Here is a 56,306-nt window from a genome sequence, read left to right on the forward strand (position 1 = left end):
GAAGAGGGATTTGGTGATCAGATCACCGTCTCAACCATAAGTTCAATTCAGGTCACTCTGATTTGGGAAACAACGCCGGTGGAAATCCCTCGGCAGCCGGCTCTGCATCAAGCGGATCGAGGTGTACGGCAATTCGGAAGGGAGCAAGGCCGGGGTCAAGGTATACGGCCGCAAATAAGCAAAGGGCGGGGCAAATCCCCGCCCAGCTTTTATTTCTTCGGACGAAACGGCTTGATGACGGTCTCGTCGCACTCGAGATAGGGGCCTTCCATCAAATCGATGCAGTAGGGGATGGCGGGGAAGACCGCATCCAGGCACTCGCGGATCGACTTGGGCTTGCCCGGCAGGTTGACGATGAGCGAGCTGCCGCGCAAGCCGGCAGTCTGGCGCGACAGGATGGCGGTCGGCACAAACTTGAGGGATTCGGCCCGCATCAGCTCGCCAAAGCCCGGCATCATCCGATCGCACACCGCCTCGGTGGCCTCCGGGGTGACGTCCCGCTTGGCCGGCCCGGTGCCGCCGGTGGTGACGATGAGGCTGCACTGCTCCTGGTCCGCCAGCCGGATCAGGGTCGCTTCGATCAGCTCCTGTTCATCTGGGATCACCTGATAGACGGGCTCCCACGCCGAGGTCAAATATGCGTTCAGCGTGTCGATGATGGCCTTGCCGGACAGGTCTTCATAGATGCCTGCACTGGCGCGATCGCTGACGGTGACGATACCGATTCTTGCCTTGCTCATGGTCTGCTCTTGGTTGCCGCTATAAGTGGCAAATAAAATAACATAATCAGCAAGATATGTTAAACCAGCCGGATGGTGGCGCGAAGGCGAGCGTCAAATGGCAAACCATATTGGCAGCCTCCTTTCAATAAGACATAACATCGGCATATTGCCGTGCCAAAAATGTATAAACGAACCCACCATTGATATTCAGGAATAATCGGTTGATCCATAACGAATAACCCGCCAGAGGTCCCGCCGTGCCGTCATCTTTTGGCGCAAGAGGAGGGGAAAGCGGGCTGGGCAGATTGAACCGCGGCGGGGTTCGGCTTATATAACTCCATATGCGATTGGTGAAAATATGAACCGATTGTTGTTGTTTGAGTATCACCATGCAGCGGCTGGCCGCGGGAGGGCATATGGAGTTGCCTGATTTTGATACCTTGAAACGGTTGGCGGTGGCGGAGCCCGAGCGGCTCGACGAGTTGCTGCAGCAGCAGATTGAGGGGCTGATCGACCGGGTCAGCCCGCAGCAGCAAATGCGTCTGCGCGGTCTGCAATTTCGCATCGACTGTCAGCGTCAGCTGGCCAAAAACAACCTGGACAGCTGCATCCGGATTGCCGCCATGATGCACGACTCCTTTTATTCCATGCGTTGTGAAATGGTTCATCTCAATAGTCCTGATTACGCTGAACCACTGCCGGAATATAAGGAGGACAATGTCCTCTATTTCAGCGATTATTACCGCAAGAAAAAATAATATTATTCCAGAGTGATTATTGAAATATATTCCCGTTATTCTGCGCAGTTGCCGGGTGAGGCCGGCTGACGAACGTTGAACAGTTTGGCGTGATTTGTAATCCATTTGATGTATTTTTGTGTCGCCTTTTATTTTATTTGAGTTTGGTTATTGGCGTGATATGTGTAGATGTATGGCGCCGATTGTTAGGCTAATATGGCGAGACTTTTTTAATTTGCTACGACTCGAAGGGATTATGAGAAGTATCACACCAAGACGGGTGCTGTCGCGGGAGCAGCAGACGGAAATCACCCGCATTATCGTCAAGGTGGGCCAGATGCTGGCCCAGTTCGGCGCCGAGAGTCGCATAATCGAGCAGACCACGGTCCGGCTCGGCATGGCGCTCGGGCTGGAGAGCGTCGAGATGGCCATCTCCTCCAGCGCCATCGTGCTCACCAGCCTCTATCAGGGCAGTTGTGTCACCACCACCCGGCGGGTGCGCGAGCATGGCATCAACATGCAGGTGGTGTGCGAGATCCAGCGCATCTGCATCATGGCGGAGAAGGAGCTGATCGGGGCGCGGGAAGTGCGTCAGCGGCTCGATGCCATAGTGCCGTTTCACTATCATCCCTGGCTGGTGGTGCCCATGGTGGGACTCTCCTGCGGCGCCTTCAGCCTGCTGTTTGGCGGTGACTGGCCCATCTTCCTGGTAACCTGCTTCTCGGCCTCGGTCGCCATGCGGGTGCGTCAGCTGATCGCCCGCCATCACCACAGCCCCCTCATCAACTTTGCCGCCACCGGTTTCATTGCCACCCTGCTCGCCTCCAGCGCCACCTTCTTCAACTGGGGGGCGCAGCCCTATCTCGCCATGGCGGCCAGTGTACTGCTGCTGGTGCCGGGCTTTCCGCTCATCAACGCGGTCTCCGACATGGTGAAGGGTTACTTCAACATGGGGCTGGCCCGCTGGGGCACGGCGACCCTGCTGACCATCAGCGCGGCGATAGGAATTATTCTCGCCATGTCGGTGACCGGCATCTGGGGGTGGAAGGTATGATGGATTTCATCTGGCTGCTGGCCAAGGATGCCTTCTGGTCGGCCATTCCGGCGGTGGGGTTTGCCATGCTGTTCAACGTGCCGCCACGGATGTTGAAGTACTGCGCCATGGGCGGCGCGCTGGCTCACAGCCTGCGCACCCTGCTGATCCATCAGGGCATGCCCATCGAGTGGGCCACCCTGGCGGCGGCGACCACGGTCGGCTTTGTCTGCGTCTACTGGTCGCGCCGGCTGCTGGCACCGCGCCCGGTGTTCAGCGTTGCCTCCATCATCCCCATGATCCCGGGCAGCTATGCGTTCAAGGCGATGATCGCGGTGGTAGAGCTCAATATCTCCGGGGTGACCATGGAGCTTATCCAGAGCGCGGTGGAAAACGGCCTCAAGGCGCTGTTTATCGTGGGGGCCCTGAGTTTCGGTTTGGCGATCCCCTCTCTGGTCGTGTACCGTAACCGCCCCATTATCTGACCGACGGTTCGAGAGGTTGACCCCATGATGATTTCCATGATTGCCGCCATGGCCCACGATCGGGTGATAGGGCTGGACAACCAGATGCCCTGGCACTTGCCGGCGGATCTGGCCCACTTCAAGCGGGTGACCCTGGGCAAGCCGGTGCTGATGGGGCGCAAGACCTTTGAATCCATCGGACGGCCGCTGCCTGGCCGCCGCAATCTGGTGATCAGCCGCAACCCCGACTACCGGGCCGACGGCGTGGAGGTCATCGATTCGGTGGAGGCGGCGCTGGCGTTGCTGGCCGGCAGCGACGTGGCCGAGCTGATGGTGATCGGGGGCGGTCATCTCTACGGTCAGCTGCTGCCACGGGCCGACAGACTCTATCTGACCCGCATCGATCTGGCGGTGGAGGGGGATACCCGTTTCCCGGCCTTCGACGAGGGCGACTGGTCCTGCATCGAGCGTGAGTCACATCAGCCCGACGAGAAGAACCCCCACTCCTACTGTTTCGAGACCTGGCAGCGGCGCTGACGGGCGACGTTACCGCTCTGGCAGATAAAAGGCCCCTTGTGTTGCACAAGGGGCCTTTTTGTTGCCCTTAGCTGCCGCGCGAGGGATGAATGGAGCCGTTGGTCAGGGTATCGATTGACCTGCGCCCTGTCTGTTTTTCTCCCTAAAGTGGACCTAAAAAATCATTAGCCATCTAATTATTTTTTGCCATTGTCAGATGCGCGAGGTGCCTTCCTTGTTTGGCGCATATTCTTGGCCTTTTCCCGGCTTTATTTCTCAATCGTTCAGGTGTTTAGATTGAATTCATTTGCATTTCATGGCTTGATACAGGGTCTTTTACCATCTTTTGATGAATTTTTATGGTGTTAAATAACCCTTAAAAATCAATGAATTATGATTTTATCTTTTTGTTTGGACTCTTTTGGTTCTTTTGTTTTGGCTGAAAATTACTTAGTGTTAAAAGTAATTGGCTCACGTTCGACGGTTTGCCAGGCAAGTCGTCGGCCAAGAAAAAAGGACAATATGACAGTCAAACTCGAGGTTAAATCACTCTACAAAATCTTCGGCGATCAGCCGGAAAAAGCGTTCAAATTGCTGGCGAAAGGGCATGACCGCGCCAGTATCCTGCAAAAAACCGGGCAGACTCTGGGGGTCCAGGATGTCAATCTGGCCATCGACGAAGGGGAGATCTTCGTGGTGATGGGCCTCTCCGGCTCGGGCAAATCTACCCTAGTGCGTCTCTTCAACCGGCTGATCGAGCCGACCCGCGGCCAGGTGCTGATCGATGGCGAGGACATCGCCGCCATTTCCGACAGCGAGCTGCGTCAGGTACGGCGCAAGAAGATCAGCATGGTATTCCAGTCCTTCGCCCTGATGCCGCACCTGAGCGTGCTGGAAAACACCGCCTTCGGGCTGGAGCTGGCCGGTGTGCCGCTGGCGGAGCGCCAGCAGAACGCCCGTCAGGCGCTCCATCAGGTGGGTTTGGGTCAGTGGACTGATGCCTTCCCCGATGCCCTCTCCGGCGGTATGAAGCAGCGGGTCGGCCTGGCCCGGGCACTGGCCAACGACCCCGACATCCTGCTGATGGACGAGGCTTTCTCCGCGCTGGATCCGCTGATCCGCACCGAGATGCAGGACGAGCTGCTCAAGCTGCAGGCCAGCCAGCAGCGCACCATCGTCTTTATCTCCCACGATCTGGACGAGGCGATGCGCATCGGCGATCGCATCGCCATCATGCAGGACGGCCAGCTGGTGCAGGTTGGTACCCCGGACGAGATCCTCAACCAGCCCGCCAACGACTATGTGCGCGCCTTCTTTCGCGGGGTGGATCTGGCCAACGTGTTCAGCGCGCGCGATGTGGCCAGCCGCAAGCAGATGCCGCTCATCAAGAAGCACACCACCGACGGGCCGGGTAACGCCCTGCGCCAGCTCAAGGAGCAGGAGCGGGAGTTCGGTTACGTGGTGGATCGCCGGCGTCGCTTCATCGGGGTCGTCTCGGTGGAGTCGCTCGGTCAGGCGGTCAGGGCCAAAGGCAGCCTGGAGCAGGCGCTGCTGGCAGACATCCAGCCCATTCTGGCGGACACCGCCCTCAACGAACTGATCAGCCAGGTGGCGGCCGCCCCCTGTCAGGTGCCCGTGGTCGAGGAGGATGGCACTTACCTGGGCCTCATCTCCAAGGCCAACCTGCTGAACACCCTGGACAGGAGTACCCCGGCATGAAGCGGATGAATCCCCATTTTTTACTGAGCGGGCTGCTGGCCCTGGTGCTGCTGGCGAGCCCCTCCCTGCGTGCGGACGAGGCTGCAGCCGACCCCTGGGGGGCCAGTGCGGCCGCCACCGAGGTTGCCGATCCCTGGGGTAGTACCGACACTGAGGCGACCGACTGGCAGAACCAGATCGAGGCGGTCGACACCACTGCCGCCGTCGACTGGCTGGACCCCTTCCAGCAGGCGCTGGTGCCGCTGGATAGCTGGGTCGAGGGCGGTATCGGCTGGCTGGTGGACAACCTGCGTCCCGTGTTTCAGCTGATCCGTGCGCCGGTGGAGCTGGCGCTGGGCGGCATGACCCATCTGCTGCAGACGGTGCCCTCCACCCTGATGATCGGCCTGCTGACCCTGATCGCCTGGCAACTGGTGAACGGTCGCATGGCGCTGGGAACCCTGTTCTCGCTAGTGGTGGTGGGGCTGATCGGCGCCTGGTCCGATGCCATGGTGACCCTGTCGCTGGTGCTGACCTCGCTGTTCTTCTGCGTGCTGATCGGGCTGCCGGTCGGCATCCTGCTGGCGAGGAGCGAGCGACTGTCGCGCTGGACCCGGCCGCTGCTGGATGCGATGCAGACCACGCCGGCCTTCGTCTACCTCATCCCCATCGTCATGCTGTTTGGCATCGGCAACGTGCCCGGGGTGGTGGTGACCGTCATCTTCGCGTTGCCGCCGATGATCCGACTGACCATGCTGGGCATTCGCCAGGTGCCCGCCGATCTGGTGGAGGCGGCCCACTCGTTCGGCGCCAGCCCCTCCCAGCTGCTGTTCAAGGTACAGCTGCCGCTCGCCATGCCCACCATCATGGCCGGGGTCAACCAGACCCTGATGCTGGCGCTCTCCATGGTGGTGATCGCCTCCATGATCGCGGTGGGGGGCCTCGGCCAGATGGTGCTGCGCGGCATTGGCCGGCTCGACATGGGGCTCGCCTCCATCGGCGGCCTCGGCATCGTGCTGCTGGCCATCGTGCTCGACCGCCTGACCCAGGCCATGGGACAGCCGGATCGCAGCCGTACCGGCCGCTGGTATCAACGCGGCCCCGCCGCCCTGCTGCTGCGCCTGCTCGGCCGCGACAAGTCTATCGATTACAAAGGAGTAAATGCATGAGACTCATCACCAAGACGCTGACCCTGGGGTCCCTGCTGTTGAGCTCCCAACTGCTCGGCCCGCTCGCCATGGCCAGCACCGAGCTGCCGGGGGAGGGCGTGCGTGTCCAGCCCCTGCAGAGCTCGTTGCCGGAGGAGAGCTTTCAGACCCTGCTGGTCAGCAAGCTGATGGCGCGCCTCGGCTATGACGTCCAGCCGGCCCAGGAGGTGGATTACAACGTGGCCTACGCCTCGGTGGCGCAGGGGGATGGCACCTTCCTCGCTTTCAACTGGATCCCGCTGCAGAACAACAAATATGAGCAGGCGGGGGGCGACAAGGTGTTCTTCCGTGAGGGCACCTATGTGGCCGGGGCCGCCCAGGGCTATCTCATCGACAAGCAGACTGCGACCCGCTACGGCATCACCAACCTGGGTCAGCTCAAGGATCCCAAGCTGGCGGCGCTGTTTGACGGCGATGGCGACGGCAAGGCCGATCTGGTGGGCTGCAACCCGGGCTGGGGCTGCGAAGAGGCGATCAACCGTCATCTGGCCGGCTTTGGCCTGACCCCGACAGTCACCCACAAGCAGGGCAACTACGCGGCGCTGATCGCGGACACCCGTGCCCGTTACCAGGCCGGCAAGCCGGTGCTCTACTACACCTGGACCCCCTACTGGCTCAGCAGCGAGCTGGTGCCGGGCAAGGACGTGGTGTGGCTGGAGGTGCCCGCCGACGGCCCTGATGCGGCCAAGACCCGGCTGCCGAACGGCAAGAACTACGGCTTCCCGGTCAACACCATGCACATCGTCGCCAACAAGCAGTTCGCCGAGGCCAACCCGGCAGCCGCCAGGCTGTTCTCCATCGTCAAGCTGCCGCTCAATGACATCAACGTCCAGAACGGCCTGATGAACAAGGGGCAGAACAAGCCGGCGGACGTGGAGCGTCACGCCGACGCCTGGCTCAAGGGCCACGAGGCGCTGGTGAACGACTGGCTGACCCAGGCGCGCGCCGCCGCCAAGTAATGAGGGGTGGAATGCCACCCTTTTGCGAAAATTAAAACGCCCGGCAGTTGCCGGGCGTTTTTTATGGAGGCCGTGCGGGTGGACCCTCTGGCTCAGATGCCGGAGCCGTCGTTCTCGCCGTTCTCCTCGTGCAGGCCGCATTCGCGCTTGAGGCCGAAGAAGCGGGTCTGCTCCTCGCTCATGCCGGGCTCCCACTTGGTGGTGGTGTGCACGTCGCCCACCGACAGGTAGCCCTGCTCCCACAGCGGGTGGTAGGGCAGGTCGAACTCCTTGAAGTAGTAGAAGACGTCCTTGTTGCTCCAGTCGATCACCGGCAGGAACTTGAAGCGGCCGCGCTGGATGGCCAGCACCGGCAGCTTGCCCCGGCTGCCGGATTGCTCCCGGCGCAGGCCCGAGAACCAGGTGCGGGCACCCAGCTCGTTCAGGGCGCGGTCCATCGGCTCTACCTTGTTGAGCTGGTTGTAGCGGGTGATCCCCTCTACCCCCTGCTCCCACAGGAGGCCGAAGCGGGCCTCCTGCCAGGCCGGACTGAGCTCGGCCCGGTAGATTTTGAGGTTGAGGGCGAGCCGCTCGGTCAGCTCGTCGATGAAGCGGTAGGTCTCGGGGAACAGATAACCGGTATCGGTCAGCACTACCGGCACGTCGGCCCGCTCGCGGCTCATCAGGTGCAGCATCAGCGCCGCCTGGATGCCGAAGCTCGATGACAGCACGTGCTCCCCCGGCAGGTTGGCCAGCGCCCAGCGCACCCGCTCGGGGGCGCCCATGGCATCCAGCTGCCGGTTGAGGGGGGCCAGCGCCTCGACCTGCTCCTCGCGACTCAAGGCCAGCAGGGCGTCGAGGTCGAGCCGGCCGTCGGCGGTGCGCGCCAGCCGCTCTGTATCGGTCTGATCAGGCTGCATAGAAGTCCTTCGCGGAGTCGATGACCGGGGCTATGATGCCGGCGCGGATGACGAAGTCGCCGAAGCACTCGCCCGCGGTGCGATCCTTGGCCCAGCGGCCGATCAGGGCATCTAGCTCGGCCAGGATCTGCGGCTCGGTGATGTTCTCCAGGTGCAGGCGCGGGATGCGGGTTCCCTCGAGGTTGCCACCCAGGTGCAGGTTGTAGCGTCCCGGCGCCTTGCCCACCAGACCCACCTCCGCCAGCATGGCGCGGCCGCAGCCGTTGGGGCAGCCGGTGACCCGGAAGATGATGGCGTCATCGGCCAGGCCGTGCTTGGCCAGCAGCCCCTCGATGTCGGTGACGAAAGCGGGCAGCATGCGCTCGGCCTCGGCCATCGCTAGCGGGCAGGTGGGCAGGGCCACGCAGGCCATGGACTGCTTGCGCTGTTCGCTCACGCCGTCATCCAGCAGGCCGTACTGGCGTGCCAGCGCTTCGATGCGGGCCTTCTCGCCGGCAGGTACGCCTGCGATGATCAGGTTCTGGTTGGCGGTGAGACGGAAATCCCCCTGGTGCACCTTGGCAATTTCCAGCATGCCGGTCTTGAGGGGCTTGCCTGGGAAGTCCAGCAGACGGCCGCTCTCGATAAACAGGGTGAGGTGGTGTTTGCCGTCGATCCCCTCAACCCAACCGAAGCGATCGCCACGGCTGGTGAACTCATAGGGGCGTACCGGCCCGAATGGGATGCCGGCGCGGCTCTCCACCTCGGCCTTGAAGGCCTCGACGCCGACGCGCTCGAGGGTGTACTTGGTCTTGGCGTTCTTGCGGTTGACCCGGTTGCCCCAGTCACGCTGGGTGCTGACCACGGCGGCCGCCACTTCCAGCACGTGGGAGAGCGGCACGAAGCCGAAATCGCTCGCCTTGCGCGGGTAAGTGCTGGTGTCGCCGTGGGTCATGGCCAGACCCCCGCCCACCAGCACGTTGAAGCCCACCAGCTTGCCGTGATCACTGATGGCCACGAAGTTGAGATCGTTGGCGTGGATGTCCACGTCGTTGTGGGGCGGGATCACCACAGTGGTCTTGAACTTGCGCGGCAGGTAGTTGGAACCCAGGATCGGCTCTTCGTCACCCCCCAGCTTCTCGCCGTCCAGCCAGATCTCCACGTAGGCGCGGGTCTTGGGCAGCAGGTGCTCGGAGATCTTCTTGGCCCACTCGTAGGCCTCCTGATGCAGCTCGGACTCCACCGGGTTGCTGGTGCAGAGCACGTTGCGGTTCACGTCGCCAGCGGTGGCTATGCTGTCGATGCCGGTGCTGTTGAGGGTCTGGTGCATCATCTTGATGTCGCGCTTGAGCACCCCGTGGAACTGGAAGGTCTGGCGGGTAGTCAGGCGGATGCTGCCGTACAGGCTGTGATCCTCGGCGAACTTGTCGATCACCTGCCACTGGGCCGGGGTGATGATGCCGCCGGGCAGGCGGGCGCGCAGCATGACGTTGTGCAGCGGCTCCAGCTTCTGGGCGGTGCGCTCCGGACGGATGTCGCGGTCATCCTGCTGGTACATGCCGTGAAAGCGGATCAGCTGGAAGTTGTCGCCGTTGAAGCCGCCGGTGAGCGGATCTGTGAGATCCTGCGCTATGGTGCCGCGCAGGTGATCGCTCTCGCGTTTCAGACGTTCGTTGTCGGCCAGCGGTCCTTCCACCGGTCCCGGAATCACTTGTTTGCTCATCAATAGACATCCCTTTGATAACGTTTGGCACGACGCAATTCGCTCAAATACTCTTCTGCTTCCTCACGGCTCTTGTGGCCATGTTCCGCAATCACATCCAGCAGGGCTTCCTGCACATCTTTCGCCATCTGGTTGGCATCGCCGCACACATAGAAGTGAGCGCCTGCTTCCAGCCACTGGTAGAGCTCCTGGCCCGCTTCCCGCAGGCGGTGCTGTACGTAGACCTTCTCGGCCTGATCCCGGCTGAAGGCCAGCGAGATCTTGCTGAGCAGCCCGCTCTTTACATAACGCTGCCACTCCACCTGATAGAGGAAATCCTGGGTGAAGTGCGGGTTGCCGAAGAACAGCCAGTTGTTGCCTTCGGCCCCCTGGGCCTCGCGCTCCTGCAGGAAGGCGCGAAACGGGGCTATGCCGGTACCCGGGCCCACCATGATGACGGGGGTGTCGGGGTTTGACGGCAGGCGGAAGTTGTCGTTGTGCTCGACGAATACCCGTACCTCGGCATCTTCGGCCAGCCTGTCCGCCAGGTAGGAGGAGGCGGCGCCGCTGCGCACCGTGCCATCTTCCTGCGGGTAGCGCACCACGCCGACGGTCAGGTGCACCTCCTCTTCCACCTCGCTCTGGCTGGAGGCGATGGAGTAGAGGCGCGGGGTGAGCGGGCGCAGCAGGCCCAGCAGCTGTTCGGCAGTGAGCGCGGTCGGGAAGCGTTTCAGTACATCCACCACCTGGGCAGAGGCCACCAGCGCGTTGACCTGGGCCTTGTCGCCAGCCAGATCTTTGAGCGCCGCGTTGCCCGAGATCTCGGCAAGACCGGTGATGAAGCCGCCGTGCAAGCGGGTCAGCTCCAGCTCGCGGCTGAGCACTTCACGCAGGCTGCCGCGGGCGGTGGCCTCGTCGCCGGAGAGACCGGCCAGCGCCAGTATCTCGTTCACCAGTGCGGGGTCGTTGTCAAACCAGATGCCGAGGGCATCGCCCGGCTGGTAGCGGAGGCCGGACTCTTCAAGGCTGATCTCGATGTGGCGGATATCCTTGGTCGAGTCGCGGCCGGTGATCTTCTGATTGACCGAGAGTCTGGCCGGGAAGGGGTTCTCCTTGCTGTACTGGCTGTGGCCGACCGCCTGCTGTACCGCACTGGCCACGCTGCTGCCGGCGGGACCGGCGGAGAGGGTGGCGGCGATGGCATTGAGCGCCTGTTCACCCCACGCCTTGGCGGCATCCTGATAATCCACGTCCAGGCTGGCGAGTTCATGCACCCGATCGGCGCCGGCCTTGGTCAGCAGGCTGTCAAAGTCCTTGCCGGTCTGGCAGAAGAATTCATAGGAGCTGTCACCCAGCCCCAGCACGGCGAACTTGAGCCCTTCCAGCTTGCCGACCTTGCCCTTCTTGAGCTGCTCGAACAGATCGACTGCGCTCTCCGGCGGTTCACCCTCCCCGTAAGTGCTCACTACCACCAGCAGATGGGTCTCTTTCTTGAGCTGCTTGGGTTTGTAGTCCGCCATGGAGGTGAGGGTCACCGGCAGGCCACGGGCCTCGGCCTGCGCCTTGATGGCGCTGGCCACGCCCTTGGCGTTGCCGGTCTGGGAGCCGTAGAGAATGGTCAGATTGCCGCTGGGGGCAGTAGCGGCTGCGCCGGTCACGGCAGGCTGGCTGCCTGCCTGGGAGAGACCGTAGAGATAACCGCTGACCCAGGCCAGTTGCTGGGTGTTGAGGGTCGATAGCGCCTGACTCAGCTGTCGCTGCTGCTCGTCGGAGAGGGGAGTCAGGTTGGTCAGGGAGTCCTTCAATTGCATCACACACGTCTTCCATGGTCTGATTTTTGGTCAGGTTAAGGGGTGTGATGGATAACAACAAAGAATAAAAATGTCTTTTTTATTCTATTACTGCATTAAAACGGTGATGGAGAGGGGCGCAAAGCGACTCAGGTCGACAGGACTCTCATGGTATAAAGGGCGATGAATGAACCCGTATTACCCACACAGGAAGCGTGAATGTCGACCATCAGCTTGTTTCATGTCAATGCCTTCAGCCGGCAGCCCTTTGGCGGCAACCCGGCGGTAGTGGCGCTGGGGCCGAGCCAGCCGGATGTCACCCTGCTGGCCATGGCGGCCGAGTTCAACCTGTCGGAGACTGCCTTTCTGGTGCCCCTTGGCCATGCCCGCTACCAGTTGCGCTGGTTCACTCCCGAGCTGGAAGTGGATCTCTGTGGTCACGGCACCCTAGCGGCGGCACACGTACTGTGGCAGACGGGGGCGGTGGCAGAGGATGAGGTTATCCACTTCGAGACCCGCAGCGGCGAGCTGCTGGCCCGGCGCGAAGGGGAGTGGATCTGGCTTGATTTCCCGCGCATTGCCCCGGCGCCGCTCGAGCTGGATCCGGCCTATGCGGCGGCGGTTGGTTGCCAGCCGCTGCAAATCCTGGCGGCCGGCGCCAAGTTCTTGCTGGCGCTGGCCAGCGAGGAGGAGGTTCGTGCGCTCACCCCAGATTTTCACGCTCTGCGTGCGCTGCCCGGTCGCGGCCTGATGGTGACGGCGCCCTCGAGCGACCCGGACCATGACTTCGTCTCCCGCTACTTCGCCCCCTGGGTCGGGGTGGAAGAGGATCCGGTGACCGGCTCCAACCACTGCGCCCTGGTGCCCTTCTGGGCCGAGCGGCTCGGCAAACGGCAACTGCGGGCCCGTCAGATCTCGGCCCGCGGTGGCGAGCTGCGACTAGCACTGCAGGAGAATCAGGTGCTGATGGCGGGTCAGGCCGTCACCTTGTGGCAGGGGGAGTGGCTGCTGTCAGTGGCCTCATAAGCGGCAAGCTGGCGGCGTCTTGAAGGTTCGTCACCGGCTTGTGCCCACCATAAAAAACGCCCCGCGGTTGCAGGGCGTTTTGATTGTCATGGACGGCAGCTGTGCAGCTGCGGCCCTGTTTCTTCGGCTCTTACTTTTGTGGACGCAAGGCCGGGAACAGGATGACGTCGCGGATGGTGTGGCTGTTGGTGAACAGCATCACCAGACGGTCGATACCGATACCCTGACCGGCAGTCGGCGGCAGACCGTGTTCCAGCGCGGTCACGAAGTCGGCGTCGTAGAACATGGCTTCGTCATCGCCTGCGGCTTTCTGGTCAACCTGAGCCTGGAAGCGTTCGGCCTGATCTTCCGCATCGTTCAGCTCGGAGAAGCCGTTGGCCAGCTCGCGGCCGCCGATGAAGAATTCGAAGCGGTCGGTGACGTCCGGGTTCTGGTCGTTGCGACGGGCCAGCGGGGAAACGGCGGCCGGGTACTCGGTGATGAAGGTCGGTTGCAGCAGCATGTGTTCCACGGTCTCTTCGAAGATCGCGGTGATCACGTGGCCCAGTTCCCAGCTCTTCATCAGCTCGATGTGCAGGCGTTTGGCGACGGCGGTGGCCTTCTCCAGGGTCGCCAGATCGTCACGGGTCACATCCGGGTTGTACTTCAGGATGGAGTCAACCATGGAGAGACGCTGGAACGGCTGACCGAAATCGATGGTCAGGCCCTCTTCGCCCTCTTTGGCGTAACGGATCTTGGTGTCGCCCAGGATGTCTTGCGCCAGGGTGCGCAGCATCTCTTCGGTGAGATCCATCAGATCGATGTAGTCGGCGTAGGCCATATAGAACTCGAGCATGGTGAACTCGGGGTTATGGCGAACAGAGATACCTTCGTTACGGAAGTTGCGGTTGATCTCGTACACACGCTCGAAACCACCGACCACCAGACGCTTCAGATAGAGTTCCGGAGCAATACGCAGGTACATGTCGATGTCCAGCGCATTGTGGTGGGTGATGAACGGACGGGCAGAGGCGCCACCCGGGATGACCTGCATCATGGGGGTTTCCACTTCCATGAAGCGCTTGTCGTTCAGGAACTTGCGGATACCGGCCACGACCTTGGTACGGGTCACGAAGGTCTTGCGGGACTCTTCGTTGGCGATCAGATCCAGGTAACGCTGACGGCAGCGGGCTTCCTGGTCGGTCAGACCTTTGTGCTTCTCGGGCAGCGGGCGCAGGGCCTTGGTCAGCAGGCGAATGTCGGAGACATGAACGGAGAGTTCGCCTGTGTTGGTGCGGAACAGGGTACCTTCGACACCCACGATGTCGCCCAGATCCCACTTCTTGAACTGCTCGTTGTAGAAGCCTTCCGGCAGGTCGTCACGGGTGACGTAGACCTGGATCTTGCCAGCCATGTCCTGCAGGGTGGCGAAAGATGCCTTGCCCATGATCCGGCGGGTCATGATGCGACCGGCAATCTTCACCCGTTTACCCAGTGCGGCCAGTTCGTCGGCGCTCTTGTCACCAAACTCGGCGTGCAGATCGCCGGAGAGGCTGTCACGACGGAAGTCGTTGGGGAAGGGGTTGCCCTGGGCGCGCAAGGCGGCCAGCTTGGAACGACGCTCCTGCATCTCGTTGTTCAGATCGAGAGTTTGGTCGACTTCCGGAGTAGTGGTTTGTTCAGACATGGTGATTCCTGCTGTTCTGTTTTTTTACAGGCCTGATTTCAGGCTAGCTTCGATAAACTTGTCCAAGTCGCCGTCGAGTACCGCCTGGGTGTTGCGGGTTTCGACGCCGGTACGTAGATCCTTGATGCGCGCATCATCCAGCACATAGGAACGGATCTGGCTGCCCCAGCCGATATCGGACTTGGTCTCTTCGAGGGCTTGCTTCTCGGCATTCTGCTTCTGAATCTCCAGCTCGTAGAGCTTGGCTTTCAGCTGCTTCATACACTGATCTTTGTTTTTGTGCTGGGAACGATCGTTCTGGCACTGTACCACGACCCCAGTAGGAATGTGGGTAATACGTACCGCGGATTCGGTCCGGTTGACGTGCTGACCACCGGCGCCGGAGGCACGGTAGACGTCGATACGCAGGTCGGCCGGGTTGATCTCGATGTCGATGTCATCGTCGATCTCGGGGTAGACGAACACCGAGCAGAACGAGGTGTGGCGACGGCCACCGGAATCGAACGGGGATTTGCGCACCAGGCGGTGGACGCCGGTCTCGGTACGCAGCCAGCCGAAGGCATACTCACCGGTGAACTTGATGGTGGCGGACTTGATGCCGGCCACGTCGCCTTCGGAGCATTCGATGAGCTCGGGCTTGTAGCCGTGGGCATCGCCCCAGCGCAGGTACATGCGCAGGACCATGTTGGCCCAATCCTGCGCTTCGGTACCACCGGAGCCGGACTGGATGTCGATGTAGCAGTCGGAGGGGTCGTGCTGACCGGAGAACATGCGGCGGAACTCGAGATCCACCAGCTTGGTTTCCAGCACGTCGGCTTCGGCCACGGCTTCGTTGAAGGTGTCTTCGTCTTCACCTTCCACGGCCAGCTCGACCAGCATGGCCACGTCGTCGGCGCCCTGGGTCAGGGTGTCGATGGTGCCGACCACGTTTTCCAGCGCCACGCGCTCCTTGCCCAGCGCCTGTGCGCGCTCGGGTTCATTCCAGACGTCCGGCTGTTCCAGCTCGGCGTTGACCTCTTCTAGACGCTCTTTCTTGGCGTCATAGTCAAAGGTACCCCCTAAGCAGCTCGGTCCTCTCAGACAGCTCCTTAAGCTTGTTTAATACAGGATTGACTTCAAACATCGTGAAAACTCTCGGGGTCGATGTGATTTAAAAACGGGATATTCTAGCCAATTGTGGAAGGAATAAACAGGGTCGGCTGTCCTTGTGCGTGCCTCGTAGTCAATTTCTGGTGCAGTTTTCCCCAACTCGGTGGAAAATATCGCCCGCCGGCCCATTTTCCGGTTTAGTTTTGCGCCGACGGGTCGTTAATAACTACGCAGTGCTGTGCACTTTTTGGGAAATCCTGTTCCTGACCTCATAAGAAGAACGCATGATGAAAAACCTATCACTCAAGCAGAAGATACTGTTGTCGGTGGTGATCGCCCTGTCGCTGGTGATCCTGCTGCTCTCCTGGCAGAGCTATACCAGCCAGAAGTCCCTGTTGCTGCAAGGCAGTCAGGAACAGGTACAACGCCTCGGCAGCCAGCAGGCCGCCAGTGTCAGTGACTGGCTCGCGGCCCGTCGCGACGTGATTCAGGCGCTCGGCAACAAGGCCGGTGCCGAACCCCTCAACGCCCTGCAACAGGCGCAAGTCTCCGGTCGCTTCCAGCTCACCTATTTTGGCGAGAGCGGCGGCAAGATGAATGACTCCGATCCTTCCATCAACCGTGACGGTTACGATCCCCGCTCCCGTGGCTGGTATCAGGAAGCCATGAGCAAGGGCGGCCTGATCGTGACCAAACCCTATCTGGATGTGGCCTACAACATCATGGTGGTGACCCTGGCCCAGCCGGCTCAGGGCGGCGTGGTCGGCGGCGACCTCTCCATCGCCTCGCTGGTGGAAGACGTCACCAAGATGAAGCTGCCGGCCGACGGTTTCGCCATCATGATGCACAAGGATGGCACCGTCATAGCCTACAAGGACGCCGCCAAGGCGATGAAACCAGCCACCGAGATCGACAACGATCTGACCAATGCCCTGATCGAGCAGAGCAAGACCAGCAACAGTCTGGTGCCGGCCTACTTCGACAACGAAGGGCGCGACAAGCTGCTGTGGGCGGTGGACATCCCCGATACCGACTGGGAGCTGGTGCTGGTGCTGGACAAGGAGACCCTGGAGGCGCCGCTCTCTTCCCTGCTGATGACCCAGCTCGGCCTGGCCCTGCTGGTGCTGGTGGGCAGCATCCTCGCCATCTCCTGGCTGGTCAGCATGCTGCTCGGCCCGCTCAGCAAGGTCTCCCAGGCCTTGGCGCGCATCGCCGACGGTAACGGCGATCTGACCCAGCGCATCAAGATCGACACCAACGACGAAGTGGGTCAGCTGGCCAACAGCTTCAACCGCTTCGTCGGCAGCCAGCATCAGCTGATCGGCAATATCCGCAAGCTGGCCAACGAGCTGAACGCCGATGCCGAGCGCAGTCTGGTGACCAACCAGGCCGCCGTGGACGAGCTGCAGCGCCAGCAGCAGGAAGTGACCATGGTCGCCACCGCCGTCACCGAGATGGCGAGCGCCACCATGGAGATCGCCGGCAACGCCGAGAACACCGCCGCAGCGGCCCAGCAATCCGCCCAGAGCAGTGAGCAGGGCAAGATGCTGGTGAACCAGACCCGTCAATCCATCAACGGTCTGGCCGAGGAAGTGGGGCAGGCGACCGAGGTGATCGGCGAGCTGAGCCGCCACGCCCAGGCCATCTCCGGCATCCTCTCCACCATTCAGGGTATCGCCGAGCAGACCAACCTGCTGGCGCTGAACGCGGCCATCGAAGCGGCCCGCGCCGGTGAACAGGGTCGCGGTTTCGCGGTGGTGGCGGACGAGGTGCGGGTGCTGTCGCGCCGTACCCAGGACTCCACCCAGGAGATCCAGTCCACCATCGAGACCCTGCAGCAGACCACGGCCCGTGCGGTGAGCCTGATGCAGACCAGCCAGGGGCTGGCGGACAACAGCGTGAAAGACGCCGATGCCGCTGCCGCCGCGCTCGAAGAGATCACCCAGGCGGTGTCGCTCATCTCCGACATGGCAGGTCAGATCGCCACCGCCGCCGAGGAGCAGACCCAGGTGACCGGCGAGATCACCCAGAACACCACCGCTATCAAGGATGTGAGTGACGAGATCACCGCCGCCGCCATGCGCGATCTGGATCAGGCCGAGAGCCTCAAGGGCCGGGCCACCGACCTGAACCAGCAGGTCTCGACCTTTATCCTGTAGGTGTTTGAACGCGGCGAGCACGGCCGCCATGACAAAGCCCCGTACTCTGCCGAGTGCGGGGCTTTTTGTTTATGCGTCTCGCAGCGGGCAGCCATGAAGGGTGGGGTGTAGTGCCGCTGGCGAGCAGCAATGGCAGAGCCCACCAAGGGGTGGGCTCTGTTCATAGACGTCTGACGGGAAAGGAATTACAGGAAGGGCAGTGCCAGGAACAGCTTGATCACCATGGCGTTGATGATGTCGATGAAGAAGGCGCCCACCATGGGCACCACCAGAAACGCCAGGTGGGAGGGGCCGAAGCGCTGGGTGATGGCCTGCATGTTGGCAATGGCGGTGGGGGTGGCCCCCAGACCAAAACCACAGTGGCCTGCCGCCAGCACGGCCGCATCGTAGTTGCTGCCCATCACCCGGAAGGTGACGAAGATGGCGTAGAGTGCCATGGCCACGGTCTGGGCCGCCAGCAGGACGAAGATGGGCAGCGCCAGGTTGGCCAGATCCCACAGTCGCAGGCTCATCAGCGCCATCGCCAGGAACAGCGACAGGCTGACGTTGCCGAGCAGGGAGACTTCGCGGTCGCTCACTTCATGCCAGTTCAGCAGGGTCAGCACGTTGCGCAGCAGCACGCCGACGAACAGCACGCAGACGAACACCGGTAGCTCGAAGGCGCCGCCCTTGAGGTAGGCGGAGAGCATCTCTCCCCCCTTCAGGCTGATGGCGATCAGCGCCAGGGTCTCGATCAGGCTGAAGGTGGTGAGCGGGCGCTCCATGTCCGGCATCTCGAAGCCTTGCGGCGCGTCATCCCGGTTGTGCTCCTCGCCGGGTACTTTCACCTTTTTCACCAGATAGCGGGCGACCGGACCGCCGATGAGGCCGCCCAGCACCAGGCCGAAGGTGGCACAGGCGATGGCCAGTTCGGCGGCGGATTGCACCCCGTACTTCTCGGTAAAGGTGGCGCCCCAGGCTGCCCCGGTGCCGTGGCCGCCGGAGAGGGTGATGGAGCCAGCCAGCAGCCCCATGTGGGGATCCAGACCGAGCAGGGTCGCCAGACCCACGCCCAGGCTGTTCTGCACCAGCAGCAGACCGGTGACCACCAGCAGGAAGGTGAGCACCGCCTTGCCGCCGCGCTTGAGGCTGGCAAGATCGGCGGAGAGACCGATGGAGGCGAAGAACGCCAGCATCAGCGGGGTTTGCAGGCTGGTGTCGAACTGCAGCTCCATCTGCAGGGTGGAGCGCAGCAGCAGCAGCACCAGGGCGACCACCAGGCCGCCGGCAACCGGCTTGGGGATGTTGAAGGTTCGCAGCAGCCCGACTCGGGTCACCAGCAAACGACCGAGCAGCAACACCAGGGTGGCTGCGACCAGGGTGGCGTAGGAATCAAGTTGTAGCATTCAGTACTCCCATGTTGATTGGCTGTGTCTTTCGTTGATGCAGACTCACAGATTCAGCCGGGATAAAAACAGTGTGGCTCAGGTGCCAACAAAGAAGGGGCGACATGCCCCCGCCCCACGTAAAAATGGGACCAGTGCGGGCCTGAACGGATCAGGCTTCCAGATGAGATTTATGAAAAATCGAGCGGATAGTAGCAAAAAGCACCACTTATATCCACATTTGTCAGATAAATGGTCACTCTTGGTGTATCTTGTGACATTTAACACTATTGGGTTAGTCGCCGTTTAATACCGGCCGCAGGCCATTGTTTGGCTGTTATTTGGGGAGCCAGTCCCTATAATTCGGCGGTTTTAGGCCCGCCGGACGGCACTGGTGGGATGTGAGCCGGCGGCCCGGCGCGCTATCATGAGCGGGCTTTTGGCCCATGGCGAACGCGGCGGGCAGTCGATGCCGCCGTTTCGCCCCGGCTTAGCCACGATTCGCGGGTGTTGTGCCCATCAAAGAGGAGAGGGTGTGAAGAAGTCCATCTACATCGCCTACACAGGCGGCACCATAGGGATGCAGCGTTCCGACCACGGTTATGTGCCGATGGCGGGCTTCATGGAAGACTGTCTGGCGCGGATGCCCGAGTTCCATCGTCCCGAGATGCCGGATTACCATATTCACGAATATGCGCCCCTCATCGACTCTTCCGACATGACGCCGGCGGACTGGCAGCGCATCGCCGAGGATATTAAAGGCAACTACGACAAGTACGACGGTTTCGTCATTCTGCACGGCACCGACACCATGTCGTTCACCGCCTCGGCGCTCTCCTTCATGCTCGAAGATCTGCACAAGCCGGTGATCATCACCGGCTCCCAGATCCCGCTCGCCGAGCTGCGCTCCGACGGGCAGCAGAACCTGCTCAACGCCCTCTACATCGCGGCCAACTACCCGATCCACGAGGTGACGCTGTTCTTCAACAACCAGCTCTATCGCGGCAACCGCAGCAAGAAGGTGCACGCCGATGGCTTCCACGCTTTCGATTCCCCCAACTACCCGCCGCTGCTCAACGCCGGCATCGCCATCTCGCTGGAAGCGGGCGAGCTGGGCGTGCCGTCCGAGCGGCCGCTGGTGCTGCACGACATCACCCCCCAGCCCATCGGCGTGGTGACCCTCTACCCCGGCATCTCGGCCGAGGTGATCGCCAACATCCTGCAGCAGCCAGTGCGGGCGCTGATCCTGCTCTCGTTCGGGGTGGGCAATGCGCCGCAGAATCCGGCCATGCTGGCGCTGCTCTCCGAGGCGTCGGCCCGCGGCGTCATCATCGTCAACCTGAGCCAATGCCTGCACGGCAAGGTCAACATGGGGGGCTATGCCACCGGTAATGCCCTGTCCCGGGCCGGGGTCATCTCGGGCTTCGACATGACCGCCGAGGCGGCGCTCACCAAGCTGCACTTCCTGCTGAGCCAGGATCTGCCGGCGCCGCGCATCCGCGAGCTGATGCAGCTGTCGCTGCGTGGTGAGCTGACCCCCTGACTGGTTTCCCCCTCACCCTAACCCTCTCCCAGCGGGAGAGGGGATAGATCGAGGTGGCGAGGTTTGCCATGAAGATCGCCGGCAGGTGGCCCGCTTACTATTCACAGGTGCGAGCCTGCTCCCTTCTCCCCTGGCGGGAGAAGGGCCGGGGATGAGGGGGATATGTCAGGAAAAAGAGAAGGGAGCCATATTGGCTCCCCTCTCTGCTGTGGCCGCCGCGGGCGGCCTGGCGGGTCAGACTCAGTGGTTGAGGTCGACCCGCACTATCTCTTCCTCATCGCGATACTGACGCTTGAGCTCGCTCTTGCTCTTCATCACGATCTCGCCGTCACGACCGATGTTCATGTGCTCGGGGTTGTCGAGGTGCATCGCCTGCCAGGCCATCACCGCCTGCAGGGAAGTGGCCTTCTGCTCGTCGGTGAGCGGCTTGCCGTCCGGCCACTTGCCGAGCTCGACCGCCGTCTTGAGGCGCTCGTACACCTCTGCGGGCATCTGCCTGATTGCTTGTAGAAACTCACCTTGTTGAAACGACATCCGGCCTTCTCCTTGCACATTGAGCCATGACGAATCGGGATCAGGCCGGCAGATCCTGGCGAACTGCGCCAGCCATCTGCTCCATCACCCGCACTACCTGACAACTGTACCCGAACTCGTTGTCATACCATACGTAGAGCACGCAGTTATCCCCTTCGGCGATGGTGGCCTGGGAGTCGACGATGCCCGCAAAACGGGAGCCCACCATGTCGGAAGAGACCAGCTCGGTGCTGGCGCTGAAGTCGATCTGGCGATGCAGGGCCGAGCTCAGCGCCATCTGCTGCAGATAGGCGTTGAGGCTCTCCCGATCGGTGGTCTGTTCCAGCGACAGGTTGATGATGGCCAGTGAGACGTTGGGGGTGGGCACCCGGATGGCGTTGCCGGTCAGCTTGCCCTTGAGCTCGGGCAGCGCCTTGGCCACCGCCTTGGCGGCGCCGGTGCTGGTCATCACCATGTTGAGGGCTGCGCTGCGACCGCGTCGCTCGCCCTTGTGATAGTTGTCGATCAGGTTCTGGTCGTTGGTGTAGGAGTGGACCGTCTCCACGTGGCCGTGGCGGATGCCGTACTTGTCCTGCATCACCTTGAGCACCGGAGTGATGGCGTTGGTGGTGCAGGAGGCGGCGGAGATGATCTTGTCATCGGGACCTATCACCTCATGGTTGACCCCGAATACCACGTTCTTCATCTCCCCCTTGCCGGGAGCGGTCAGCAGCACCCGGGAGGCGCCGCGCGCCTTGAGGTGTTCAGACAGCCCCGCCTCGTCGCGCCAGACCCCGGTGTTGTCGACGATCAGCGCATCGTGAATGCCGTAGGCGGTGTAGTCGATGTCGGCCGGGCTGTTTGCATAGATCACCTGGATGAAGGTGCCATTGGCGATGATGGCGCTGCGTTCCACATCCACCTCGATGGAACCGTTGAAGGGGCCGTGCACCGAGTCGCGGCGCAGCAGGCTGGCACGCTTCTCCAGATCCCCGTCACGACCACCGCGTACCACGATGGCGCGCAGCCGCAGGGAGTTGGCGGCGCCGGTGCGCTCGATCAGCAGCCGGGCCAGCAGACGGCCGATGCGGCCAAAGCCGTACAGCACCACGTCGGTGGGGGCCGGCACGCCGCGACCCAGGGCCGGTGCCAGCTTGGCACGCAGGTAGTCGTCGATGCCAGCTTCATCCTGGTGATCCTGCCAGTAACCCACGGCCAGCTTGCCCAGATCGATCTCGGCGGCGGTCGGGTTCAGGGCCAGGATGGCTTGCAGCAGGGGAAAGCTCTGTTGGATCGGGAGGGGGGCTCCCTGGTGGCGGCGAACGACCCGGTGGGCCTTGAGGATATCGATGGTGGAGGCGTTTTGCAGCGGGCGGCCGTAGAGGGTGATCTCGATCCCCTGCTGGCGGTAGAGGCGACCGATCAAGGGTTGCATGGCTTCGGCGAGCTCCTGGCTCTCCTGCCACGCCTGCAGATAGTGCTCGTGGGTCATTAACCAGATCCTTTATTTCACGTTGTTGGGGCAAATAGAAATTCGTCGAATGCAGATCAGTGTAGGGGTGTATATTTCGTTATATTATTCTGCAGTCGCGGCCTTATACGGCGCGCGCATTGTAATGGATATGTAATCTGTTTGCTAGCCAAGGGTGGCCATGGCGGGCTGCAATTGTTACCAACAAGATATGAACCATGACCCCTTTTCCAGCTCGTTCCCTGTTGTTTGGCCTCTGTTGCGGCCTGTTGCTCACTGCCTGTGACGATGACAGGATCCACAACATCTGCGCCAATTACCCGGCCCTCTGTGAGGATCTGGTGGACGACGGCTGGTGTCGTTACGAGCGCAGCGACATCATCCGGGCCCGCTACTACCTGCAGGCGGAGGGGACGCAGCGGCGCCAGTACGAGTTGATGCGCAGCCTGGAGCGTTATCTCAAATGCGCCGAACGCTCCACCAACATCGAGTACAAGCGGGCCCGCGAGCAGAAGAGCCCGCGGGTGGAGGGGATGCTGGCGGCCGGCGAACAGCTGGCCCAGCTCGATGCCGCCACCCGCAACGCCAACGATCCCTACCTGCTGCTCTGGCACTGGACCAACAACACCAACGAGCTGGCTCGCCAGCAGTTTCTGGCGCTGGAGGGGCAACCCGTGCTGGAGGAGCCCGAGCTGCAACTGGCGCTCGGCGGCATCTATGCCAAGAGCGAGCCGCAAAAAGCCATCGCGCTGATGCAGCACGCCCTCTCCCTCTACCGGGAAGGGGATCAGGTCAACGGCCGGATCCTCACCTCCCTCAGCACCCTCTACATGGGCCAGAAGCAGTTCGGGCAGGCCTATCTGTGGGGCAAGGTGAGCGAGTCGTTCCAGAACGCGGCCGAGGTGTCGGCCACCCGTTTCAGCCTCTATCACTCCCTGAGCAAGCAAGAGCAGGAGAGCCTGGACAGCCAGGCCGCCACCCTGGTCGAACAACTGAAAAGCGGGACCTATCGTCCCTGAACCCTGATGAATCACATTGAATCTCTGGCCAGCGACTGGCCACACCCCTTCGACATCCGGCTTACCCACGGCCGGGTCAACACCGATGGCCGCCAGCTGGAGCGGGTCACCGTCAGGGCCGTCGTGCTGCGCGGCGATCAACTGCTGCTGGTGCACTCCCGGGTCAACGGCGATCTGATGTTTCCCGGTGGCGGCATCGAGCACGGGGAGTGTCATCGCACAGCCCTGGCGCGCGAGCTGCGCGAGGAGTGTGGCGCCGAGCTGGTGGCAGTCGGTGCCCTGCTCGGCGAGACGCGGGAGTACCGGCCGGCCCGCGAGGCTGACTACGACGCCTACTGCATCCGCTCCTTCTACTACCTCTGTCAGGTGGGGGAGGCGTGGTGCGAACCCCAGCCCCAGCCCTACGAGATAAGGCTCGGTTTCACCCCTGGCTGGTTCGAACTGGCCGAGGCGCTGCAGACCAACAAGACCCAGCTGGCGGGCCCTTGCCCCCAGTGGACGGTGCGGGAGACCCGGGTGCTGGCTGAGTTGCACCACTGGCACGAATCCGGCCTGCTGGCGTGACTCGGGCCCCTTGAGGCAGATGTAAAAAAACCGCCCCAAGGCGGTTTTTTGCGTTGGCTGCCGATCAGGGCGTACAGACCGGGCAGAGGGCGTAGGTGCCCTGCGGATCGTTGAAGCGGGTCAGCGGGTCCAGGCTGCGGTTTACCTCCACCAGCGCCTTGCCAAGCCCGGCCGGCAACCAGCTCTGCAGGTGGGAAGCCAGCACCTGGGCGCTGCTGTCGAACAGCTGGCGCAGGAACTTGTCTTTGGCCGACTCTTCCTGCTCGATGGGGGTGACCTGCCACTCCTTGAGGTTGGCCAGCTCGGCTGCCGCCTTGATGGCCGCCTCCTGATCGCCAAACTCGTCCACCAGTCCCAGCGCCTTGGCATCCTGACCGGTCCAGACCCGGCCCTCGGCCGCTTTCTCGGTCTCTTCCGGGCTCAGGCCACGGCCCTTGCTCACCAAGCCGACGAAACGCTGATAGGTATCTTCCACGCTCAGCTGGATCGCCTGACCGACGTGTTCCGGCAGGGCGCGGGTCAGGCCGACGCCGACATAGTCGGTGGTGCCGACACCGTCGGTGTGCACCCCGTACTGGGAGAGCGCCTTGTCGATGGTGGCGAACATGCCGAACACCCCGATGGAGCCGGTGAGGGTGGTGGGGGAGGCGAAGATCTTGTCTGCATCGGCGGAGATCCAGTAACCGCCGGAGGCGGCGTAGCTGCCCATGGAGATCACCACCGGCTTGCCGGCCTGCTTGAGGGCCAGCAGCTCGGCGCGGATCTGCTCGGCGGCGAAGGCGCTGCCGCCCGGGCTGTCGACCCGCAGCACCAGGGCTTTCACCTTGTCGTCGCGGCGGGCATCGGCCAGCAGGTCGGCGAGGCTGTCGCCGCCGATGGTGCCGGCAGGCTGAACGCCATCCATGATGGCGCCGCTGGCGACGATGAGGCCCACCTCATCCTTGCCGCTCTGGGGATACTGGCTCGGAATGGCGGCCAGGTACTCCTTGAGGCCTACGCCCTTCCAGCCGTGGTCATCGCTCTCGCCCACTTCCTTGATCACCGCCTGGGTCATCTCGTCGCGGGTCGCCAGCTGGTCCACCAGACCGTTGTCGAGGGCGTAGTTGGCGGCGTTGCCGCCGGCCTTGCGCAGCAGCTCGAGGAAGCGATCCTTGCCCGGTGCCACGGCGTCCGGTTCGATCTCCCGCTGCTCGGCCACGTCAGCCACATAGGATTGCCACAGCTGATCCAGCCAGCGCTGGTTCGCCTCCTTGCTCTCGGGGGACATCTCGTCGCGGGTATAGGGTTCGACGAAAGACTTGTAGGTGCCGACTTTGAACACGTGTGGGGTGATGTTGAGCTTCTCCAGCGCCGACTTGTAGTAGGTCTGGTAGACGCCGAGCCCCTCGATCACCACGGCGCCGCTCTGGTTGAGCAGCACGTGATCGGCGTGGGCGGCCAGCAGATATTGGCCCTGGGTGTAGAAGTCGGCCATGGCGATGACCGGCTTGCCGCTCTCCTTGAAGGCATCGATGGCGCTCGCCACCTCCTGCAGTTTGGAGAAGCTGGTGCCCTGCAGCCCCTGGGGCTTGATCACCAGCGCCTTGATGCGATCGTCATCCTTGGCACTTTTGATGGCCCACAGCAGATCGGAGAGGACGATCTCGCTGGGCAGCTCGTCGCTGTTGTCCACCTGGCGCAGCAGTTGCACGGTGGGATCGGTCTGCGAGCGCTGTTCCACCAGCACGCCGGAGAGATTGAGGGTGAGGGCCCCTTCGATGGGGGCGCTGGGCGCCTCTTTCTGGCTGACGCTGAAGACGATGATCAAGACCACGACGAGAAACAGCAGATTGACCAGCATCAGCCGGGTGAAATTGAGCAGGCGCCACAGGCTGCGAAACAGCCAACCCAGACCTTTGAAAATAGACATAGTCGCGTTATCGCCCTGTTAATGGGGAGGGAAGCGCCATTATTAACCAGTTGGCCGGTGAAATGCCATTTCCGCTTGGACAGGATCGGAGCCCGGTTGTTCGGAATACGTCTGTTCGCCGAAAAATTGTCCAAACATTTGTTTGAAAAAGCATTTTCGATTCTTTACTCTAGCCTCGGTTTGATAACAAAAAATTAACTGGAGGCCCTGTGAGCCGCCCACCCATCCTGCCGTCGTGTTCCGGGCTTGAGTCCGGACGGTGGAGAATGGGCGTGGTGCCATCCAGCCCGGCCCCGACAAGGAGTTCATGATGAGCCGTTACCCGACCCTGCTGACCCCCCTCGATCTCGGCTTTACCCAGCTGCGCAACCGCGTGTTGATGGGATCCATGCACACCGGCCTCGAAGAGGAGAAGGGGGGCTTTGACAAGTTGGCCGCCTTTTATGGCGAGCGGGCCCGGGGCGGGGTCGGCCTCATCGTGACCGGCGGCATCGCCCCCAACCTGCGTGGCCGGCTGGTGCCCCACGGCTCCCAGCTGAGCTTTCCCTGGCAGGTGGCCAAGCACAAGAAGGTGACCAGTGCGGTGCATCAGGAGGGGGGCAAGATAGCGCTGCAGATCCTCCATGCCGGCCGCTACGCCTATCATCCGTTCAGCCTGGCGCCGAGCGCCCTCAAGGCCCCCATCTCTCCGTTCAAGCCGCGCGCCATGAGCGAGCGCCAGATCCTAGGCACCATCCGCGACTTCGCCGCCACCGCGCAACTGGCCAGGAGCGCGGGCTACGACGGGGTCGAGGTGATGGGCTCGGAAGGCTATCTCATTAATCAGTTCATCTGCGAGCGCACCAACAAGCGCACCGATGGCTGGGGTGGCAGCAGTGAAAACCGCATGCGCTTCCCGGTGGAGATTGTCCGCGCCATCCGCGAACGGGTCGGGCCGGACTTCATCATCATCTTCCGCCTCTCCATGCTGGATCTGGTGGAGCAGGGCTCCTCCCTTGAGGAAGTGATCGCCCTTGGCAAGGCGCTGGAACAGGTGGGGGTCACCCTCATCAACACCGGCATCGGCTGGCACGAGGCGCGCATTCCCACCATCGCCACCAGCGTGCCGCGCGGCGCCTTCAGCTGGGTGACCGCCGAGTTGAAAAAACACCTCAAGGTACCGCTTATCACCACCAACCGCATCAACACCCCCGAGGTGGCCGAGCGCATTCTGGCGGGCGGTGAGGCGGATATGGTCTCCATGGCGCGCCCCTTCCTGGCGGACCCCGAATTTGTCATCAAGGCCGCCGAGAACCGGGCGGACGAGATCAACACCTGCATCGCCTGCAACCAGGCTTGTCTTGACCACGTCTTCAAGCAGAAGCGGGCCTCCTGCCTGGTCAACCCGCGCGCCTGCTTCGAGACTGAGTTGACGTTTGGTCGGGTGCCCCAGCCCAAGAAGCTGGCGGTGGTGGGCGCAGGCCCCGCCGGGCTGGCGTTTGCCTGTTATGCCGCCGAGCGCGGCCATCAGGTGAGCCTGTTCGATCAGGCCAGCGAGATTGGCGGCCAGTTCAACTTCGCCAAGCAGATCCCGGGCAAGGAGGAGTTTCACGAAACCCTGCGCTACTTTGCCAAGCGGCTGGAGAAGTGCGGCGTCGAGCTCTATCTGGGCCAGCGCCAGAGTGCCGAGAGCCTCTTGGGCGGCGGCTTTGACGAGGTGATCCTCGCCACCGGCATCCGCCCGCGCACCCCAAACATTCCGGGTATCGAGCATGCCAAGGTGATGAGCTACCTCGATGTCTTGCGGGATCACAAACCGGTGGGCGAGAAGGTGGCGGTGATCGGCGCCGGCGGCATCGGCTTTGACGTGGCCGAATACCTGGTAGAGGGCAAGGGGGATCGCAGTCGCGATCACTGGCTCAAGGAGTGGGGCATCGACAAGCAGCTCGGCGAGCGCGGCGGCCTGATGGCCCCGGTGATCGACGCCCCCGAGCGCCAGGTCTGGCTGCTGCAGCGCAAGGAGAGCAAGGTGGGTGACGGCCTGGGCAAGACCACCGGCTGGATCCACCGCACCGTGCTCAAGAACCGCAAGGTGGAGATGCTCTCCGGCGTGCAGTATCTGCGCATCGACGATGAAGGGCTTCACATTCAGGTGGGCGAACAGCAGCAATGTCTGCCGGTGGATCAGGTGATCATCTGCGCCGGCCAGGAGCCGCTCAAGGAGCTGCAGGCCGGTTTGCAGGCGGCGGGCAAGCCGGTACACATCATCGGCGGAGCCGACGTGGCCGCCGAGCTGGATGCCAAGCGGGCGATCCGACAGGGCGCCGAACTGGCGGCGGTCATCTAATCTCTCCCCGCCATCATGAATGAGATAAACCCCTGAGCATCAGGGGTTTTCTTCATTCGGCGCTGTGCTAAGGTAGCGCCATCATTGCCCAAGAAGGAATTGCCCATGGATGCCCTCACCCTGCTGCTCAACCGCCACTCCTGTGGCCGTCTCGCCGATCCCGCTCCTGCTGGCGAGGTGCTCGACAATATTTTGAAGGCGGGGCTGCGCGCGCCGGATCACGGCACCCTGACTCCCTGGCAGTTCATTCTGTTTGAAGGGGAAGGCCGCGAGCGGCTGGGCAAGCTGCTGGCCGAGGCGGCCCGTGCTCGTGGCGAGGATGAAGAGAGCATCAAGAAGTGCAGCGAGGCGCCGCTGCGGGCACCGCTGGTCATCGCGGTGGCAACCCGTTATCAGGAGCACCCCAAGGTGCCGAAGCTGGAGCAGGAGCTCTCGGCCGGTTGCGCCCTGATGGCGATGCAGATGGCGGCACAGGCGCAGGGTTTCAACGGCATCTGGCGATCCGGCTGGTTCATTTTCGACGAGCAGATCAATGAAGGGTTGGGACTGACACCGGAGGATCAGCTGGTGGGCTTCCTCTACCTCGGTACCCCCATGCTGGAGGCCCGCAAGCTGCGCGAGCTGCCGGTGAGCGAGTTCGTGCGCCGCTTCTAGTCTGCCTTATTACCGGCAAGGCCCTGACTCGTCAGGGCTTTTTTGTTTCTGGTGGTGGGCTGTACTGATATTTGGAAGATTGCCAAGAGGGCGGCCGTGGCAGGCAGGGAATTTTTTAAATAGTGAGATGCCGTTCTCAATCCTGGTTTATTACGCTATGTAAAACGTTTGCGCCTCGTTAATATCCCTGTGCCAGTTTAGAAGGTGACCCCTTCTAATTTTCTGCGATGAGAGTCGCAATTCCGTAGCACCTTTTTACAGCCCAACGTCTTGATGACATTGGGCTTCATTTTTATGGGTGTTTTTCAGATGTCGGTTCCCTTAACTCCCTGATACCGGCAAACCCACCTTTTTACAGGCCATCATGGTCTTGATGGCGTTGGCCTTCATTTTTATGGGCGTTTTTTCAGATGCCAATCCCCTTAGCCGGCAAACCCACCTTTTACGGATGGTTCTCGGTATGTGTTGCTAGCTCACCTGCGCCTTGCCTTTGACGGGCAGCACGCGGGCCGGGTTGCCCACCACCCGGGCGCCGGCCGGCACGTCTTTGGTGACCACGGCTCCAGCACCCACGATGGCCTCCCGCCCTATGGTGACGCCGGGTAGCAGGATGGCGCCGCCGCCAATCCAGACCCTGTCCTCGATGGTGACCGGCAGTGCTGTCTCGACCCCCTGTGTCCGTTCATCGGCATCCAGCGCGTGGGCGGCGGTGTAGATCTGCACGTTCGGCCCAATCATTACCTCGGCGCCGATGCGAATGGGGGCGTTGTCCAGCAGGGTGGCCCCCATGTTGATGTAGCTGCGCTCGCCAAGGTGGATGTGGCGGCCATAGGTGCAGTAGAGGGGCGGGCAGATGAAGGCACCCTGGGCCAGCTCGCCGACGATCTGCTGCAGCAGCGCCAACTGTTCATCCTCCTCGTCGCTGCGATTGAAGTGGCGGTACAGACGGGCCGTCTCCCGGCGCAACAGATCCAGTTCCGGCGCCATGCAGTTGTAAGGCTGGCTGGCGATCATCTTGTCGTACTCGGTCATGGCGGCTCCTGTGGCTTGTCTTGGTGGCGCATGGGGTTTACATGTTAGCGGTCCGGCCGCCGGATAACCGTGATCAGCGGCCCGCTACGGGCAGCACCAGATTGGTCGGACTGCCCTCGGCAAAGGCAATCAGGTTGTCAAAGGCGGCCTGAAAGTAGAGCTGGTAGCTGTTGCGCTCCACATAGCCGAGATGAGGGGTGGCCAGCACATTGGGCAGGCGCAGCAAAGGCTCGCTTTGCGCCGTGGCAGGCTCTGCATCGAACACGTCGAGCGCTGCGCGCCGGGTGGGGTTGGCGGAGAGTTCAGCATAAAGGGCGCCCGGCTCGACAAGCTCCGCCCGACTGACGTTGACCAGCAGGGAGTCGGCCTTCATCCGCGCGAGATCGGCGCGGGTCACACTGCCACGGGTTGCCTCGTGCAGGCGCAGATGCAAAGAGAGGATGTCGGCGTCACGAAAGAAGGCCTCCTTGTCGGAGGCGCTGGCATGGCCATCCCGCTCGGCCTGCTGGCGGGAGCCCTCGCTGCCCCAGATCAGCACCGACATGCCAAAGGCCCGGCCGTAACCGGCCACCAGTCTGCCAATCTTGCCGTAGCCCCAGATGCCGAGCGTCAGCCCCTGCAAGGTACGGCCCAGCCCCAGGGTGCCGGATTGCTGCCACTGCCCCTGGGCGAGGGCATGGCAATAGGCCGGGAGGTGGCGGGAGGCAGCCATGATGAGCGCCCAGCAGAGCTCGGCGGGCGCCACCGGGCTGCCGATGCCTTCGGCGACGGCCACCCCGTGGCGTTGGCACAGGAGGGGGTCGATATGCTGGCTGATCTTGCCGGTCTGACTGATGAGCCGAAGGGAGGGGAGCCTGCGCAGCAATGCCTCGTCGATGCGGGTGCGCTCGCGGATCAGCACCAGCGCCTCCACCCCTGTCAGTTTGGCGGCAAGGCACTCGGGGTCAGGTTCGCTCTGGGTGAGGATGGTGACGTCGTGGCCCGCCAGGCGGGTAAAGCAGGGCAGATGACGCACCTGATCCTGATAGTCATCCAGTATGGCAATCCGCATAAGCACTCCGTGTCACAAGGGGGGCTGGCGGCCTATCCTACCGGAAACGGGGGAGTCTGTGTGGTCAAATGAGCACTGATTGCAGTGCGGGTATGGATGGTGCTGGTTGGCCGTACCAGAGAGGTGGCTGCTGCCGGCGGGTTGAAAACAGACGGGGCTCCCGTGTGGGAGCCCCGTTGGCAACGGCTGTGTCGATGACTTAGCCGAGTTTGCGGCCGGAAAGGCGGCACCACTCTTCCTTGACGGCGGTCGGGTCCATCTCGAACCACTGGCCGTAGATGGTCTCCAGCTCCGGCGCCTGGCTTTCCAGCACGCCGGAGAGGGCCATCAGGCTACCCGCCTTGCCGTGGCCAGCGATAAGCGGTGCCAGCTCGCGCAGCGGGCCGGCCAGGATGTTGGCGACCACCACGTCCGCTTCGACATCTTGCGGCTGATCCGCCGGCAGGTAGAGCTCGATCTGATCGGCGACGCCATTGCGCTCGGCGTTGTCACGGCTGGCCTGAATGGCCTGCGGGTCGATGTCGATGCCGATGACCCGGGCGGCGCCCAGTTTCAGGGCGGCGATGCCGAGGATGCCGGAGCCGCAGCCAAAGTCGACCACGGTTTTACCGGCCAGATCCAGCCCGTCCAGCCACTGCAGGCAGAGCGCCGTGGTGGGATGGGTACCGGTACCGAAGGCCAGACCCGGGTCCAGCATGACGTTGACCGCATCGGGGTTCGGCACGTCGCGCCAGCTCGGGCAGATCCAGAGCCGCTCGCCGAACTGCATGGGGTGGAAGTGATCCATCCACTCGCGCACCCAGTCCTTGTCTTCCAGCTGCTCCACCTTGTAGCCCACGTCTTCACCGAAGATCTGCTGGAAGAAGGCGATGGTGGGCGCCGGATCGGTTTCGGCGTCGAACAACCCCATTACTTCGGTCTCGCCCCACAGCGGGGTTTCACCCGGCATGGGTTCATAGACGGGCACATCCTTGGCATCCATAAAGGTCACCGCCTGGGCACCACGCCCCAGCAGCATGTTGCTCACCTTGTCTGCGGTCTTGGCAGTGGCGTTGATTCGAATTTGTATCCAGGGCATGGCGTCGACTCTTCATAAATGTGAAACCGCGGGATTCTATCATCATGGGCGTGTGCTGTCGTGGTTTGCCCATGCAGTGTGGTGGAGGATGGGGACTTTGCCGAGTTGGCACGGTTCATGTATTCCTCATTGGGTGACGGGAAGCAACCTGTTCCCGCTGAATGCTTTGCTCTAGGAAAGTTCCGTCATCTTTTTCAGCCACCTTCGGGTGGCTTTTTTTTGCCCGCAGAGTGGCCGGGGGCTGCATACCCCGCTGGCAGGGGGTAATGTGGCAAGTAAGCGGGGAGGCGGGCGGGATTGGCACACTAGCTGCAAAGATACAGAGGTCCTGCATAAGGATATGCGTGTGATTGTTACCCCAACGTTCAGGTATTTAGGGCCATCCCGGCGGGATGGCCCCTTTTTTTGGCTCTTTTTATGGTGATGCTGCGTGGTGACTGTCTGTTGCCTGATGTGAGCTGTGCAGTGATGGGGCTTGCCACTGGTGAGTTCACCCCATGATGGTGCAGTTTTTACCTATAAGGGATTAGTTACCGAACCGACTCATGTCGATCACCAGCTTGCCCACCATGCGGCCGGCTTCCACCTCGGCATGGGCCTGAGCCAGGGTCGCCGGGGTCAGCTCGGCCACCACCTTGCTGAGGGTGGTCTTGACCACGCCCTGGTCCACCAGGGCGGCGACCAGTCCCAGCAGGTTGTGTTGCTCGATCATGTCCGGGGTCTGGAACAGGGAGCGGGTGAACATGAACTCCTGGCTGAAGGTGACACTCTTGCTCTTGAGCAGGGAGAGGTCCCAGGGCACGCTCGATTCGGCGATGGTGCAGATATGGCCGAACGGGCTGATGAGGCTGGCCATGGCATCCCAGTGCTGCTCGGTGGCATTGGTGCAGAAGATGGCGTCCACCTGAGTGATGCCGAGGGCGGTGAGCTCCTCCTGCAACTGGTGATGGCTCACCACCTGATGGGCCCCCATCTGCAGGCACCAGGCCCGGGTCTCGGGGCGGGAGGCGGTGGCGATCACCTCCATGCCGGTGAGCTGGCGGGCCAGCTGGATGGCGATGGAGCCGACCCCGCCGGCGCCGCCGATGATGAGCAGCTTGCCGCTGCTCTCGCGGGTGAGGCCCATGCGCTCGAACAGGGTCTCCCAGGCGGTGATGGCGGTGAGCGGCAGGGCCGCGGCTTCCACGTCGCTCAGGCTGGTGGGGGCGAGGGCGGCGATGCGCTCATCCACCAGTTGCAGGGTGCTGTTGCTGCCGGGGCGGCTGATGTCGCCGGCATACCAGACCCGGTCGCCCGCCTTGAACAGGGTTACCTCGCGGCCGACGGCGATCACTTCGCCCACGGCGTCCCAGCCCAGCACCCGCGGGCAGCTCTCGACCTTGGCCTTGGGGGCTCGTACCTTGGTGTCGACCGGGTTGATGGAGGTGGCCTTGACCCGCACCAGCAGGTCGCGCGGGCCCGGCGTCGGGTTGGCCAGATTGGCTTCGATGAAGCAGTGGGGGTGATCGCTCGGCAGATAGTGGGTCAGGGCGATGGCTTTCATGGCAGTTCCTTTCAAATCGGTTGGATGGGGATTGCCAGCCACTCTAGTCTGGTTGATTATTCAGATTAAGATGGGTAATTGGTAAAGACTGTTTGAATATATGAACAATGTCGAACTGGAGCTGATGGGGCTGTTCGCCACTGTGGTGGAGCAGGGCAGTTTTACCGGGGCGGCCGAGTTGCTCGGCATGCCCAAATCCTCGGTCAGCCAGAAGATCTCGCGGCTCGAGTCCCAGCTCGGGGTGCGCCTGTTGCAGCGCACCACCCGCCGGCTGAGCCTGACCCCGCAGGGGGAGGTCTATGTGGAACAGTGCCGGGCGCTGCTGGCGCTGGCCCGCAGCGCCAATTTGGCGATGGCGCGGCTGCGCGCGGCCCCGGCCGGCCGGGTGCGGATCACCGCACCGGAGGCGACCGGCACCCTGCTGCTCGGCCGGATCCTGGCCGAGTTTCGGGCTCTCTACCCCGAGGTGGTGCTGGAGCTGACCCTCTGCGATGAGCAGCTCGATCTGGTGGGGGAGGGTTACGATCTGGCGCTGCGGGCGGCACCGCTGAAAGATTCTAGCCTGATCTGCCGGCGCATCGGTCAGGTACCTCGGCATCTGGTGGCGGCGCCCGCCTATCTGGCGGCCCACGGCACGCCGCAACAGCTGAGCGAGCTGGGGCGATACGCCTGCCTGGTGCACACGTCGCTGCCGGTGTGGCCGTTGCAGGAGGGAGGTTGGCGGCCGCAGGGGGCTTGTCTGAGCAATAGCTTGCTGGCGCTGCGGGAGCTGGCGATCAACGAGGGGGGGATCGCCCTGCTGCCCCATCACGTCTGCGAGGGGGATCTTGCGGCGGGACGCTTGCAGAAGGTGCTGCCGAGTCACCCCATTCCGGCCAACCCCTTCTACCTCATCTATCCGAGCCGGGAGCACCTGGCGCCCGCCCTGCGCAGCCTGATGGACTTTGTCGCGGAGCGGTTGCCGTTTGCCTGAGGCTACCAGCCGCTCTGGCCGGCGGACTCCTGATTGGGTTTGAGGCCGAGCGGCACCGACTGGCGCTCTGCCAGCATGCGGATCTGCCCCTCGATCAGGCTGGCGTTGGGGCCCAGCACCAGCACCAGCTGATGGTCGTTGAGCTGGATCCAGGAGAGGCAGCCCAGCCCCAGCAGGCGGGATTGATCCACCAGCGAGATATCGCGTACCCGCAGGCTGAGGCGGGTGAGGCAGACGCTCATCGCCTGCAGGTTGTCCATGCCGCCCAGCACCTTGAGGTACTGGATCGCCAGCATCTGGGGATCGGAGGGGGCGACGCTGGCCAGGCGTGGGTGTTCCGGGGCGATGGGCTTGCTCGGCAGGCTGAGGGGCGTGCGCTCCAGCAGCTGATAGAACAGCAAGGTGTAGGCGACGAAGAACAGGATGCCGACCGGAATGAGCCAGAAGCTGTGCTCGCCGGCGTGGTAGCTCAGCACCAGATCCAGCAGGCCGGCGGAGAAGTAGCTGCCCACCTTGATGCCGAGCGCGCTGCAGGTGGCGAGCGACAGGCCGGTCAGCAGGGCGTGGGCCAGAAACAGCCAGGGGGCGGTGAAGGCGAACAGGAACTCGATGGGTTCGGTGATGCCCACCAGCGCCGAGGTGAGCGCCAGGGTGAGCAGCAAGCCCCCCTGCGGCAATCGCTGCATGCGCTGGCGGTGCAGCCAGATGGCGAAGCAGGCGCCCGGCAGGCCAAACATGATGATGGGGTAGAGCCCGGCCACATAGCCTTCGTGCAGCGGCTGGGCGCTGGCCAGCGCCTGCAGGTTGCTCTCCCCCAGCCCGATGAGGCTGCCCAGCACCTGATGCAGGCCGAGCGGGATCAGCAGCCGATTCAGCACGCCGTAGCAGAAGGCGCCGAACGGGGTGGTGAGCAGTTCGGAGGCGAGCAGGGTGATGCCCTGTTCCAGCAGCGGCCAGAGCAGCGCGAGGGGGAAGGCCAGCAGCAAACAGGTGAGCGCCGAGGCGAGCAGGCTGGTGAAATCGCCGTTGACCAGCCGCAGCCAGTGGGGCATGGGGTGGCGCTTGAGCCAGGGGTAGACGATGGCGGTGGTCAATCCCGCCAGCAGGCCGCAGATCATGTCGCTGTGCAGGCCGGGGGCCAGGGTGCCGAGCGCCGAGCTCAGCAGCAGAAAGTTGACCGCACCGGCCAGCGCCTGGGTGCCTTCACCCTGGCGGCTCAGCCCGAAGGCGATGGCCACCGCATAGATGAGCGGCATCTGGCTGAACAGGGCGCGGCCGGTGAGGGAGAGCACCGCCAGATCCAGCACGTCCGGCTGGCCGAGCCGATAGAGCAGCGCGGCCAGCGGCAGGATGGAGACCGGCAGCAACAGGGCGTAGCCGAGTCGCTGCAGGGCTTGGGTCAGGATCTGTCTGGCGTTCTGTACGGGCATAAGGGTGCGGCATTTTGTGACATGGCGCACAGTTTACCCGTAAAACACCCATTTTGGGATAGTTTCGGAACCCTTTATTAATCCATCGATGATTGCGGCTCAAACAAGCGCCGCACATGCTGGCTCGGGGCCGGGGTCAGCAGGCTGACCAGCACGAAGGCAATCAGCCCCAGCGCCAGGCTCGGCACGATGGCGTGCAGGCCGGCCGGCTTGATCTCCCACTGGCTCAGGATGGCGTAGCAGAGGATGCCGCACACCATGCTGGCCAGGGCCCCCGGGCCGTTGGCCCGCGACCAGTAGAGGCCGAGCACCAGCGGCCACAGGAACACCGCCTGCAGGCCGCCGAAGGCGAGCAGATTGAGCCAGATGATCATCTCGGGGGGCTGCAGCGCCGCCAGCAGCACTAGCGTGCCCAGGATCAGGGTGCAGAGCAGGGAGAGGCGCGGCACCCGCACCTCCAGCTTCTCTTGGCCGGCCTTCTCCGGACTCAGGTAGTTGAGGTAGAGATCCTTCACCAGGGTGGCGGAGGCCTGGATCAGCTGGGAGTCGATGGTTGACATGATGGCCGCCATGGGCGCCGCCAGGAAGACCCCGGCCAGCCAGGGGGGCAGCACTTCCATCATCAGGGAGGGCATGATTTTGTCTGGGCTGTCCATGCCGGGCAGGATGGCGCGGCCCAGGGCGCCGGCCAGGTGCATGCCGAACATCAGCAAGGCGCTGACGATGGTACCGATGAGGATGCCGCGGTGCAGCGCCTTGCTGTCGCGATAGCCGAAGCAGCGCAGCGCCGAGTGGGGCAGCCCCACCACCCCGATGCAGACCAGCACCCAGAAGCTCAGCATGAAGGGCTGGGTCAGCAGGTCGCCGGCCCCCTGCGGGCTCACCAGCTTGGGATCGATCACCTTGAGCTGGTGGATGAGGTTGGGCAGGCCGTCACCGGCCACCAGAATGCCCGCCAGCAGCGCGCCGGTGCCAATCAGCATGATGATCCCCTGCAGCGCATCGGTCATCACCACGGCGCGAAAGCCGCCGATCACCGTGTAGAGCAGTACGCAGCTGGCAAACAGCAGGAGCCCCTGCTGATAGCTGAGGCCGGTGGCGGTCTCCAGCAGACGGGCGCCGCCGATGAACTGCACCACCATGGTGGCGATGAAGGCGAGGATGATGGTGACCGAGCCCAGCACCACTACCGCCTTGCTCTGGTAGCGGGCCCACAGCATGTCGTTGATGGTCACCGCATTGACCCGGCGGGCGATGATGGCGAACTTCTTGCCAAGCACCCCCAGGGTGAGCCAGACGGTGGGCAGCTGGATCATCGCCAGCAGTACCCAGCCCAACCCGATCTTGTAGGCCGCCCCCGGCCCGCCGATGAAGGAGGAGGCAGAGGTGTAGGTAGCCACCAGGGTCATGGCCAGCACCAGCCCGCCCATGCTGCGGTTGCCGATGAAGTACTCCTGCACGAAGTCGCCGCCTACCCGGTGGCGGCTGGCCCAGAAGCCGACTCCCAGCACCAGCACCAGATAGATGCACAGCGGCAGCATCAGCTCAAGATTCATGGGAAGGCTCCTTGGCATCGAGGGGAGGGGAGTCGAGGGGGATGTCCACGAACAGACGATCCACCATCAGGCCGCACAGCACGATGAACAGCAGCGGCATCAGGATGCAGCTGAGCAGGAACCAGAGCGGCATGTCCCAGCATTCGATCTCTGCGGGGATGAAATAGGCCGTGCCATACCAGGCAAGGAAGTAGAGCAGGGTCAGCAGCAGGCAGAGGGCTGCTTCCCGGCGAGCGAGCGCGAAACGATTCACCTTGGCATCCGACAATTTTGAGGGGCGCAAGGATAACAAAAAAGGGCCATGTCGCCATGGCCCTTTTTCAACAGAGGCTCCTTGCGGAGCCGACGTCCACCGACATGGCGGTCTTCGTCAAGGATCCTTACAGACCGAGCTTCTTGTGCAGGTAGTGGATGTTGGTCCCACCGTGCTGGAAGTTTTCGTCCTTCATGATCTCTTTTTGCAGGGAGACGTTGGTCTTGATCCCTTCCACCACCAGCTCGTCCAGCGCCTGACGCATGCGGGCGATGGCGACGTCACGGTTTTCACCGTAACAGATCAGCTTGCCGATCATGGAGTCGTAGTAGGGCGGTACCTTGTAGCCGGCGTAGATGTGGGAATCCCAGCGTACGCCCAGACCGCCCGGCGCGTGGAAGCGCTGGATCAGGCCCGGAGACGGCATGAAGGTGGCCGGGTCTTCGGCGTTGATCCGGCATTCGATGGCATGGCCACGGATGCGGATATCCTGCTGGGTGATCGACAGGGGCTGACCGGCGGCAATGCGCAGCTGCTCCTTGATCAGATCCACGCTGGTGACCAGCTCGGTGACCGGGTGCTCAACCTGGATACGGGTGTTCATCTCGATGAAATAGAACTCGCCGTTCTCGTACAGGAACTCGAAGGTGCCCGCACCGCGGTAGCCGATCTCGATACAGGCGCGTACGCAGCGCTCACCGATGAACTTGCGCATCTCTTCGGTGATGCCGGGTGCCGGCGCCTCTTCGACCACCTTCTGGTGGCGACGCTGCATGGAGCAGTCGCGCTCGCCCAGATAGAGGGCGTTGCCCTGGCCGTCTGCCAACACCTGAATTTCGATGTGGCGCGGGTTCTCCAGGTACTTCTCCATGTAGACCATGTCGTTCTTGAAGAACTGGCCTGCTTCGGATTTGGTCAGCGCGATGGCGGCAGACAGCTCGGCTTCACTGCGCACCACGCGCATGCCGCGACCACCACCGCCACCGGCGGCCTTGATGATCACCGGATAGCCAATGCGCTTGGCGATGGCGGCGTTGTGCTTGGCATCGCTGTCGACCGGACCGTCGGAGCCCGGTACGCAGGGCACGCCCGCTTTCTTCATCGCCTCGATGGCGGAGACCTTGTCACCCATCAGGCGAATGGTCTCGGCGCGCGGGCCGATGAAGATGAAGCCGGATTTCTCGACCACTTCCGCGAAGTCGGCGTTCTCGGAGAGGAAACCGTAACCCGGGTGGATGGCGACGGCACCGGTCACCTCGGCGGCGGCGATGATGGCCGGCACATTGAGGTAGGAGTCGGTACTGGCCGGCTTGCCGATACAGATGGTTTCGTCGGCCAGCAGCACATGCTTGAGCTCCCGGTCGGCGGTGGAGTGAACGGCCACTGTCTTGATCCCGAGCTCTTTACAGGCGCGCAGGATCCGCAGGGCAATTTCACCGCGGTTGGCGATGACTACTTTGTCCAACATGGGTGGCGACTTCCCTTATTCGATGATGAACAGCGGCTCGTCGAATTCGACGGCCTGACCATTTTCAACCAGGATCGCTTTGATCACACCGGCCTTGTCAGACTCGATTTGGTTCATCATTTTCATGGCTTCGACGATGCACAGGGTATCGCCGACATTGACGTGCTGACCGACTTCCACGAACGGCTTGGCTTCCGGGCTGGAGGAGCGGTAGAAGGAGCCAACCATCGGGGAGCGCATCAGGTGACCGCTCGGGATGGCGTCGGCAGCCGGGGCAGCAGCAACCGGTGCGGCGGCAGGAGCGGCAACCGGGGCGGCAGCTTGTTGCATGATCATCTGCGGAGCAGCGGTCACCTGACCGGAGAAGTTGCGACTGATGCGAACGGACTCTTCACCTTCGGAGATCTCCAGTTCGGCGATGCCGGACTCTTCAACCAGTTCAATCAGCTTCTTGATTTTGCGGATATCCATTAGCATTCTCTTTCTTCTTTATCTGATCAGTGATTATCAAGCCGCGCGCAACTGGTGCACGGCCGCGGTTAAAGCGAATTGGTAGCCATCGGCCCCCAGCCCACAAATGACCCCCTTGGCGACATCAGACAGATAGGAGTGATGACGGAAGGGTTCCCTGGCATGGACGTTGGACAGGTGAACCTCGATAAAGGGGATGGCCACACCCAGCAGCGCATCGCGGATGGCGACGCTGGTGTGGGTGAAGGCGGCCGGGTTGATGATGATGAAATCCACCTGACCCATGGCCTGGTGGATGCGGCCGACCAACTCATGTTCGGCATTGGATTGCAGGTGTTCCAGTGTGACCCCGAGTTCGCCGGCGTTGTGCGTCAGATCGGCGACGATCTCATCGAGCGTCTTGCTGCCGTAGATGCCCGGTTCCCGTTTGCCCAGCAGGTTCAGGTTCGGCCCGTTGAGCAGGAGAATTCGGTGTTTTTGCGACATATTGAGTACATCCTCGATGATAATGCTGCTATCTGTCAGCCATCTTGTGGACTATCAGAAATCTAGTCATTTTCTGCGCAAATCGGTGTGCACTGGCACACAGATTTCGCAATTATATTGATTTCGTGAAAATTAGCAGCATTTTACTGGTCTAATCTCTACATCTGTCTATTTTTTGCGCTAACTGGTGCGTTGTTGAAACGCTCAGTAGCAAAGACGACAAAGCCGGCTCGAGGCCGGCTTTGGAGGCAGGAACGCAGTCAGGATCAGGCTGCTTCCGACTTCTCGCGGATCAGCTTGTCTACCACGCCCGGATCCGCCAGGGTGGAGATATCCCCCAGGCTGTCGGTCTCGCCGGTGGCGATCTTGCGCAGAATTCGCCGCATGATCTTGCCGGAGCGGGTCTTGGGCAGCCCCTCGGCCCAGTGGATCACGTCCGGGGTGGCGATGGCGCCGATCTCCTTGCGGACCCACTCCTTCACCTCTTTATGCAGCTCCCGGCTCGGCTCCTCGCCGGCGATCAGGGTGACATAGGCGTAGATGCCCTGACCCTTTATCTCGTGCGGCACGCCCACCACCGCCGCTTCGGCGATCTTGGGATGGGAAACCAGCGCGGATTCAATTTCGGCGGTGCCCATGCGGTGACCGGAGACGTTCAGTACATCATCCACCCGTCCGGTGATCCAGTAGTAACCATCCTCGTCGCGACGGGCACCGTCGCCGGTGAAGTAGCGGCCGGGGAAGGTGGAGAAGTAGGTCTGCTCGAACCGCTCGTGATCGCCAAACACGGTGCGCATCTGGCCCGGCCAGGAGTCGGTGATCACCAGGTTGCCCTCGGTGGCCCCCTCCAGTGGCTCGCCCATGTTGTCCACCAGCGCCGGCTGCACGCCGAAGAAGGGACGGGTAGCCGAGCCTGGCTTGAGATCGGTGACGCCGGGCAGCGGGCTGATGAGGATGCCGCCGGTCTCGGTCTGCCACCAGGTGTCGACGATGGGGCAGCGCTCCTCGCCTATGGTGCGGTAGTACCACTCCCAGGCTTCCGGGTTGATGGGCTCGCCCACCGACCCCATGATGCGCAGGCTTGAACGGGAGGTGCCGGCTACCGCCTCGTTGCCCTTGGCCATCAGCGCACGGATGGCGGTGGGGGCGGTGTAGAGGATGCTGACCTGGTGCTTGTCCACCACCTGGCTCATGCGGTTGGTGACCGGGTAGTTGGGCACCCCTTCGAACATGATGGTGGTGGCGCCGTTGGCAAGCGGCCCGTAGACCAGATAGGAGTGGCCGGTGACCCAGCCCACGTCGGCGGTACACCAGTAGATGTCCTCTTCGTGGTAGTCGAAGATGTACTTGAAGGTGAGGGTGGCATAGACCAGATAGCCGCCGGTGGTGTGCAGCACCCCCTTGGGTTTGCCGGTGGAGCCGGAGGTGTAGAGGATGAAGAGCGGATCTTCGGCCCCCATCGCCTCGGGCGGGCAGTCGGCGCTGACGGTGGCGACGGCGTCGTGCCACCAGATGTCCCTGTGGTTGTGCCAGGCGATGTTGCCGCCGGTGCGTTTGAGCACGATCACCTTGTTGACCTTGGTCTCCGGGTTGGTGAGCGCTTCATCCACGTTCTTCTTGAGCGGCACCGGACGGCCGCCGCGCAGCCCTTCATCGGCGGTGATGACGATGGAAGAGCCGGAGTCGATGATGCGACCGGCCAGGGCTTCCGGCGAGAAACCGCCGAACACGATGCTGTGCACCGCGCCGATGCGGGTACAGGCCAGCATGGCGATGGCGGCTTCCGGCACCATGGGCATGTAGAGGCAGACCACGTCGCCGCGATGCACTCCCTGCGCCTTCAAGACGTTGGCAAACTTGCACACCTCGGTGTGCAGCTCGCGGTAGGTGAGCTTGCGATCTTCGGCCGGGTTGTCCCCTTCCCAGATGATGGCGACCTTGTCGCCGCGCTGGGCCAGATGGCGGTCCAGACAGTTGGCAGAGACGTTGAGCAGGCCGTCTTCATACCATTTGATGGAGACGTGGCCCGGATCATAGGAGGTGTTCTTGACCCTGGTGTAGGGCTTCATCCAGTCGAGGATCTTGCCCTGCTCGCCCCAGAAGGCATCCGGATCCTGCACCGAGGCCCGGTACATGGCTTCATAGCCTGCCTTGTCCAGCAGGGCGCCGTTGCTGATGTGGGCTTTGACCGGGTAGACCTTGCTCTCGCTCATGTATCACTCCTTTGAATACATTCTTGTAATGATTAGGTAACAACTTATACCTTTGGCGGGGGAGGGCAATTAGACTTTTGGATAGATGGCAACATCCGCTTACAGTCGAGTCGATGACAATTAATCGCTGATTGGGTAAAAACGTCGTTTTATCGACGGAGATAGTCCCATGTTGACCCTGCTATTGTGCTCCTCCCTCTGGCAGTTCGAGGCCCCGCAGGCCACCGATGAGGCATTGGCCGCCCCCCATGCCAACGACCTTGCGTTGACACCGGCACAGCCCGCCTCGCCATCCCTGCGGGACCACATCAGCGGCCAGTTGAGCGAGGCCTGGCTGGCGCGCAAGCCGTCGGTGTCCGTCACCCTCGAAGAGAAAAAATCCTCCTATCCGCAGGACTCGTTGCTGGAAGAGTCACGCCGGCAGCAGGACGAAGGGTGGGATGCCAGGCTGACCTTCAACTGATGAGCGTCAACTGCGCCACTGGCGCGGCGCGGATCCCGGCACACCGCTAGCACCAGGCGCCCTTGCGCGAGTCCAGCTGCTCGGCCAGATGGGGCTCGGCCAGCGGGTGGCTGAACAGATAGCCCTGCCCCTCCTGGCAGTGCAGTGACTGCAGAAACTGGCGCTGGGCCTGGGTCTCGATTCCTTCGGCGGTGACCACCATGCCCAGGCTGTCGGCCAGGTTGATGATGGTACGACACAGCTCCCGGCTGTGTTTGTCATCGGGCAGTGCCTGCACGAAGGTGCGGTCAATCTTGATGCGATCGATGGGCAGGCTCTTGAGCAGACTCAAGGATGAGAAGCCGGTGCCGAAGTCGTCGATGGCGATCTGTACCCCCAGCGCCTTCAGGCGTCTGAACAGCTGCAGGCTCTGATCGACTCGCTGGATGATGCTCTCGGTGACCTCTATCTCCAGCTTCTCTGGCGGAAAGCCGGTCTCGGCCAGGATGGCGGCGACCCGCTCCACGTAACCTGCCGAGCGCATCTCCCGCACCGACACATTGATCGACAGCCTGGGTACCGCCAGTCCGGCGGCCAGCCACGCCTGTCCCTGCTGGCAGGCGGTGCGCATCACCCATTCGCCGATCTGCTCGATAAGCCCGCACTCCTCGGCCACCGGGATGAAGCGGGTGGGCCCTATCATGCCCTCGCTGGGGTGCTGCCAGCGCAGCAGGGCCTCCAGCCCGCTCATGCGGTTGCTGGCGAGTTCCGTCATGGGCTGATAGAGGACGCAGAGCTGATGCTGCTCGATGGCCTTGAACAGCCCCTGCTCCATGCTCATTCGCTCCTTGGTCTGCTCGGTCATGTCCGGGGTATAGAACAGATAGCCGTTGCGGCCCCGGTTCTTGGCCTCGTACATGGCGCTGTCGGCGGCGCTGACCAGGGTATCCGGACTGGTGGCGTGTTCCGGATAGAGGGCGATGCCGATGCTGGCGGAGACGGCCACCCGCTCGTGGTCGAGTTCGACCGGCTCGCGCAGGCTGGCCAGCAGTTGCTCGGCGAGCCGCTCCAGCTCCTGTGGCCGTTCAAAGAAGGGGATCAGCACCAGGAACTCATCGCCACCGAGCCGGGCGGCCACGTCGTTGTGGCGCAGGACGCGGCGGATCCGCTCGGCCAGCAGCTTGAGCAGTTCATCGCCGGCGCGATGGCCCAGGGTGTCGTTGATCAGCTTGAAGCCGTCCAGATCGATGAACAGCAGGGCCAGTTGCTGGTGGTTGAGCTGGGCTGTCTTGAGTTCCAGCTCCAGCCGCTCCTGCAGCAGGTTGCGGTTGCCGAGCTCGGTCAGGGGATCGTGATAGGCGAGGTGATTGAGCTGTGCTTCGGCCTTGCGAATGGCGCTGATGTCGGAGAAGGCGATGACGTAGTTGGTGGTGTTGTGGCGACTGTCGTGCACGGCGCTGACATGCTGCCAGGAGGTGAAGTAGCCGCCATCCTTGCGCAGGCACATCATCTCGCCATGCCAGGCGTGACTGCCGGGCAGCAGGGTATGCCAGGGATAATCGATGTCGGTGTGACGGCGTGGATGCATGATGGCCTCCGGCGACTTGCCCACGATCTCCGCCTCTTCATATTGAGTCATGCTGGAAAAGGCCGGATTGACCGAGATGATCTGGCGCTGGCCATCCATGATGATGATGCCTTCGGCGGCGGTCTCGAATACCACGTTGGCCTGGCGCAGCTTGTCCTCCTGGTTGCAGCGACTGGTGGCATCGTGGATCACCCCGGTGATGCGCCGCCCCTGATGGTCGGTGGCCGCCACGTGATCGGCGTGAATGTCGACCCAGCCCCGCAACTGATCCGGCCCGAGATAGCCGAGGGTGAGGTGAATGGGGGCCGTGCCGTTGACCGCCGCCCTGAACTGCTCGCCAGAGAGCGGGTCGAAGCGCTTGATGAACTGCTCCATCCCCCCCTGAAACTGGCTGGCCGTGGTGCCGAGCAGGCGCTCGACCTGGCCGTCAAACTGCAGCCTGTCCTCCGTCACATGCCACTCCCACACCCCGATCTGGCCGGCACTCATGGCCAGTTGCAGCCGCTGCTGTGCTTCGACCTGCTCGGTGACGTCCCGCACTATGGTGAGGATGCGGTCGGGCACCCCCTGTTCGTCCAGCATGGGGCTGTAAATCGCCTGCCAGTGGCGCTGCCGGCCCTGGTGGGCCGCGGTATGGCCGCTCAGGTTCAGCTCGACCCGGGGGATGCCGCTGCTGATGATCTGCTGGAACAGGGGTTCCAGCACCGGAGCCAGCGTGGGGACGATTTCGCGCAGGTATCTGCCGTAGTGCTCTTCTCGGGAGAGACCGTTGAGATCGGCCAGGGTCTGGTTGACGCTGCGGCAGCGGAAGTGGCGGTCAAACACACCTATGCCAAACGGGGCCAGTTCGAACAGCTGTTGCAGCTCGTTCATGTTCAATTGCCCCGCCAGCGGTGGATCCGGCATGGCATTGAAAGTCTCTTCGCCCATCGCGTACTCCTGAATTGACTTCTTTGTCATTTAAGCTGCTGTCAGTATGGCATGAAGCATTCTGGAGGGAAGAGAGGGGGCGTCATTCGCCCCCTTTTTGCGGTGTTACCAGCTGAAGTGATAACTCAGGGTCAGGTTGATCATCGGTTGCCAGTCGTGCTCCTTGATGAGCCACTGCTTGGCGCCGAACTCGGTGCCAAGGCGCCACTGCTGCCAGCGCCAGCTGCGTTCCAGCGTGACTCCCCAGTCCCGCAGGCCCTCGTTTGCCCCATAGGCGGCCATGTGGGCTTGACTGCCCCGGGTCAGCCAGAGGTTGAGGGAGATCTCGGCCGGCAGCGGCAGGCTGTGCTCCATGTACCAGAGCTGGCCATAACGGCCGCTGACGTCATAGAGCTGGCCCAAGGTGAGCTGGTGATCGTCGTCCAGTTGCCAGCCGAGGCGCCAGAAGGCGCTGAAGCGGTTGCGATCGACCACCTGCATGGGGGCGACGCCGACCGCGAAGAAGCTCTTTTTGTAGAGCGGCAAGGCCAGCCCGGCGCTCTGGCCATCGGCGAAAAGCAGGCCGACCTGGGTTTCCCGCTCATAGGCGAGCCAGAACTGCATGCTGGCATCGGCGCGGACCCCCGCCTGATTGCTGCCGAGCTGCCACTGACCGCCCAGCTGCCACTGGTTGTCCGGCTCTTTGGCCGACAGGGGCAGGGTCAGGAACAGCAGCGGCAGCCAGCACTTATTTGCCATAGAGCCGCGCCCAGTCCCGGTCCTGATGCATGCCCATCAGGTGGCAGATGATGCCGGAGCGCTGGAAGGCATAGATGAGCAGCACGCTGGTGGCGCTAAGCGCCATGATGAGGCCGAAGTTGTTGGGCAAGATGGTGCCCTGACGGGCGGTCCACCACAGCAAGAGCGGGCCCCACAGGTGCACGAAGATGCTCTTGTGGAAGATGAAGACGGTCAGCGAGTACATGCCGATCCAGTTGAGCGGTCGCCAGCACAGCCGGATGTTGCGCTGATGCAGCCAGAGCACGGCCCCGATCACCAGAAACTCCATGCCCCAGATGCCGGCGCGGCCGACCATGTCCATCGCCAGTTCGTGTTCGTTGGCGTAGATATCGCTGAGCTCGACCGTGCTGGTCTCGCCGAACATGAGATAGACGGCCAGCGCCAGCAGCGAGAGCGTCAGCACCAGGGCGTTGAGGCGATCCCGCCATTGGGGCCGCTGATGCCAGCACCAGCCATAGAGGAAGCCGAAGCAGCCGCTGGCCATGAAGAGGTCGAGGCGGGCATCCAGCTCGTAGTCGGGGTGCACGTGCAGCTTCATCCAGCTGTCGATGTGACCGAGCAGATCCTGCACGCCGAGCTGATCCAGCAGCAGGCTGAGCAGGGTCAGCAGCAGCATGCCGCGAATGCCGAACCAGGCATAGACCAGCGAGAAGAGCGCCAGCAGACACATCCACAGCATCACTGGATAGAACGAGATGGCCTCGCCGAAGTTGGGGGCGATCACCAGCCCTTCCACATAGAGCACCAGAATGATGCTGGCGAACAGCACCAGCTTGCCGCCCAGCTGCGGTCTGAAACTGGCCTGATCGCGGCGACTGAGGTTGAAGGCGGCCAGTGCCAGGTAGATCTGGCTGACCCAGGGAATGAGCCAGGCCGAGACCTGGGCCGTGGTGTGATCCATGGGCAGCAGCTGGCCGGCCATCGCCTTGTGCGACAGATAGAAGCTGTCCCACAGGGCGTGTTCCCGGTTGAAGAAGTCGATATACCAGTAGTTGAGGTAGCCGGTGTAGTGCTCGAAGACGGCCATGAAGATGACGAGCCCTCGCAACAGGTCGAGACCCGTGATGCGTGCATCCTGTGGAGGCATGCTGATGCTCCTGCATTGGTTGGAAAAGGAGCGGCACTATAACGGTTGCGGCGAAACTGAACGGGAGCTGAATGTAAGCGAATGTTACCAGCAATTGAGGGTCTGCCCTTGTGACAAGGGCGGATGGGCGGATCGGGCTGTCATGATTTGTAATATTTTTGGTGGTTTATCAGCCTTTCTGGCGGCCGAAGGCCTGGATGCCGCGCACCAGCACCAGCAGGCCGAGCCCGTGAAACGGCAGCGCCAGGGCGAGCAGCAGCAGCCAGTGGGCCTCGCTGCCGCTGCTGTTGATGAAGTCGACCCAGGCGGCCAGCAGGGCCAGCATGCCCGCTATCTGGAAGCGGCGGCGCAGCACCACCTCCACCCCGAGATTGGCGAGGTAGAGGGTCAGCAGGATGCCGGCGAAACCGGTGAGCTGGGCGGTACCGTAGAGGACGCGGTCCGGGTTGAACAGCAGGGTCACGAGGGGGGTAAGGCCCTGATCCAGCGGGATCAGGGCCAGCAGCCAGCAGGCGATCAGCAGCAGGGCCGTCTTCATGTCGAACTCAGTCGGCGGCTGGCGCCGGTTTGACCAGGCTGAGGTAGTTGGCATCCATGGTGAGGAAGACCCCCAGCAGGCGGGCGCTGGCGCCGTAGAAGCCAAACGGATCGGCGGCGCGGCAGGCGCGCTCGAAATGCGGGAACCAGGCCAGCAGATGGCCGTGCAGCAAGGCCTCCTGCTCGCCGAGCCACTGTTCGCGCAGATCGGCGCTGGCGGCTTCGGCGGCGCGGATGATGAGATTGCCCATCAGATCCAGTTCGACCCCCAGATGATCGACCGGTTGTTGGTATTTGGCGCTGACATCGATATTGAGCCGGCTCAGTCGCGCCTGCATGCGCTCGAGCGCTGCGGCGTCCTGGTGGGCGGATTCATGGGGAGAGACGGCGTCGTTGGCCAGGAACAGCTCATGGAAGTCGCCGGCCAGCGCGTTGGCCCGCTCGGGGCGCACCAGCAGGCGGGCGATGGCGTCATTGAGCTCGGCCACGGCCGGGCGCATCGGATCGAGCGTGGAGAGGCTCTTCAGGAAGCTTCGCACATCATAGCTGTCGTATTCGGCGATCTGTTCGTCGCTGAGCTGGGCGGTAAACAGGGTGGCAAACCACCAGTAAAGTTCGGCCCGACGTTCGCTAGTGGCCAGAAATTCCTGCATTTTTCCTCCGTGGATGGCAAGCGGGAAGCAGACTGAGCCCGATTCTAACGGCTTTGGCAGAAAAGTTAACCCATAGGTGACAATCCGCCGAACAAGTCGGGAAAAACGCCGCCAGAGGCGGCCTTTTCAGGGCATGTCGGCGACGGTGTCAGGCGGTGGGGCGAGTCTCGAACTGCGGCAGCTCATCGGTGATCTCGTGCCAGGGGGCCTTGGAGCCGACGAAAATGTGAAAGCCGGGCCGCTGGCTCGGCGCCGTGTCGAGAATGCCGAGGCGCAGGTTCAGCTTGCCGCTGCTGCGCTTCTCGCTGAACAGGCTGGAGCCGCAGTGGCGGCAGAAGGCGAGGGTGGTCTCGGGGGATTTCTGGAAGCGGCTGATGGCCTCCTCTCCTCGGGTGATGGTGACGAGCGCACCATCCAGGCCGCCCACCGGGGCGTAATCGGCGCCGGAAAATTTGCGGCACTCGGAACAGTGGCAGTTGCCCAGGTAGTCGAAGCGGTCGGGCAGGCTCAGGGCGACGGCGCCGCACAGGCAGCTGGCGGTCAATGATGTCATCTTGCGGATCCTTGGCTGATGGGTCAGAGCTCCTCGCGATAGAGCGTCTTCTTGCAGCGGGTGCAGATATGCTGGCGCCGGAAATCGGTCTGGTGCACCAGGCCCACATCCAGTTGCTGATGGTGGCCGCAATGAATGCAGAAGATGATGTCGCCATCGATGGCTTCCGGGTGCGCTGCCAGATACTGCTCGCGGGTGGGCAGTTGATCCCACTGCGTGACAAAGGGACTCTTGCGAGTGCCGGTATAGTAGATCCAATAGAACAGCGCGAATACCGAAATAATCAGAAACAGCATCAGGTTATCCAGCATGGCTTACTCCCGTGAGGTCTGCGGTGCAAAGAGGCAAGGGGATGACGTGAGCAGCAGTTGACCGAATGCGATGAGAGGGCCCTTCCGTTGCCGGTCGCGTCGTTGTTGCGCATGCCGGGCAACCGCTGTGCCAGCTAAAGATGTTATCTGTTAGTAAATGCTATATCCATGATCTGGCTCTGGTTTTGGTTGTTCGGCCAGTCCGGGCCCGGTCATGTTGCCCGAGCGGTGACAGGGGATGGCACGGCTGGCGTGGGTGTCGGGCGATGACGGGCCAGCCGATTGGGGGCCATGGTCATTGTGAATTTCGCGACACATTTTACATTTTTTAAACAAATTTTTGGGTGGTTGGACTGTCTCTTTGATCCGGCTCACGTTACAATGCGCCTGCCCACTTCACCTATCGCGCAAACGATTTTCAGGAGAGAAACGGATGTTGAAACGTGACATGACCATTGCCGGCTATGATCCAGAGCTGTGGCAGGCCATCACAGACGAGACCCGTCGTCAGGAAGAGCATATCGAGCTGATTGCGTCCGAGAACTACACCAGCCCCCGTGTCATGGAAGCCCAGGGCTCCCAGCTGACCAACAAGTACGCCGAGGGTTACCCCTCCAAGCGTTACTACGGTGGTTGCGAGTATGTGGATGTGGTTGAAACCCTGGCTATCGAGCGCGCCAAAGAGCTGTTCGGTGCCACCTACGCCAACGTGCAGCCGCACTCCGGCTCCCAGGCCAACAGCGCCGTCTACATGGCTCTGCTGCAGCCGGGCGACACCGTGCTGGGCATGAACCTGGCCCACGGCGGTCACCTGACCCACGGCTCCCCGGTCAACTTCTCCGGCAAGCTGTACAACATCATCCCCTACGGCATCGACGAGTCCGGCAAGATCGACTACGACGACATGGAATGTCAGGCCGTCGAACACAAGCCGAAGATGATGATCGGTGGTTTCTCCGCCTACTCCGGCATCGTCGACTGGGCTCGCATGCGCGAAATCGCCGACAAGGTCGGTGCCTGGCTGTTCGTCGACATGGCCCACGTGGCAGGCCTCATCGCCGCTGGTGTCTACCCGAACCCGGTGCCCCACGCTCACGTGGTCACCTCCACCACCCACAAGACCCTGGCCGGTCCGCGCGGTGGTCTGATCCTCTCCGCCGCTGACGACGAGGAGCTCTACAAGAAGCTCAACTCCGCCGTCTTCCCGGGTGGTCAGGGTGGCCCGCTGATGCACGTCATCGCCGGTAAAGCGGTGGCCTTCAAAGAGGCACTGGAGCCGGAGTTCAAGACCTACCAGGCTCAGGTCGTCAAGAATGCCAAGGCGATGGCAGCGACCTTCATCGAGCGCGGCTACAAGATCGTCTCCGGCGGTACCGACAACCATCTGATGCTGGTTGACCTGATCGGCCGCGAGCTGACCGGCAAAGAGGCCGACGCTGCGCTGGGTAAAGCCAACATCACCGTCAACAAGAACTCCGTGCCCAACGACCCGCGCTCCCCGTTCGTCACCTCCGGTGTGCGGATCGGTACCCCGGCCATCACCCGCCGTGGTTTCAAGGAAGCCGAGTCCATCCAGCTGACCAACTGGATCTGTGACGTGCTGGACAATCACGACAACGATGCCGTGCTGGCCACCGTACGTGAACAGGTGCTGGATATCTGCCGTCGTTTCCCGGTGTATGCCTGATAAGGGCCCTCACCCGGTTTGAGACCAATGCCACCCACGGGTGGCATTGTTTTTTGTGGCGTTTGGCAACACAGGAGGGCCTGATGACGCTGAAGGGCGAAGAGCATAGCGGGCAAGGCAATCTGACCATGGCCAGTGAACAGCAAGACCTGGCGCTGGAGGCGGCGCTCAGGCAGGCGATCCGTGCCCAGTACCACTTTCGCGCTAGCGAACAGGGGCAGCTGGCCTGGGACGTGCGCCGGCTGGTGCGACTGAGCCGCGATCTGCCGGTGCAGGCGGTGGCGCTCGGCGAGATTGCCGAGCTCGATCAGGTGCACTGGTACGGCCATGACGCCGCCCGCCCCACGGTGCGTAGCGTGGTGGAGCACTGCCAGCTGATGATGGCGGCCGATCTCGCCTATCCCATCCTGCTGGACAGCGCCGGCCGGGTGATGGATGGGATGCACCGGGTAGGCAAGGCGTTGCTGCTGGGCCACAGCCATATCGAGGCGCGTCGCTTTGCCGTCGATCCCGCCCCCGATTATCAGGGCTGCGACCCCGATACCCTGCCTTATGACGACTGAGCTCGGTTGATTGGATAATCAGGGTGAACATCGGAAACACTATTTTTCAAGAGATGGATTGCAGGAGATAGCTCAGTGAAGAGAGTGCTAGAGATCCGAAACTATCGGCTCAAAGCCGGGAGTGGAGCGATTTTTCATAAGTTGGTGGCAGAACAGAGTTTGCCTCTACATCGTGAGTGGGGGATGGATGTGGTGAATCACGGACCCTCCCTACATGATCCGGACGTTTATTTTTTGATGCGGGCTTACGATGACCTTGAGGAATTAAATCGTTCACAGGCGGCATTCTATGCCACTGAAGCATGGCGGACAGGTCCGAGAGAAGCCATTGTCGAGTTGATCGAGAGCGACGCCAATACTGTGCTCTGGTTGTCTGATGTCGCCATTGATGCACTCCGTGGTTGCTGATGGCATCTGTCACATCCCTTGTTTCCACGGGCTTTTACCGGTTCCGGATGGCCGTGCTACACTGGCCGGCCTAGCGCCAGCCCCCGGGGCCGGCGCCCTTTTCCGTCAACGCCGGAGGTCCGATGCATTGCCCTTTCTGTAGTGCGGTAGATACCAAGGTGATCGATTCCCGTCTGGTGGCCGAAGGCCATCAGGTGCGCCGCCGTCGCGAATGTCTGCTCTGCCACGAGCGTTTCACCACTTTCGAGATGGCCGAGCTGGTGATGCCCCGCGTCATCAAGTCCAACGGCTCGCGCGAGCCATTCAACGAAGACAAGCTGCGTGCCGGCATCTTGCGGGCGCTGGAGAAGCGGCCGGTGAGCATGGAGGCCATCGAAAAGGCGGTCAACCACATCAAGTCCCGCCTGCGCGCCACCGGCGAGCGCGAAGTCGCCTCCCAGCTGGTGGGCAACCTGGTGATGGACGAGCTCAAGAGCCTGGACAAGGTGGCCTATATCCGCTTTGCCTCCGTCTATCGCAGTTTTGAAGACATTCGCGAGTTCGGCGAAGAGATCGCCAAGCTGGAGAAGTAAGCCTTTCTTCCAAACCAGGTTGCCGCGTTCGATAACGCTGCGCTAATCGAACCTACGATATTGCGTAAGCCTGGATGTGCTGTCAGAGGAGCCCAGATGTTTAGTCAAGACGATTACCAATGGATGAGCCGGGCTCTCGAACTGGCCCGCCGTGGCCGTTACACCACGGCCCCCAACCCTTGCGTCGGCGCCGTGCTGGTGAAGGCCGGCGTGGTGGTGGGAGAGGGCTGGCACCAGCGGGCTGGCGAGCCCCATGCCGAGGTTTATGCCCTGCATGCCGCCGGTGACAACGCCCGCGGCGCCACCGCCTACGTGACCCTGGAACCCTGCTCCCATCACGGCCGCACCCCGCCCTGCGCCGAGGCACTGATCAAGGCCGGGGTGACCCGGGTGGTCGCCGCCATGGTGGACCCCAATCCCCAGGTGGGCGGGCGCGGCCTGCGCATGCTCTCCGAGGCCGGCATCAAGACCGACTTCGGCCTGCTGGCAAGCGAAGCCGAGGCGCTCAACCCGGGCTTTTTCAAGCGGATGCGTACCGCGTTTCCGCAGGTGACGGTCAAGCTCGGCGCCAGCCTGGATGGTCGCACCGCCATGGCGAGCGGCGAGAGCCAGTGGATCACCTCCCCGGAGGCGCGTCGCGACGTGCAGCGGCTGCGGGCTCGCCACGATGCGGTGCTCTCCAGCGCTGAGACGGTGCTGGCGGATAACGCCTCCCTCACCGTGCGCTGGGACGAGCTGCCTGCCTCGGTCAAGGCCGCTTATCCCAAAGAGACCCTGCGCCAGCCGCTGCGGGTCATCGTCGATTCGCAAAACCGGCTCACCCCGGATCTGCCGCTGTTCCAGAGCGATGGCCCGGTACTGCTGGCTCGCCACAAGGCATCCGGTGAGTGGCCCGCCTGGGTGCAGCAGCTGGAAGTACCGCTGCTGGACGGCAAGCTGGATCTGGTCAGCCTGTTCATGCTGCTGGCCAAGCAGAACGTCAACGCTGTGCTGGTGGAAACTGGGCCGCGGCTGTGCGGCGCCCTGCTGGACAAGGGGCTGGTGGACGAGCTGGTGCTCTATCAGGCGCCCAAACTGATGGGGGATGAGGGGCGCGGCCTGTTCCACCTGCCGGGGCTGACCCGGCTGTTCCAGGCGCCCAAGCTCAACATCAAGGATGTGCGCATGGTGGGGCCGGATATCCGCATTACGGCCAGACTGGCCTGATTTATCAATGTTAAAGGGGGCGGTGTCGCCCCCGTCATCAGCAAGGTGATCTGCATGTTTACCGGAATTATCGAAGCGGTGGGAACCCTGGCCGAGCTGCGCCGCCAGGGTGAGGACATGGCCCTCACCGTGCACGCACCGACTCTGGACTTCAGCGACGTCAAGCTGGGCGATTCCATCTCCACCAACGGTGTCTGCCTCACCGTGATTGCGCTCGGCGACAAGAGCTATACCGCCGACGTGTCGCTGGAAACCCTCTCCCGCACCGGTTTCGCCACCGCCAGGGTGGGGGATCGGGTCAACCTCGAGAAGGCGTTGATGCCCACTTCCCGCCTCGGTGGCCATCTGGTGTCCGGTCATGTGGACGGCATCGGCGAGGTGAAGAGCAAGTCCGCCAGCGGCCGCGCCATCGAGTACTGGATCAAGGCACCGGGCGAACTCTCCCGCTACATCGCCGAGAAGGGCTCGATCGCGGTGGACGGCATCAGCCTCACCGTCAACGCCGTGCAGGGGGATCTGTTCCGGCTGACCATAGTGCCCCACACCGCCCAGGAGACCACCATCGCCCAGTGGAAACCTGGCTACAGGGTCAATCTCGAGGTGGATCAGATTGCCCGCTATCTGGAGCGGCTGATGACGGGCAAGCGCGAGGAGAGCAACGCCTCCACCCTGACCCTGGAAAAGCTGGCCCAGTCCGGTTTCCTGTGATGGTCCCTCGGCGGGAAAAACGCTTTTCTGTGATCCCGCGCCGATTGAAATGGGGCCCCCTGTGCCCCATCTAGAGCACAATAGGCAGTATCAAGCCGAGCCGACTGGCTCAATCCCCGCAGCATGTTGATGGAGTAGCCCATGGCGCTAAGCACGACCCAGGAAATCATTGCCGATATCAAGGCTGGCAAGATGGTGATCCTGATGGATGACGAAGACAGGGAGAACGAAGGGGACCTCATCATGGCCGCCTCCTGTGTCCGCCCGGAAGATATCAACTTCATGGCCCGTTACGGCCGGGGGCTCATCTGTCTGACCTTGACCCGGGATCGCTGCAAGCAGCTGGCGCTGCCGCTGATGGTCGATCGCAACAATGCCCAGTTCTCCACCGCCTTTACCGTGACCATCGAAGCGGCCGAAGGGGTAACCACCGGCATCTCCGCCGCCGACCGCGCCGTCACCGTGCAGGCTGCTGTCGCACCGAACGCCAAGGCCGCCGATCTGGTGCAGCCCGGCCACATCTTCCCGCTGATGGCGCAGGACGGTGGCGTGCTGACCCGCGCCGGTCACACCGAGGCCGGTTGCGATCTGGCCCGGCTGGCGGGTTACGAGCCGGCGTCCGTCATCGTCGAGATCCTCAACGAAGATGGCACCATGGCGCGCCGCCCTGATCTGGAGCTGTTCGCCGAGCAGCACGGCATCAAGCTCGGTACCATCGCCGACCTCATCGAATACCGCAATCAGCACGAGACCACGGTAGAGAAGGTGGCCGAGTGCAAGCTGCCCACCGAGTTTGGCGAGTTCGACCTCATCACCTTCCGCGACACCATCGACAACCAGGTGCACTTCGCCCTGAAAAAGGGTGAGGTACAGGCCGAGCAGCCGACCCTGGTGCGAGTCCATCTGCACGACGTGCTGAGCGATCTGCTGCTGACCGATCGCCATAGCGCCCGCAGCTGGCCGCTGCCCAAATCCATGGCCCGCATCGCCGATGAAGGCGGAGTGCTGGTGATCCTGGGAGCGGAAGCTCACGGCGCCGAGCTGCTGGCCCGGGTCAAGGGGTTCGAGGCGGCGGACAAGGGGCTGGCACCGGAAGGGGCCAAGTGGCAGGGTACCTCGCGCCGGGTCGGCGTCGGTTCCCAGATCCTCAAGGCGCTGGGCGTCGGCAAGATGCGCCTGTTGAGCTCACCGAAGAAGTATCATGCCCTCGGCGGTTTCGGCCTGGAAGTGGTGGAGTACGTCGGCGAATAAGCCTGATGTGATGAAATGAATATGAAGTAAGGGATGACATCGGTCATCCCTTGTTGTTTTGCCTCAGCGGCGCCGGCGCAACCAGGCCAGCGGCAGCAGCAACAGGGCTGCGAATCCGGTGGCGCCACCACCGCCACTGCTTGAAGTGGTCGTCGTGGTGGTATCCGGAGTCTTGGTGGGCTCGCTGGTGAGACTGATCAGGGCCCCTTCAAGACGCTGGCTCGCCCCCTGTTCATTGGTGGCGGTGAGTTCAACGCCCTGCACGCGAAGGGTACCGACAGTATTGTTGCCATCGGCGCGAAGGCGCAGGGTGCAGGTTTGACCCGCTTCCAGACGGGCGGCGCAGCCGTTGCTCATGGCGGGGGCGTCGCTGTAGATGCCGCTCAGGGTGACCGCCTGGTTGCTGCGGTTGGCCAGCAGGTAGTCGGCCCAGCCACTGGTGCCTGAAGGCAGGATCAGGCCGCGG

The 56,306-nt window shown here is 62.6% G+C and carries 52 protein-coding genes and 1 pseudogene (1 of these 53 running past the window's edge); 24 read left to right on the forward strand and 29 right to left on the reverse strand.

What is annotated here, in order from left to right; genetic code table 11:
• Positions 1 to 76 precede the first annotated feature (76 nt).
• Positions 77 to 178 (forward strand): annotated as a pseudogene (locus tag PG899_RS04745) (DUF2541 family protein); the annotation flags it as partial.
• Positions 179 to 209: 31 nt separating this feature from the next.
• Here the strand turns inward: PG899_RS04745 and mog are convergent.
• The gene (mog, locus tag PG899_RS04750; protein WP_077095648.1) at positions 210 to 740 is read right to left on the reverse strand and encodes a molybdopterin adenylyltransferase; all 531 of its coding nucleotides are present in this window, start codon (positions 738 to 740) and stop codon (positions 210 to 212) included.
• A 398-nt stretch (positions 741 to 1,138) separates the two neighbouring features.
• On the opposite strand from mog, the gene PG899_RS04755 reads away from it, so the two are divergent.
• The 7 genes from PG899_RS04755 (at position 1,139) to proX (ending at position 7,337) form a co-directional block, all read left to right on the forward strand.
• Positions 1,139 to 1,480, forward strand: coding sequence for a DUF3135 domain-containing protein (locus tag PG899_RS04755; protein WP_077095647.1), 342 nt, complete (start codon positions 1,139 to 1,141; stop codon positions 1,478 to 1,480).
• A gap of 235 nt (positions 1,481 to 1,715) precedes the next feature.
• Positions 1,716 to 2,513 carry a threonine/serine exporter family protein gene (locus PG899_RS04760; RefSeq protein WP_011707144.1) on the forward strand — a complete coding sequence of 266 codons (798 nt, stop codon included), beginning with the start codon at positions 1,716 to 1,718 and terminating at the stop codon, positions 2,511 to 2,513.
• The gene (locus PG899_RS04765) at positions 2,510 to 2,977 is read left to right on the forward strand and encodes a threonine/serine exporter family protein (RefSeq protein ID WP_011707143.1); all 468 of its coding nucleotides are present in this window, start codon (positions 2,510 to 2,512) and stop codon (positions 2,975 to 2,977) included. Before PG899_RS04760 ends, PG899_RS04765 begins: the two co-directional genes overlap by 4 nt.
• Positions 2,978 to 3,001: 24 nt before the next feature.
• Entirely contained in the window at positions 3,002 to 3,493 is a 492-nt protein-coding gene (gene folA / locus PG899_RS04770; RefSeq protein ID WP_029299255.1) for a type 3 dihydrofolate reductase, read from the forward strand.
• Between the two features lie 501 nt (positions 3,494 to 3,994).
• On the forward strand, positions 3,995 to 5,191 hold the full coding sequence (gene proV / locus PG899_RS04775; RefSeq protein ID WP_077095646.1) for a glycine betaine/L-proline ABC transporter ATP-binding protein ProV: 1,197 nt from the start codon (positions 3,995 to 3,997) through the stop codon (positions 5,189 to 5,191).
• Positions 5,188 to 6,339, forward strand: coding sequence for a glycine betaine/L-proline ABC transporter permease ProW (gene proW / locus PG899_RS04780; protein ID WP_044800644.1), 1,152 nt, complete (start codon positions 5,188 to 5,190; stop codon positions 6,337 to 6,339). The genes proV and proW overlap by 4 nt, the downstream gene beginning before the upstream one ends.
• The gene (proX, locus tag PG899_RS04785; protein ID WP_011707139.1) at positions 6,336 to 7,337 is read left to right on the forward strand and encodes a glycine betaine/L-proline ABC transporter substrate-binding protein ProX; all 1,002 of its coding nucleotides are present in this window, start codon (positions 6,336 to 6,338) and stop codon (positions 7,335 to 7,337) included. Before proW ends, proX begins: the two co-directional genes overlap by 4 nt.
• Before the next feature lie 92 nt (positions 7,338 to 7,429).
• Here the strand turns inward: proX and PG899_RS04790 are convergent, their stop codons facing one another.
• Genes PG899_RS04790 through PG899_RS04800 form a run of 3 tightly spaced genes read right to left on the reverse strand, consistent with a single transcriptional unit; the run spans position 7,430 to position 11,728 of the window.
• On the reverse strand, positions 7,430 to 8,236 hold the full coding sequence (locus tag PG899_RS04790; protein WP_077095645.1) for a phosphoadenylyl-sulfate reductase: 807 nt from the start codon (positions 8,234 to 8,236) through the stop codon (positions 7,430 to 7,432).
• Positions 8,226 to 9,938 (reverse strand): assimilatory sulfite reductase (NADPH) hemoprotein subunit, encoded by a 1,713-nt coding sequence (cysI, locus tag PG899_RS04795; protein WP_077095644.1) that lies wholly within the window; start codon positions 9,936 to 9,938, stop codon positions 8,226 to 8,228. Before cysI ends, PG899_RS04790 begins: the two co-directional genes overlap by 11 nt.
• Positions 9,938 to 11,728 (reverse strand): assimilatory sulfite reductase (NADPH) flavoprotein subunit, encoded by a 1,791-nt coding sequence (locus PG899_RS04800; protein ID WP_179101342.1) that lies wholly within the window; start codon positions 11,726 to 11,728, stop codon positions 9,938 to 9,940. Before PG899_RS04800 ends, cysI begins: the two co-directional genes overlap by 1 nt.
• Positions 11,729 to 11,926: 198 nt before the next feature.
• On the opposite strand from PG899_RS04800, the gene PG899_RS04805 reads away from it, so the two are divergent.
• A complete protein-coding gene (locus tag PG899_RS04805) occupies positions 11,927 to 12,733 on the forward strand; it encodes a PhzF family phenazine biosynthesis protein (protein ID WP_077095642.1) in 807 nt (268 codons plus the stop codon).
• Between the two features lie 130 nt (positions 12,734 to 12,863).
• Here the strand turns inward: PG899_RS04805 and lysS are convergent, their stop codons facing one another.
• A complete protein-coding gene (lysS, locus tag PG899_RS04810) occupies positions 12,864 to 14,399 on the reverse strand; it encodes a lysine--tRNA ligase (RefSeq protein WP_011707134.1) in 1,536 nt (511 codons plus the stop codon).
• A gap of 24 nt (positions 14,400 to 14,423) precedes the next feature.
• Positions 14,424 to 15,522, reverse strand: a protein-coding gene (prfB, locus tag PG899_RS04815; RefSeq protein ID WP_011707133.1) for a peptide chain release factor 2 whose coding sequence is annotated in 2 segments (ribosomal slippage) — positions 14,424 to 15,446 and positions 15,448 to 15,522 — 1,098 coding nt in all. Because the reading frame shifts where the segments join, the coding sequence is not laid out codon by codon here.
• Positions 15,523 to 15,775: 253 nt separating this feature from the next.
• Between prfB and PG899_RS04820 the strand changes: the two genes are divergently transcribed.
• On the forward strand, positions 15,776 to 17,647 hold the full coding sequence (locus PG899_RS04820) for a methyl-accepting chemotaxis protein (RefSeq protein WP_011707132.1): 1,872 nt from the start codon (positions 15,776 to 15,778) through the stop codon (positions 17,645 to 17,647).
• Positions 17,648 to 17,832: 185 nt separating this feature from the next.
• Here the strand turns inward: PG899_RS04820 and gltS are convergent, their stop codons facing one another.
• Positions 17,833 to 19,032: a sodium/glutamate symporter gene (gltS, locus tag PG899_RS04825; RefSeq protein ID WP_016351764.1), complete on the reverse strand. Its 1,200-nt coding sequence runs from the start codon at positions 19,030 to 19,032 to the stop codon at positions 17,833 to 17,835.
• A gap of 514 nt (positions 19,033 to 19,546) precedes the next feature.
• On the opposite strand from gltS, the gene ansA reads away from it, so the two are divergent.
• The gene (ansA, locus tag PG899_RS04830) at positions 19,547 to 20,554 is read left to right on the forward strand and encodes an asparaginase (RefSeq protein ID WP_077095641.1); all 1,008 of its coding nucleotides are present in this window, start codon (positions 19,547 to 19,549) and stop codon (positions 20,552 to 20,554) included.
• Between the two features lie 240 nt (positions 20,555 to 20,794).
• Here the strand turns inward: ansA and PG899_RS04835 are convergent, their stop codons facing one another.
• Together PG899_RS04835 and PG899_RS04840 are read right to left on the reverse strand one after the other, a co-directional pair.
• Positions 20,795 to 21,088, reverse strand: a complete 294-nt coding sequence (locus PG899_RS04835; protein WP_011707127.1) for a YeaC family protein — start codon at positions 21,086 to 21,088, stop codon at positions 20,795 to 20,797.
• A gap of 40 nt (positions 21,089 to 21,128) precedes the next feature.
• The gene (locus PG899_RS04840) at positions 21,129 to 22,559 is read right to left on the reverse strand and encodes a glyceraldehyde-3-phosphate dehydrogenase (RefSeq protein ID WP_077095640.1); all 1,431 of its coding nucleotides are present in this window, start codon (positions 22,557 to 22,559) and stop codon (positions 21,129 to 21,131) included.
• A gap of 197 nt (positions 22,560 to 22,756) precedes the next feature.
• Between PG899_RS04840 and PG899_RS04845 the strand changes: the two genes are divergently transcribed.
• A complete protein-coding gene (locus tag PG899_RS04845) occupies positions 22,757 to 23,557 on the forward strand; it encodes a DUF2989 domain-containing protein (RefSeq protein ID WP_077095639.1) in 801 nt (266 codons plus the stop codon).
• A gap of 6 nt (positions 23,558 to 23,563) precedes the next feature.
• The gene (locus PG899_RS04850) at positions 23,564 to 24,121 is read left to right on the forward strand and encodes an NUDIX domain-containing protein (protein WP_016351759.1); all 558 of its coding nucleotides are present in this window, start codon (positions 23,564 to 23,566) and stop codon (positions 24,119 to 24,121) included.
• A 64-nt stretch (positions 24,122 to 24,185) separates the two neighbouring features.
• Here the strand turns inward: PG899_RS04850 and sppA are convergent, their stop codons facing one another.
• Positions 24,186 to 26,030 carry a signal peptide peptidase SppA gene (gene sppA, locus PG899_RS04855; protein WP_043162024.1) on the reverse strand — a complete coding sequence of 615 codons (1,845 nt, stop codon included), beginning with the start codon at positions 26,028 to 26,030 and terminating at the stop codon, positions 24,186 to 24,188.
• A gap of 310 nt (positions 26,031 to 26,340) precedes the next feature.
• On the opposite strand from sppA, the gene PG899_RS04860 reads away from it, so the two are divergent.
• Together PG899_RS04860 and PG899_RS04865 are read left to right on the forward strand one after the other, a co-directional pair.
• Positions 26,341 to 28,356 (forward strand): NADPH-dependent 2,4-dienoyl-CoA reductase, encoded by a 2,016-nt coding sequence (locus PG899_RS04860; protein ID WP_077095683.1) that lies wholly within the window; start codon positions 26,341 to 26,343, stop codon positions 28,354 to 28,356.
• A gap of 105 nt (positions 28,357 to 28,461) precedes the next feature.
• Positions 28,462 to 29,010, forward strand: a complete 549-nt coding sequence (locus PG899_RS04865; RefSeq protein ID WP_077095638.1) for an NAD(P)H nitroreductase — start codon at positions 28,462 to 28,464, stop codon at positions 29,008 to 29,010.
• A gap of 468 nt (positions 29,011 to 29,478) precedes the next feature.
• Here the strand turns inward: PG899_RS04865 and PG899_RS04870 are convergent, their stop codons facing one another.
• The 4 genes from PG899_RS04870 to PG899_RS04885 all read right to left on the reverse strand — a co-directional run bounded on the left by PG899_RS04870 (position 29,479) and on the right by PG899_RS04885 (position 33,714).
• Positions 29,479 to 30,042 carry a sugar O-acetyltransferase gene (locus PG899_RS04870; protein ID WP_077095637.1) on the reverse strand — a complete coding sequence of 188 codons (564 nt, stop codon included), beginning with the start codon at positions 30,040 to 30,042 and terminating at the stop codon, positions 29,479 to 29,481.
• Between the two features lie 73 nt (positions 30,043 to 30,115).
• Entirely contained in the window at positions 30,116 to 31,093 is a 978-nt protein-coding gene (locus tag PG899_RS04875; RefSeq protein WP_077095636.1) for a D-2-hydroxyacid dehydrogenase family protein, read from the reverse strand.
• A 199-nt stretch (positions 31,094 to 31,292) separates the two neighbouring features.
• A complete protein-coding gene (gene prmA, locus PG899_RS04880) occupies positions 31,293 to 32,171 on the reverse strand; it encodes a 50S ribosomal protein L11 methyltransferase (RefSeq protein ID WP_010675412.1) in 879 nt (292 codons plus the stop codon).
• 526 nt (positions 32,172 to 32,697) lie between these two features.
• The gene (locus PG899_RS04885) at positions 32,698 to 33,714 is read right to left on the reverse strand and encodes a zinc-binding alcohol dehydrogenase family protein (protein ID WP_077095635.1); all 1,017 of its coding nucleotides are present in this window, start codon (positions 33,712 to 33,714) and stop codon (positions 32,698 to 32,700) included.
• 100 nt (positions 33,715 to 33,814) lie between these two features.
• Between PG899_RS04885 and PG899_RS04890 the strand changes: the two genes are divergently transcribed.
• Entirely contained in the window at positions 33,815 to 34,687 is an 873-nt protein-coding gene (locus PG899_RS04890; RefSeq protein WP_016351752.1) for a LysR family transcriptional regulator, read from the forward strand.
• A 2-nt stretch (positions 34,688 to 34,689) separates the two neighbouring features.
• On the opposite strand, the gene PG899_RS04895 is transcribed toward PG899_RS04890, so the two are convergent.
• The 7 genes from PG899_RS04895 to acs all read right to left on the reverse strand — a co-directional run bounded on the left by PG899_RS04895 (position 34,690) and on the right by acs (position 42,564).
• Positions 34,690 to 36,117: a PTS transporter subunit EIIC gene (locus PG899_RS04895; protein WP_024944285.1), complete on the reverse strand. Its 1,428-nt coding sequence runs from the start codon at positions 36,115 to 36,117 to the stop codon at positions 34,690 to 34,692.
• Between the two features lie 77 nt (positions 36,118 to 36,194).
• On the reverse strand, positions 36,195 to 37,673 hold the full coding sequence (gene panF / locus PG899_RS04900) for a sodium/pantothenate symporter (RefSeq protein WP_043120971.1): 1,479 nt from the start codon (positions 37,671 to 37,673) through the stop codon (positions 36,195 to 36,197).
• A complete protein-coding gene (locus PG899_RS04905) occupies positions 37,663 to 37,941 on the reverse strand; it encodes a YhdT family protein (RefSeq protein ID WP_179101341.1) in 279 nt (92 codons plus the stop codon). The genes panF and PG899_RS04905 overlap by 11 nt, the downstream gene beginning before the upstream one ends.
• Positions 37,942 to 38,053: 112 nt before the next feature.
• Positions 38,054 to 39,394, reverse strand: coding sequence for an acetyl-CoA carboxylase biotin carboxylase subunit (accC, locus tag PG899_RS04910; protein ID WP_011707113.1), 1,341 nt, complete (start codon positions 39,392 to 39,394; stop codon positions 38,054 to 38,056).
• Between the two features lie 15 nt (positions 39,395 to 39,409).
• Entirely contained in the window at positions 39,410 to 39,865 is a 456-nt protein-coding gene (gene accB, locus PG899_RS04915; protein ID WP_029304298.1) for an acetyl-CoA carboxylase biotin carboxyl carrier protein, read from the reverse strand.
• Positions 39,866 to 39,901: 36 nt separating this feature from the next.
• Positions 39,902 to 40,351 (reverse strand): type II 3-dehydroquinate dehydratase, encoded by a 450-nt coding sequence (gene aroQ, locus PG899_RS04920; protein WP_016351748.1) that lies wholly within the window; start codon positions 40,349 to 40,351, stop codon positions 39,902 to 39,904.
• 266 nt (positions 40,352 to 40,617) lie between these two features.
• A complete protein-coding gene (gene acs, locus PG899_RS04925) occupies positions 40,618 to 42,564 on the reverse strand; it encodes an acetate--CoA ligase (RefSeq protein WP_077095634.1) in 1,947 nt (648 codons plus the stop codon).
• A gap of 169 nt (positions 42,565 to 42,733) precedes the next feature.
• Between acs and PG899_RS04930 the strand changes: the two genes are divergently transcribed.
• Positions 42,734 to 43,027: a hypothetical protein gene (locus PG899_RS04930; protein WP_077095633.1), complete on the forward strand. Its 294-nt coding sequence runs from the start codon at positions 42,734 to 42,736 to the stop codon at positions 43,025 to 43,027.
• 46 nt (positions 43,028 to 43,073) lie between these two features.
• Here the strand turns inward: PG899_RS04930 and PG899_RS04935 are convergent, their stop codons facing one another.
• From PG899_RS04935 to PG899_RS04965, 7 genes are all read right to left on the reverse strand, one after another.
• Positions 43,074 to 45,524 (reverse strand): sensor domain-containing protein, encoded by a 2,451-nt coding sequence (locus tag PG899_RS04935; protein WP_077095632.1) that lies wholly within the window; start codon positions 45,522 to 45,524, stop codon positions 43,074 to 43,076.
• A gap of 105 nt (positions 45,525 to 45,629) precedes the next feature.
• Complete coding sequence (locus PG899_RS04940; protein ID WP_077095631.1) at positions 45,630 to 46,262, reverse strand: hypothetical protein; 633 nt, start codon at positions 46,260 to 46,262, stop codon at positions 45,630 to 45,632.
• A complete protein-coding gene (locus tag PG899_RS04945; protein ID WP_077095630.1) occupies positions 46,252 to 47,391 on the reverse strand; it encodes a hypothetical protein in 1,140 nt (379 codons plus the stop codon). The genes PG899_RS04940 and PG899_RS04945 overlap by 11 nt, the downstream gene beginning before the upstream one ends.
• Positions 47,392 to 47,560: 169 nt before the next feature.
• Positions 47,561 to 47,929: a hypothetical protein gene (locus PG899_RS04950; protein ID WP_016351742.1), complete on the reverse strand. Its 369-nt coding sequence runs from the start codon at positions 47,927 to 47,929 to the stop codon at positions 47,561 to 47,563.
• A 7-nt stretch (positions 47,930 to 47,936) separates the two neighbouring features.
• Positions 47,937 to 48,581: a molecular chaperone TorD gene (torD, locus tag PG899_RS04955; RefSeq protein WP_017409304.1), complete on the reverse strand. Its 645-nt coding sequence runs from the start codon at positions 48,579 to 48,581 to the stop codon at positions 47,937 to 47,939.
• 148 nt (positions 48,582 to 48,729) lie between these two features.
• Positions 48,730 to 49,134: a GFA family protein gene (locus tag PG899_RS04960; protein ID WP_024944278.1), complete on the reverse strand. Its 405-nt coding sequence runs from the start codon at positions 49,132 to 49,134 to the stop codon at positions 48,730 to 48,732.
• A 23-nt stretch (positions 49,135 to 49,157) separates the two neighbouring features.
• On the reverse strand, positions 49,158 to 49,445 hold the full coding sequence (locus PG899_RS04965; RefSeq protein WP_017409302.1) for a hypothetical protein: 288 nt from the start codon (positions 49,443 to 49,445) through the stop codon (positions 49,158 to 49,160).
• Positions 49,446 to 49,878: 433 nt separating this feature from the next.
• On the opposite strand from PG899_RS04965, the gene glyA reads away from it, so the two are divergent.
• The 7 genes from glyA to ribBA all read left to right on the forward strand — a co-directional run bounded on the left by glyA (position 49,879) and on the right by ribBA (position 55,840).
• Positions 49,879 to 51,132 carry a serine hydroxymethyltransferase gene (gene glyA / locus PG899_RS04970; protein ID WP_077095629.1) on the forward strand — a complete coding sequence of 418 codons (1,254 nt, stop codon included), beginning with the start codon at positions 49,879 to 49,881 and terminating at the stop codon, positions 51,130 to 51,132.
• 83 nt (positions 51,133 to 51,215) lie between these two features.
• Entirely contained in the window at positions 51,216 to 51,695 is a 480-nt protein-coding gene (locus PG899_RS04975; protein ID WP_405688210.1) for a hypothetical protein, read from the forward strand.
• Between the two features lie 75 nt (positions 51,696 to 51,770).
• Complete coding sequence (locus tag PG899_RS04980) at positions 51,771 to 52,103, forward strand: NIPSNAP family protein (RefSeq protein ID WP_103828432.1); 333 nt, start codon at positions 51,771 to 51,773, stop codon at positions 52,101 to 52,103.
• Between the two features lie 122 nt (positions 52,104 to 52,225).
• Positions 52,226 to 52,675: a transcriptional regulator NrdR gene (nrdR, locus tag PG899_RS04985; RefSeq protein ID WP_010675395.1), complete on the forward strand. Its 450-nt coding sequence runs from the start codon at positions 52,226 to 52,228 to the stop codon at positions 52,673 to 52,675.
• A 96-nt stretch (positions 52,676 to 52,771) separates the two neighbouring features.
• Positions 52,772 to 53,881: a bifunctional diaminohydroxyphosphoribosylaminopyrimidine deaminase/5-amino-6-(5-phosphoribosylamino)uracil reductase RibD gene (gene ribD / locus PG899_RS04990; RefSeq protein WP_190283863.1), complete on the forward strand. Its 1,110-nt coding sequence runs from the start codon at positions 52,772 to 52,774 to the stop codon at positions 53,879 to 53,881.
• 54 nt (positions 53,882 to 53,935) lie between these two features.
• On the forward strand, positions 53,936 to 54,589 hold the full coding sequence (locus tag PG899_RS04995; protein WP_190283864.1) for a riboflavin synthase: 654 nt from the start codon (positions 53,936 to 53,938) through the stop codon (positions 54,587 to 54,589).
• A gap of 141 nt (positions 54,590 to 54,730) precedes the next feature.
• Complete coding sequence (gene ribBA, locus PG899_RS05000; protein ID WP_016351734.1) at positions 54,731 to 55,840, forward strand: bifunctional 3,4-dihydroxy-2-butanone-4-phosphate synthase/GTP cyclohydrolase II; 1,110 nt, start codon at positions 54,731 to 54,733, stop codon at positions 55,838 to 55,840.
• 63 nt (positions 55,841 to 55,903) lie between these two features.
• Here the strand turns inward: ribBA and PG899_RS05005 are convergent, their stop codons facing one another.
• Positions 55,904 to 56,306, reverse strand: partial view of a S1 family peptidase gene (locus PG899_RS05005; protein WP_190283865.1) — the final stretch only. 797 nt of this gene lie beyond the right edge of the window; only the last 403 of its 1,200 coding nucleotides appear in the window; its start codon lies off the right edge, out of view; its stop codon occupies positions 55,904 to 55,906.

The sequence above is a fragment of the Aeromonas sp. QDB39 genome, from assembly GCF_027707585.1.
In the GTDB taxonomy this organism is placed as follows: Bacteria; Pseudomonadota; Gammaproteobacteria; order Enterobacterales; family Aeromonadaceae; genus Aeromonas; species Aeromonas hydrophila.

Bases quoted from the DNA above. Each gene is read 5' to 3' on its own strand.
- mog (WP_077095648.1), bottom strand. From the start codon at position 740: ATGAGCAAGGCAAGAATCGGTATCGTCACCGTCAGCGATCGCGCCAGT.
- PG899_RS04755 (WP_077095647.1), top strand. From the start codon at position 1,139: ATGGAGTTGCCTGATTTTGATACCTTGAAACGGTTGGCGGTGGCGGAG.
- PG899_RS04760 (WP_011707144.1), top strand. From the start codon at position 1,716: ATGAGAAGTATCACACCAAGACGGGTGCTGTCGCGGGAGCAGCAGACG.
- PG899_RS04765 (WP_011707143.1), top strand. From the start codon at position 2,510: ATGATGGATTTCATCTGGCTGCTGGCCAAGGATGCCTTCTGGTCGGCC.
- folA (WP_029299255.1), top strand. From the start codon at position 3,002: ATGATGATTTCCATGATTGCCGCCATGGCCCACGATCGGGTGATAGGG.
- proV (WP_077095646.1), top strand. From the start codon at position 3,995: ATGACAGTCAAACTCGAGGTTAAATCACTCTACAAAATCTTCGGCGAT.
- proW (WP_044800644.1), top strand. From the start codon at position 5,188: ATGAAGCGGATGAATCCCCATTTTTTACTGAGCGGGCTGCTGGCCCTG.
- proX (WP_011707139.1), top strand. From the start codon at position 6,336: ATGAGACTCATCACCAAGACGCTGACCCTGGGGTCCCTGCTGTTGAGC.
- PG899_RS04790 (WP_077095645.1), bottom strand. From the start codon at position 8,236: ATGCAGCCTGATCAGACCGATACAGAGCGGCTGGCGCGCACCGCCGAC.
- cysI (WP_077095644.1), bottom strand. From the start codon at position 9,938: ATGAGCAAACAAGTGATTCCGGGACCGGTGGAAGGACCGCTGGCCGAC.
- PG899_RS04800 (WP_179101342.1), bottom strand. From the start codon at position 11,728: ATGCAATTGAAGGACTCCCTGACCAACCTGACTCCCCTCTCCGACGAG.
- PG899_RS04805 (WP_077095642.1), top strand. From the start codon at position 11,927: ATGTCGACCATCAGCTTGTTTCATGTCAATGCCTTCAGCCGGCAGCCC.
- lysS (WP_011707134.1), bottom strand. From the start codon at position 14,399: ATGTCTGAACAAACCACTACTCCGGAAGTCGACCAAACTCTCGATCTG.
- PG899_RS04820 (WP_011707132.1), top strand. From the start codon at position 15,776: ATGAAAAACCTATCACTCAAGCAGAAGATACTGTTGTCGGTGGTGATC.
- gltS (WP_016351764.1), bottom strand. From the start codon at position 19,032: ATGCTACAACTTGATTCCTACGCCACCCTGGTCGCAGCCACCCTGGTG.
- PG899_RS04835 (WP_011707127.1), bottom strand. From the start codon at position 21,088: ATGTCGTTTCAACAAGGTGAGTTTCTACAAGCAATCAGGCAGATGCCC.
- PG899_RS04840 (WP_077095640.1), bottom strand. From the start codon at position 22,559: ATGACCCACGAGCACTATCTGCAGGCGTGGCAGGAGAGCCAGGAGCTC.
- PG899_RS04845 (WP_077095639.1), top strand. From the start codon at position 22,757: ATGACCCCTTTTCCAGCTCGTTCCCTGTTGTTTGGCCTCTGTTGCGGC.
- PG899_RS04850 (WP_016351759.1), top strand. From the start codon at position 23,564: ATGAATCACATTGAATCTCTGGCCAGCGACTGGCCACACCCCTTCGAC.
- sppA (WP_043162024.1), bottom strand. From the start codon at position 26,030: ATGTCTATTTTCAAAGGTCTGGGTTGGCTGTTTCGCAGCCTGTGGCGC.
- PG899_RS04860 (WP_077095683.1), top strand. From the start codon at position 26,341: ATGAGCCGTTACCCGACCCTGCTGACCCCCCTCGATCTCGGCTTTACC.
- PG899_RS04865 (WP_077095638.1), top strand. From the start codon at position 28,462: ATGGATGCCCTCACCCTGCTGCTCAACCGCCACTCCTGTGGCCGTCTC.
- PG899_RS04870 (WP_077095637.1), bottom strand. From the start codon at position 30,042: ATGACCGAGTACGACAAGATGATCGCCAGCCAGCCTTACAACTGCATG.
- PG899_RS04875 (WP_077095636.1), bottom strand. From the start codon at position 31,093: ATGCGGATTGCCATACTGGATGACTATCAGGATCAGGTGCGTCATCTG.
- prmA (WP_010675412.1), bottom strand. From the start codon at position 32,171: ATGCCCTGGATACAAATTCGAATCAACGCCACTGCCAAGACCGCAGAC.
- PG899_RS04885 (WP_077095635.1), bottom strand. From the start codon at position 33,714: ATGAAAGCCATCGCCCTGACCCACTATCTGCCGAGCGATCACCCCCAC.
- PG899_RS04890 (WP_016351752.1), top strand. From the start codon at position 33,815: ATGAACAATGTCGAACTGGAGCTGATGGGGCTGTTCGCCACTGTGGTG.
- PG899_RS04895 (WP_024944285.1), bottom strand. From the start codon at position 36,117: ATGCCCGTACAGAACGCCAGACAGATCCTGACCCAAGCCCTGCAGCGA.
- panF (WP_043120971.1), bottom strand. From the start codon at position 37,673: ATGAATCTTGAGCTGATGCTGCCGCTGTGCATCTATCTGGTGCTGGTG.
- accC (WP_011707113.1), bottom strand. From the start codon at position 39,394: ATGTTGGACAAAGTAGTCATCGCCAACCGCGGTGAAATTGCCCTGCGG.
- accB (WP_029304298.1), bottom strand. From the start codon at position 39,865: ATGGATATCCGCAAAATCAAGAAGCTGATTGAACTGGTTGAAGAGTCC.
- aroQ (WP_016351748.1), bottom strand. From the start codon at position 40,351: ATGTCGCAAAAACACCGAATTCTCCTGCTCAACGGGCCGAACCTGAAC.
- acs (WP_077095634.1), bottom strand. From the start codon at position 42,564: ATGAGCGAGAGCAAGGTCTACCCGGTCAAAGCCCACATCAGCAACGGC.
- PG899_RS04930 (WP_077095633.1), top strand. From the start codon at position 42,734: ATGTTGACCCTGCTATTGTGCTCCTCCCTCTGGCAGTTCGAGGCCCCG.
- PG899_RS04935 (WP_077095632.1), bottom strand. From the start codon at position 45,524: ATGGGCGAAGAGACTTTCAATGCCATGCCGGATCCACCGCTGGCGGGG.
- PG899_RS04940 (WP_077095631.1), bottom strand. From the start codon at position 46,262: ATGGCAAATAAGTGCTGGCTGCCGCTGCTGTTCCTGACCCTGCCCCTG.
- PG899_RS04945 (WP_077095630.1), bottom strand. From the start codon at position 47,391: ATGCCTCCACAGGATGCACGCATCACGGGTCTCGACCTGTTGCGAGGG.
- PG899_RS04950 (WP_016351742.1), bottom strand. From the start codon at position 47,929: ATGAAGACGGCCCTGCTGCTGATCGCCTGCTGGCTGCTGGCCCTGATC.
- torD (WP_017409304.1), bottom strand. From the start codon at position 48,581: ATGCAGGAATTTCTGGCCACTAGCGAACGTCGGGCCGAACTTTACTGG.
- PG899_RS04960 (WP_024944278.1), bottom strand. From the start codon at position 49,134: ATGACATCATTGACCGCCAGCTGCCTGTGCGGCGCCGTCGCCCTGAGC.
- PG899_RS04965 (WP_017409302.1), bottom strand. From the start codon at position 49,445: ATGCTGGATAACCTGATGCTGTTTCTGATTATTTCGGTATTCGCGCTG.
- glyA (WP_077095629.1), top strand. From the start codon at position 49,879: ATGTTGAAACGTGACATGACCATTGCCGGCTATGATCCAGAGCTGTGG.
- PG899_RS04975 (WP_405688210.1), top strand. From the start codon at position 51,216: ATGACGCTGAAGGGCGAAGAGCATAGCGGGCAAGGCAATCTGACCATG.
- nrdR (WP_010675395.1), top strand. From the start codon at position 52,226: ATGCATTGCCCTTTCTGTAGTGCGGTAGATACCAAGGTGATCGATTCC.
- ribD (WP_190283863.1), top strand. From the start codon at position 52,772: ATGTTTAGTCAAGACGATTACCAATGGATGAGCCGGGCTCTCGAACTG.
- PG899_RS04995 (WP_190283864.1), top strand. From the start codon at position 53,936: ATGTTTACCGGAATTATCGAAGCGGTGGGAACCCTGGCCGAGCTGCGC.
- ribBA (WP_016351734.1), top strand. From the start codon at position 54,731: ATGGCGCTAAGCACGACCCAGGAAATCATTGCCGATATCAAGGCTGGC.